This window comes from Roseovarius sp. MBR-79 (genome assembly GCF_053628555.1).
Window position 1 is genome coordinate 1 of the sequence record NZ_JBRJGP010000018.1, and the last position, 51,675, is coordinate 51,675.

Annotated in this window: 54 protein-coding genes, 2 tRNA genes and 1 riboswitch; of the genes, 32 read left to right on the plus strand and 24 right to left on the minus strand. The window is 64.6% G+C overall.

Annotated features, from left to right (window positions below):
* The 3 genes from ACSSV8_RS16060 to ACSSV8_RS16070 form a co-directional block, all read right to left on the minus strand.
* Window positions 1-818 (minus strand): phospholipase D family protein (locus tag ACSSV8_RS16060; protein WP_454283125.1); only part of this gene is annotated, 818 nt, incomplete at its 3' end.
* Window positions 819-925: 107 nt separating this feature from the next.
* Window positions 926-1,876: a hypothetical protein gene (locus tag ACSSV8_RS16065; protein ID WP_454283126.1), complete on the minus strand. Its 951-nt coding sequence runs from the start codon at window positions 1,874-1,876 to the stop codon at window positions 926-928.
* Complete coding sequence (locus ACSSV8_RS16070; RefSeq protein ID WP_454283127.1) at window positions 1,836-3,077, minus strand: hypothetical protein; 1,242 nt, start codon at window positions 3,075-3,077, stop codon at window positions 1,836-1,838. Before ACSSV8_RS16070 ends, ACSSV8_RS16065 begins: the two co-directional genes overlap by 41 nt.
* 337 nt (window positions 3,078-3,414) lie before the next feature.
* Between ACSSV8_RS16070 and ACSSV8_RS16075 the strand changes: the two genes are divergently transcribed.
* The 3 genes from ACSSV8_RS16075 (at window position 3,415) to ACSSV8_RS16085 (ending at window position 5,593) form a co-directional block, all read left to right on the plus strand.
* Window positions 3,415-3,870, plus strand: a complete 456-nt coding sequence (locus ACSSV8_RS16075) for a DUF2924 domain-containing protein (RefSeq protein WP_454283128.1) — start codon at window positions 3,415-3,417, stop codon at window positions 3,868-3,870.
* A complete protein-coding gene (locus tag ACSSV8_RS16080) occupies window positions 3,867-5,192 on the plus strand; it encodes a recombinase family protein (RefSeq protein WP_454283129.1) in 1,326 nt (441 codons plus the stop codon). Before ACSSV8_RS16075 ends, ACSSV8_RS16080 begins: the two co-directional genes overlap by 4 nt.
* Before the next feature lie 83 nt (window positions 5,193-5,275).
* On the plus strand, window positions 5,276-5,593 hold the full coding sequence (locus ACSSV8_RS16085; protein WP_454283130.1) for a hypothetical protein: 318 nt from the start codon (window positions 5,276-5,278) through the stop codon (window positions 5,591-5,593).
* A 24-nt stretch (window positions 5,594-5,617) separates the two neighbouring features.
* On the opposite strand, the gene ACSSV8_RS16090 is transcribed toward ACSSV8_RS16085, so the two are convergent.
* Window positions 5,618-6,589: a hypothetical protein gene (locus tag ACSSV8_RS16090; RefSeq protein WP_454283131.1), complete on the minus strand. Its 972-nt coding sequence runs from the start codon at window positions 6,587-6,589 to the stop codon at window positions 5,618-5,620.
* A 119-nt stretch (window positions 6,590-6,708) separates the two neighbouring features.
* Between ACSSV8_RS16090 and ACSSV8_RS16095 the strand changes: the two genes are divergently transcribed.
* Genes ACSSV8_RS16095 through ACSSV8_RS16110 form a run of 4 tightly spaced genes read left to right on the plus strand, consistent with a single transcriptional unit; the run spans window position 6,709 to window position 14,428 of the window.
* A complete protein-coding gene (locus ACSSV8_RS16095) occupies window positions 6,709-9,966 on the plus strand; it encodes a site-specific DNA-methyltransferase (RefSeq protein ID WP_454283132.1) in 3,258 nt (1,085 codons plus the stop codon).
* A 2-nt stretch (window positions 9,967-9,968) separates the two neighbouring features.
* The gene (locus tag ACSSV8_RS16100; protein ID WP_454283133.1) at window positions 9,969-11,159 is read left to right on the plus strand and encodes an AAA family ATPase; all 1,191 of its coding nucleotides are present in this window, start codon (window positions 9,969-9,971) and stop codon (window positions 11,157-11,159) included.
* Window positions 11,160-11,167: 8 nt separating this feature from the next.
* Window positions 11,168-11,629, plus strand: coding sequence for a hypothetical protein (locus ACSSV8_RS16105; protein ID WP_454283134.1), 462 nt, complete (start codon window positions 11,168-11,170; stop codon window positions 11,627-11,629).
* A 3-nt stretch (window positions 11,630-11,632) separates the two neighbouring features.
* On the plus strand, window positions 11,633-14,428 hold the full coding sequence (locus tag ACSSV8_RS16110; protein ID WP_454283135.1) for a BPTD_3080 family restriction endonuclease: 2,796 nt from the start codon (window positions 11,633-11,635) through the stop codon (window positions 14,426-14,428).
* Window positions 14,429-14,722: 294 nt separating this feature from the next.
* Here ACSSV8_RS16110 and ACSSV8_RS16115 read toward each other — a convergent pair.
* Window positions 14,723-14,812: transfer RNA gene (locus ACSSV8_RS16115), tRNA-Ser, on the minus strand.
* 114 nt (window positions 14,813-14,926) lie between these two features.
* Between ACSSV8_RS16115 and ACSSV8_RS16120 the strand changes: the two genes are divergently transcribed.
* The 8 genes from ACSSV8_RS16120 (at window position 14,927) to ACSSV8_RS16155 (ending at window position 21,349) form a co-directional block, all read left to right on the plus strand.
* Entirely contained in the window at window positions 14,927-15,760 is an 834-nt protein-coding gene (locus ACSSV8_RS16120; protein WP_454283136.1) for a DUF2059 domain-containing protein, read from the plus strand.
* A gap of 189 nt (window positions 15,761-15,949) precedes the next feature.
* A complete protein-coding gene (locus ACSSV8_RS16125; RefSeq protein WP_354538053.1) occupies window positions 15,950-16,585 on the plus strand; it encodes a 50S ribosomal protein L21 in 636 nt (211 codons plus the stop codon).
* A gap of 11 nt (window positions 16,586-16,596) precedes the next feature.
* A complete protein-coding gene (rpmA, locus tag ACSSV8_RS16130) occupies window positions 16,597-16,866 on the plus strand; it encodes a 50S ribosomal protein L27 (RefSeq protein ID WP_354538052.1) in 270 nt (89 codons plus the stop codon).
* Window positions 16,867-17,047: 181 nt separating this feature from the next.
* On the plus strand, window positions 17,048-17,587 hold the full coding sequence (locus ACSSV8_RS16135) for a GNAT family N-acetyltransferase (protein ID WP_454283137.1): 540 nt from the start codon (window positions 17,048-17,050) through the stop codon (window positions 17,585-17,587).
* A gap of 36 nt (window positions 17,588-17,623) precedes the next feature.
* Entirely contained in the window at window positions 17,624-18,658 is a 1,035-nt protein-coding gene (gene obgE / locus ACSSV8_RS16140; protein WP_354538050.1) for a GTPase ObgE, read from the plus strand.
* Complete coding sequence (gene proB / locus ACSSV8_RS16145) at window positions 18,646-19,752, plus strand: glutamate 5-kinase (protein ID WP_354538049.1); 1,107 nt, start codon at window positions 18,646-18,648, stop codon at window positions 19,750-19,752. The genes obgE and proB overlap by 13 nt, the downstream gene beginning before the upstream one ends.
* A gap of 71 nt (window positions 19,753-19,823) precedes the next feature.
* A complete protein-coding gene (locus ACSSV8_RS16150; RefSeq protein ID WP_354538048.1) occupies window positions 19,824-20,462 on the plus strand; it encodes a DUF1007 family protein in 639 nt (212 codons plus the stop codon).
* Window positions 20,444-21,349, plus strand: a complete 906-nt coding sequence (locus ACSSV8_RS16155) for a nickel/cobalt transporter (protein ID WP_354538047.1) — start codon at window positions 20,444-20,446, stop codon at window positions 21,347-21,349. Before ACSSV8_RS16150 ends, ACSSV8_RS16155 begins: the two co-directional genes overlap by 19 nt.
* Before the next feature lie 5 nt (window positions 21,350-21,354).
* Here ACSSV8_RS16155 and ACSSV8_RS16160 read toward each other — a convergent pair whose 3' ends face one another.
* Entirely contained in the window at window positions 21,355-21,750 is a 396-nt protein-coding gene (locus tag ACSSV8_RS16160; RefSeq protein WP_354538046.1) for a metallopeptidase family protein, read from the minus strand.
* Window positions 21,751-21,805: 55 nt separating this feature from the next.
* Complete coding sequence (locus tag ACSSV8_RS16165; protein WP_454283138.1) at window positions 21,806-22,732, minus strand: MBL fold metallo-hydrolase; 927 nt, start codon at window positions 22,730-22,732, stop codon at window positions 21,806-21,808.
* Window positions 22,733-22,881: 149 nt separating this feature from the next.
* Here ACSSV8_RS16165 and ACSSV8_RS16170 point away from each other — a divergent pair, with 149 nt between their 5' ends.
* Together ACSSV8_RS16170 and gltX are read left to right on the plus strand one after the other, a co-directional pair.
* The gene (locus ACSSV8_RS16170; protein WP_454283139.1) at window positions 22,882-24,201 is read left to right on the plus strand and encodes an MFS transporter; all 1,320 of its coding nucleotides are present in this window, start codon (window positions 22,882-22,884) and stop codon (window positions 24,199-24,201) included.
* A 65-nt stretch (window positions 24,202-24,266) separates the two neighbouring features.
* Window positions 24,267-25,592, plus strand: a complete 1,326-nt coding sequence (gltX, locus tag ACSSV8_RS16175) for a glutamate--tRNA ligase (RefSeq protein ID WP_454283140.1) — start codon at window positions 24,267-24,269, stop codon at window positions 25,590-25,592.
* Here gltX and ACSSV8_RS16180 read toward each other — a convergent pair.
* Both ACSSV8_RS16180 and ACSSV8_RS16185 read right to left on the minus strand, forming a co-directional pair.
* Window positions 25,576-26,844 (minus strand): DUF2254 domain-containing protein, encoded by a 1,269-nt coding sequence (locus ACSSV8_RS16180; RefSeq protein WP_454283141.1) that lies wholly within the window; start codon window positions 26,842-26,844, stop codon window positions 25,576-25,578. The two genes, gltX and ACSSV8_RS16180, sit on opposite strands and share 17 nt — an antisense overlap.
* Window positions 26,845-27,041: 197 nt before the next feature.
* Window positions 27,042-27,659 carry a gamma-glutamylcyclotransferase family protein gene (locus ACSSV8_RS16185; protein ID WP_454283156.1) on the minus strand — a complete coding sequence of 206 codons (618 nt, stop codon included), beginning with the start codon at window positions 27,657-27,659 and terminating at the stop codon, window positions 27,042-27,044.
* Between the two features lie 42 nt (window positions 27,660-27,701).
* On the opposite strand from ACSSV8_RS16185, the gene ACSSV8_RS16190 reads away from it, so the two are divergent.
* The 5 genes from ACSSV8_RS16190 to ACSSV8_RS16210 all read left to right on the plus strand — a co-directional run bounded on the left by ACSSV8_RS16190 (window position 27,702) and on the right by ACSSV8_RS16210 (window position 33,071).
* The gene (locus ACSSV8_RS16190) at window positions 27,702-28,154 is read left to right on the plus strand and encodes an RrF2 family transcriptional regulator (protein ID WP_454283142.1); all 453 of its coding nucleotides are present in this window, start codon (window positions 27,702-27,704) and stop codon (window positions 28,152-28,154) included.
* A 30-nt stretch (window positions 28,155-28,184) separates the two neighbouring features.
* Window positions 28,185-28,272: riboswitch (glycine riboswitch) on the plus strand.
* A 159-nt stretch (window positions 28,273-28,431) separates the two neighbouring features.
* Window positions 28,432-29,556 carry a glycine cleavage system aminomethyltransferase GcvT gene (gcvT, locus tag ACSSV8_RS16195; RefSeq protein WP_454283143.1) on the plus strand — a complete coding sequence of 375 codons (1,125 nt, stop codon included), beginning with the start codon at window positions 28,432-28,434 and terminating at the stop codon, window positions 29,554-29,556.
* Between the two features lie 20 nt (window positions 29,557-29,576).
* Window positions 29,577-29,936 carry a glycine cleavage system protein GcvH gene (gene gcvH, locus ACSSV8_RS16200; protein WP_454283144.1) on the plus strand — a complete coding sequence of 120 codons (360 nt, stop codon included), beginning with the start codon at window positions 29,577-29,579 and terminating at the stop codon, window positions 29,934-29,936.
* A gap of 100 nt (window positions 29,937-30,036) precedes the next feature.
* Window positions 30,037-32,886 carry an aminomethyl-transferring glycine dehydrogenase gene (gcvP, locus tag ACSSV8_RS16205; RefSeq protein ID WP_454283145.1) on the plus strand — a complete coding sequence of 950 codons (2,850 nt, stop codon included), beginning with the start codon at window positions 30,037-30,039 and terminating at the stop codon, window positions 32,884-32,886.
* Between the two features lie 111 nt (window positions 32,887-32,997).
* Window positions 32,998-33,071: transfer RNA gene (locus ACSSV8_RS16210), tRNA-Cys, on the plus strand.
* Between the two features lie 87 nt (window positions 33,072-33,158).
* Here the strand turns inward: ACSSV8_RS16210 and ACSSV8_RS16215 are convergent.
* Both ACSSV8_RS16215 and ACSSV8_RS16220 read right to left on the minus strand, forming a co-directional pair.
* Window positions 33,159-33,473: a thermonuclease family protein gene (locus ACSSV8_RS16215; protein WP_454283146.1), complete on the minus strand. Its 315-nt coding sequence runs from the start codon at window positions 33,471-33,473 to the stop codon at window positions 33,159-33,161.
* 501 nt (window positions 33,474-33,974) lie between these two features.
* Window positions 33,975-35,135: a pyridoxal phosphate-dependent aminotransferase gene (locus ACSSV8_RS16220; protein ID WP_454283147.1), complete on the minus strand. Its 1,161-nt coding sequence runs from the start codon at window positions 35,133-35,135 to the stop codon at window positions 33,975-33,977.
* A 55-nt stretch (window positions 35,136-35,190) separates the two neighbouring features.
* Here ACSSV8_RS16220 and ACSSV8_RS16225 point away from each other — a divergent pair, with 55 nt between their 5' ends.
* Together ACSSV8_RS16225 and ACSSV8_RS16230 are read left to right on the plus strand one after the other, a co-directional pair.
* Window positions 35,191-35,970, plus strand: coding sequence for a 23S rRNA (adenine(2030)-N(6))-methyltransferase RlmJ (locus ACSSV8_RS16225; protein ID WP_354538035.1), 780 nt, complete (start codon window positions 35,191-35,193; stop codon window positions 35,968-35,970).
* A gap of 97 nt (window positions 35,971-36,067) precedes the next feature.
* The gene (locus tag ACSSV8_RS16230) at window positions 36,068-36,358 is read left to right on the plus strand and encodes a hypothetical protein (protein ID WP_354537119.1); all 291 of its coding nucleotides are present in this window, start codon (window positions 36,068-36,070) and stop codon (window positions 36,356-36,358) included.
* A 16-nt stretch (window positions 36,359-36,374) separates the two neighbouring features.
* Here the strand turns inward: ACSSV8_RS16230 and ACSSV8_RS16235 are convergent, their stop codons facing one another.
* The 3 genes from ACSSV8_RS16235 to ACSSV8_RS16245 form a co-directional block, all read right to left on the minus strand.
* Complete coding sequence (locus ACSSV8_RS16235; RefSeq protein ID WP_354537118.1) at window positions 36,375-36,581, minus strand: cold-shock protein; 207 nt, start codon at window positions 36,579-36,581, stop codon at window positions 36,375-36,377.
* Between the two features lie 131 nt (window positions 36,582-36,712).
* Window positions 36,713-37,294, minus strand: coding sequence for a DUF1523 family protein (locus ACSSV8_RS16240; RefSeq protein ID WP_454283148.1), 582 nt, complete (start codon window positions 37,292-37,294; stop codon window positions 36,713-36,715).
* Window positions 37,295-37,307: 13 nt separating this feature from the next.
* Window positions 37,308-37,574 (minus strand): hypothetical protein, encoded by a 267-nt coding sequence (locus ACSSV8_RS16245; protein ID WP_354538032.1) that lies wholly within the window; start codon window positions 37,572-37,574, stop codon window positions 37,308-37,310.
* Between the two features lie 118 nt (window positions 37,575-37,692).
* Between ACSSV8_RS16245 and ACSSV8_RS16250 the strand changes: the two genes are divergently transcribed.
* Both ACSSV8_RS16250 and ACSSV8_RS16255 read left to right on the plus strand, forming a co-directional pair.
* Window positions 37,693-38,247, plus strand: a complete 555-nt coding sequence (locus ACSSV8_RS16250; RefSeq protein ID WP_354538031.1) for a hypothetical protein — start codon at window positions 37,693-37,695, stop codon at window positions 38,245-38,247.
* Between the two features lie 36 nt (window positions 38,248-38,283).
* Window positions 38,284-39,099 carry a cyclase family protein gene (locus tag ACSSV8_RS16255; RefSeq protein WP_454283149.1) on the plus strand — a complete coding sequence of 272 codons (816 nt, stop codon included), beginning with the start codon at window positions 38,284-38,286 and terminating at the stop codon, window positions 39,097-39,099.
* A gap of 22 nt (window positions 39,100-39,121) precedes the next feature.
* Here the strand turns inward: ACSSV8_RS16255 and ACSSV8_RS16260 are convergent, their stop codons facing one another.
* Both ACSSV8_RS16260 and ACSSV8_RS16265 read right to left on the minus strand, forming a co-directional pair.
* The gene (locus tag ACSSV8_RS16260) at window positions 39,122-39,349 is read right to left on the minus strand and encodes a DUF1150 domain-containing protein (protein WP_354538029.1); all 228 of its coding nucleotides are present in this window, start codon (window positions 39,347-39,349) and stop codon (window positions 39,122-39,124) included.
* A gap of 6 nt (window positions 39,350-39,355) precedes the next feature.
* A complete protein-coding gene (locus tag ACSSV8_RS16265) occupies window positions 39,356-39,769 on the minus strand; it encodes an Hsp20 family protein (RefSeq protein ID WP_354538028.1) in 414 nt (137 codons plus the stop codon).
* Between the two features lie 163 nt (window positions 39,770-39,932).
* Between ACSSV8_RS16265 and ACSSV8_RS16270 the strand changes: the two genes are divergently transcribed.
* Genes ACSSV8_RS16270 through ACSSV8_RS16285 form a run of 4 tightly spaced genes read left to right on the plus strand, consistent with a single transcriptional unit; the run spans window position 39,933 to window position 42,206 of the window.
* Window positions 39,933-40,157 (plus strand): YdcH family protein, encoded by a 225-nt coding sequence (locus ACSSV8_RS16270; protein WP_354538027.1) that lies wholly within the window; start codon window positions 39,933-39,935, stop codon window positions 40,155-40,157.
* A gap of 46 nt (window positions 40,158-40,203) precedes the next feature.
* Window positions 40,204-40,692 (plus strand): 5-(carboxyamino)imidazole ribonucleotide mutase, encoded by a 489-nt coding sequence (gene purE, locus ACSSV8_RS16275; protein WP_454283150.1) that lies wholly within the window; start codon window positions 40,204-40,206, stop codon window positions 40,690-40,692.
* Window positions 40,685-41,761 (plus strand): 5-(carboxyamino)imidazole ribonucleotide synthase, encoded by a 1,077-nt coding sequence (locus ACSSV8_RS16280; RefSeq protein ID WP_354538025.1) that lies wholly within the window; start codon window positions 40,685-40,687, stop codon window positions 41,759-41,761. Before purE ends, ACSSV8_RS16280 begins: the two co-directional genes overlap by 8 nt.
* Before the next feature lie 4 nt (window positions 41,762-41,765).
* Complete coding sequence (locus ACSSV8_RS16285) at window positions 41,766-42,206, plus strand: NUDIX domain-containing protein (RefSeq protein ID WP_354538024.1); 441 nt, start codon at window positions 41,766-41,768, stop codon at window positions 42,204-42,206.
* On the opposite strand, the gene ACSSV8_RS16290 is transcribed toward ACSSV8_RS16285, so the two are convergent.
* The 8 genes from ACSSV8_RS16290 to clpS form a co-directional block, all read right to left on the minus strand.
* A complete protein-coding gene (locus ACSSV8_RS16290) occupies window positions 42,190-43,038 on the minus strand; it encodes a DMT family transporter (RefSeq protein ID WP_354538023.1) in 849 nt (282 codons plus the stop codon). The two genes, ACSSV8_RS16285 and ACSSV8_RS16290, sit on opposite strands and share 17 nt — an antisense overlap.
* 181 nt (window positions 43,039-43,219) lie before the next feature.
* Window positions 43,220-44,023, minus strand: a complete 804-nt coding sequence (locus ACSSV8_RS16295) for an alpha/beta hydrolase family esterase (RefSeq protein ID WP_454283151.1) — start codon at window positions 44,021-44,023, stop codon at window positions 43,220-43,222.
* Between the two features lie 67 nt (window positions 44,024-44,090).
* Window positions 44,091-44,762: a hypothetical protein gene (locus ACSSV8_RS16300; protein ID WP_454283152.1), complete on the minus strand. Its 672-nt coding sequence runs from the start codon at window positions 44,760-44,762 to the stop codon at window positions 44,091-44,093.
* A gap of 124 nt (window positions 44,763-44,886) precedes the next feature.
* On the minus strand, window positions 44,887-46,593 hold the full coding sequence (locus tag ACSSV8_RS16305; protein WP_354538020.1) for a bifunctional sulfate adenylyltransferase/adenylylsulfate kinase: 1,707 nt from the start codon (window positions 46,591-46,593) through the stop codon (window positions 44,887-44,889).
* Between the two features lie 228 nt (window positions 46,594-46,821).
* Window positions 46,822-47,712 carry an oxygen-dependent coproporphyrinogen oxidase gene (gene hemF, locus ACSSV8_RS16310; protein WP_354538019.1) on the minus strand — a complete coding sequence of 297 codons (891 nt, stop codon included), beginning with the start codon at window positions 47,710-47,712 and terminating at the stop codon, window positions 46,822-46,824.
* A gap of 10 nt (window positions 47,713-47,722) precedes the next feature.
* Complete coding sequence (locus ACSSV8_RS16315; protein ID WP_354538018.1) at window positions 47,723-48,523, minus strand: SDR family NAD(P)-dependent oxidoreductase; 801 nt, start codon at window positions 48,521-48,523, stop codon at window positions 47,723-47,725.
* Between the two features lie 46 nt (window positions 48,524-48,569).
* A complete protein-coding gene (locus ACSSV8_RS16320; RefSeq protein WP_454283153.1) occupies window positions 48,570-49,562 on the minus strand; it encodes a class I SAM-dependent methyltransferase in 993 nt (330 codons plus the stop codon).
* Window position 49,563: 1 nt separating this feature from the next.
* The gene (clpS, locus tag ACSSV8_RS16325) at window positions 49,564-49,881 is read right to left on the minus strand and encodes an ATP-dependent Clp protease adapter ClpS (RefSeq protein ID WP_354538016.1); all 318 of its coding nucleotides are present in this window, start codon (window positions 49,879-49,881) and stop codon (window positions 49,564-49,566) included.
* Window positions 49,882-50,006: 125 nt separating this feature from the next.
* Here clpS and ACSSV8_RS16330 point away from each other — a divergent pair, with 125 nt between their 5' ends.
* Both ACSSV8_RS16330 and ACSSV8_RS16335 read left to right on the plus strand, forming a co-directional pair.
* Window positions 50,007-50,897, plus strand: a complete 891-nt coding sequence (locus ACSSV8_RS16330) for a hypothetical protein (RefSeq protein ID WP_454283154.1) — start codon at window positions 50,007-50,009, stop codon at window positions 50,895-50,897.
* Between the two features lie 36 nt (window positions 50,898-50,933).
* Window positions 50,934-51,675 (plus strand): IS256 family transposase (locus ACSSV8_RS16335; protein ID WP_454283155.1); only part of this gene is annotated, 742 nt, incomplete at its 3' end.

Genomic DNA, 51,675 nt, shown 5'->3' on the forward strand with positions numbered 1-51,675 from the left:
AACATGGGCATCGGCGGCATCACCCCCGCTATGAAACTGAAAATGGCCGCGTGAACTCTACGGACGAACCCCGTTAAAAAGGGGGGGATTACCCCTGCGATTGCTTTCCTTTGCGGCGTTGTTAGGTCGTGGAACGAAGGCACGGCAGATAGCCAACCCTGCGCAGTTCGGAGCAGGTCCAGACTTTCTTCAACGTCGTGGTGAGCGGACCCTCGCACGGAGCGGACATACTGATCCCAATCCATATCGACCAAGGGGGACGATAGGCTCTTCACGCTTGCAGGCGGCACACCTGCCAGCGGATCGCGAGGCGGACCTGGCCTCCTTGCGGCGAGTTTGCATCCGAGCCGGTATCTCGACGCCAATTCTTTTGTTACGCGCTCGCCGATTGAGGCACTTCGCGCGGCGAAGGAAAGGGTGTCAGCAAGCATCTTGTCACTGACGGAACCCATAACCAAGACGCAGGCCTCATGGTTCTTGCCAAGCCCGCCGCGAGTGAAGTTAGCGCTCCCGATGATAGCAGCAGCCCGTTTCCCAGAACGGAACGCGTAGACCTTTGGGTGGAACGTCCCACCAGGAAATTTCGTAACAACGTAGCATCCGTCGACCCCGATGAGAGAGTCGACAAGGTCTGGATCGGTCTGAGCGAACGCGAGACCGAATGTCACTGCTCTGATTTTTGCGGAATTGGATAGCAGTTTTCGAGCCAGGGAGGTGGATGTGCCCCAGGCGACCGCCCAATGAAGCTCGTCATATCCGGCCACGAGGCCCTCGATGGCATTCTCTACGTCGGTCCCCGTCAGAAATTCGATTTCCAATTCAATTATCCCCTCACGCGACTTGCAGGTCATCAGTTTATCGAAGCATAGCAGGCGCGGGTCAGCCCACAACTCGTGGCGAAGGGAGAGAGACCCAAGCGCCCCTATCAGCCGTCGACCACGATCTCCGTTGCCGGGACGCCGAGCCGGTAGCCCCGGTTGCGCACGGTCATGATCAGGGTCTTGCTCTCGGCATCGGTGAACCCGGCAGCCTTGAACGCGTCGCGCAGCTCGCGGATCAGATCCTTGGCCTCGCGCGCAGTCGTGCCTTCGACATGGGATCCGGAGGCAACCTGATCGCGCGACAACGCCTTCTCGAGCAGGCGCTCGAACACGGGGAAGATCTGACGCGACAGAATGACGGAGCGACCGGTCCATTGAACCTCGGCCGTCGCCCTCCGAACACGAAGCACGGGCGCCAGAGGGACCGGCGCAAGAGCCGCGATGTCGATCGTGGCCCCGAGGCCATTTGTGGCGGGCGTCAGCACCTCGAGGATTTCGATGAGATGAAAGCCCGCATCCTGGTGTCGCCGGGCAATCTCCGCTGGCAACTGCGGCGCGAGGATCGTGACGTCCGAGCCCTGCGCCGCCTGGCGCAACGATGCGATGATGCCGTCGCCGGTCATGGCTGCAGGCTCCAGCGAAAGAAACACCGCCCGACCCGATGGCGTATCGCCGAGCCGCCAGACGTTCTCGGCGGCGCGTTTCGGGGCTGAAGCGAACCCTGCCGCGGCGGCGATTACAGATGCCAGGCCCTCAGCGCCGATGCGGAACACGCGCACATCATCTTCGGTGAGTTCGATGTCCTGTCGATGATCGAACGGACACTCGGCCCGAAACGCATCGCCGGTTTTCCGGATCGGCCGACAGGGGAGCCCGCATTCGCAGGCATCGCAGACTTCCCAATCGGCCAGCGGCACTTGTTCGACGAGGACACGTTTAGCAAGCAGCCGGTCGAAGACCTGACCGAAGAACGGCGCGGCAAGGTCACCGGGCAGGATCGCGTCTTCGCCAGCCTCACTCAGCCGCGTCAACAACCTCAAAATCGTCTCGGTCATTCATCAGCCCGTTCCGTTCGATCAGCTTCATCACCCGCGCCTCATGCTGGGTGCGGCGGAACTGCACGACGCCCGGGGGCCGCAGCTTGACCGTGACCTGCGGCTGGCGCTTGCCGTCGCCTTTGAACAGGATCCGGAACACAAGCTCGCCCAGCTGCCAGGCGCCGCCGAACGACACCGGTGTGCTGGCGAAATGCTGGAGCGCGTCACCGCCGAGATCCCGCGACCGCAGCGTGCGCACCACGCGGGGATACCCCTTCTTGCCGGGCGCCATCAGGTCGGCCGCCGCCTCGATGATCAGCACCTTGTCTATCAGCGGATCGTAGGCGGCATCGAAGGTAAAGCCCGGTCCGGCCAGTTCGACCGGGCGCAGGGTATAGAGGTCCTGCGCGTCGTCACCGTCGAAGAAGCCGGGCCTGTCGAGGATGATCGAGGCGAAGAGTTCCGCGATCTCGGGCTGATGCGCCTTCCTGATGCGGGCCAGCCGCAACATCCCGGTGTTCTCGGAGTATCGCAGCACGGCGTGGGAAATCTGGCGCACGCTGATGACCCGTTCGACCTGGCCCTCGACGACCGGCATGGTCGAAACCATGGAGCCGTGGCTGACCACGAGGTTGATCTCGTCATCGTCGTCGTAGTCGCCCACCCGGCAGTAGTCCCCGAGAAACGCGTCACGGAAGAGCGCGGCAACGGCCGTCCGGAACGCCTCGATCTTCTCCGCCGTCAGATCGATCGCGACGCCACGTTCCCGCCCGGCATATTCATGCAGGCGGTCGGCGGTGAGCATCGCCATGTGATCGGCGGCCGCGTCAAACAGATCGGGATGCTCCAGAAACACCCGGACGGCGATGTGCTTGGGATCATGCGCCTTGTTCGGCGAGTCCTCGTCGCCGGTCTTCATGTCGGGGAACAGATCGACGCCCTGACGGGCAGCCTGCGCCTGGATGATCTCGAGGCCGCGGGCATCGCCCAGTTCCGCGATGCGGTGCAGATCGCCGCGCAGCCCCTCGGGGTAGCTGTCCTCGGCGCCGGTCAGCAGTTTCTCCAGCGCCTCGCGGGCGACATCCTCCTCCTGGTCCAGCAGATCGACGGAGAAGGTCTTGTACTCGCCCGCATGTCGCGCCAGCAGCGGCTTCATCAGGGCGAGATCGATGGTCTTGATGAACCGGGGGTTCACGAACTTCTTCAAATTGCCGGCCACGACGAATCCCCTTTCCTGCAAGACAAGTGTTCTTGTTACGTTCTTTTGATCGATTCTTCAACCTGTGCGGGATCGGTTGGGACGCTTTCCGACATCGACGAGTAGAGGCCAGAGGAGACGACTGCTCCGAGGCCCGCATGAAACGCCCCAATCCGCTCCCGCCCGACCAGATGACGCCCGCAGAGCGCCGTGCCGAATTATGCGGTCTGTTGGCGCTCGGGCTGGTTCGACTACGGATGCGGGATGGGGGCGAAGTATCTGAGGATATTGGAGAACGTTACCTACACTATCCGCCCGACCAATGCCGTCATGCAACTCCAACTCACCGGAGAAATGCATGAACAAGCCCGATCCCATCCCCGCGCGCCTGGCCGCGCTGAAGACTGCGACGACGCCTGAACTCAAGGCGCAGTGGCGCGACCTGTTCGACAGCGAGCCGCCACCGTTCAACCGCCGCTATCTCGAAAGCCGCATCGCCTATCGCATCCAGGAACTCGCCTATGGCGGGCTGAAGCTGGAGACCATTCGGCGTTTGGAGATGCTGGGCGAGGAACTTGACGGCGGAGACAAGAAGAAGCGCGGCATGCGCCTCGACCGCGACCGCCCCATCACTGGCACGCGCCTCCTGCGCGAATGGCAGGGTGTTGAATACATCGTCACGGTCACGGCCGATGGCTTCGAGTGGCAAGGTCGGCCGTACAAGTCGCTGTCGGCCATCGCCCGCGCCATCACCGGCACGCGCTGGAATGGCTGGGTCTTCTTCGGCCTCAAGAACCACAGGGGGCGGACATGACGAAGCCGCCCGAAAAATCGAAGATCGTCCGCAAGCTGCGCTGTGCGGTCTACACCCGGAAATCCTCCGAGGAAGGGCTGGAGCAGGAGTTCAACAGCCTCCACGCTCAACGCGAGGCCTGCGAGGCGTACATCGCCAGCCAGCGGTCCGAGGGTTGGGTGCTCGTCCGCGATCAGTATAACGACGGCGGCATCTCGGGCGGCACCCTGGAACGCCCCGGATTGAAGCGGCTGCTGGAGGATATCGAGGACGGGCTGGTCGACGTGGTGGTCGTCTACAAGATCGACCGCCTAAGCCGCTCGCTGGCCGATTTCGCCAAGCTGGTCGAGGTGTTCGACCGGAACGGCGTGACGTTCGTCTCGGTCACGCAGTCGTTCAACACCACCACGTCGATGGGGCGGCTGACGCTGAACATCCTGCTGTCCTTCGCCCAGTTCGAGCGCGAGGTGACGGCCGAGCGCATCCGCGACAAGGTCGCAGCCAGCCGCAGGAAGGGCATGTGGATGGGCGGCGTCCCGCCCTACGGCTATCGCGTCGAGAACCGGAAGCTGGTCATTGACGAAGAGGCCGCCGCGCATGTGCGTTGGATCTTCGCGCGGTTCCTCGAGATCGGGTCCTGCACTGAACTGGCGCGGGAGGTCGGCAAGCGCGGCCTCCGCACGCCGCGCGGCAACCGGATCGACAAGAAGTACCTCTACCGGATGCTCAGCAACCGCGCCTATATCGGCGAGGCGGTGCACAAGGGTGAGAGCTATCCCGGCGAGCACGAGGCCATAATCGATCGCGAGACGTGGAAGCGCGTCCATGCAATCCTTCAGGAAAGCCCCCGCAAGCGGGCGATGCGCACCCGCGCTGAGACCCCGGCGCTGCTGAAGGGCCTGTTGTACGGACCCGACGGCGCGGCGTTCTCGCCGACCCATACGCGTAAGGGCGACCGGCTGTACCGCTACTATGTCAGCCAGACGGTGCTGAAACACGGCGCCCGGTCCTGCCCAGTCGGCCGCGTACCCGCGGGCGAGATCGAGGCCGCCGTCATCGACCAGCTGCGGGCGGTGTTTCGCCAGCCCGAGATAGCGGCGGGGACGTGGAAAGCAGCACGCGTCCACGTCGACGACGTCACCGAGGCCGACGCCCGGACGGCACTGCAACAGCTTGATCCGCTATGGGACGAGCTATTCCCTGCCGAACAGGCGCGCATCGTGGCGCTGTTGGTCGAGCGCGTGGACATCGGCACGGACGGGCTCAACGTCCGGCTGCGCTTCGACGGGCTCAGCGGTCTGGCCCGCGAGATGCTGGCCGGCGACATCGGAGAAGCTGCATGACCCGCGGGGCTCCGATCCCGGAGACGGTCACGCTCCACGTCCCATTTCGCGTCGTGAAGCGTGGCGGCCGGAAGGAGATGCAGATGCCCGAGGGCGCCACGCAACCGCGGCGGACAGACAACACGCTGGTCAAGGCGTTAGCCCGCGCATTCCGCTGGAAGCGGATGCTGGACTCGGGCGAGTTCGCGTCGATTTCCGAACTGGCTGAGCGAGAGGGCATCGCCTTCACATACATGGCGCGGCTTATGCGCCTCTCTCTGCTGGCCCCGGAAATCTTGGACGCCATCATGGAGGGCCGCCAGCCTGAGAGCGTCACGCTTGCGAACATGATGGATCCTTTCCCGTTGGACTGGAAGGAACAGCGGATACGATTCCTGCAGCCCGGGACGAGTGACATCTAGCGTCTGGCTCAATCACTCCCGCGTTCACGCCCAGATATCGCCGGCTCGGGTCGTGAAGGCCTTCTTCGCGTCGACATCTGCGACAAACTCAGACCACAAATCCTTGCCTAGCTTTCGACGCGCGAAGGCGCCCGCCATTGCGAGAAACGCCTTGAGCACAGCGTGCATGTCTTCCACGTACCCGGAAAGGATCGTTTCGGTGCCGGAGCCGTATGCGAGAAAAAGCGCCTCGCGATAGTTAGCCTTGCCGCGGTAGCGGGCTGCCTGGTGAACGAACCCCATAGGCTTTCGCTCAAGCCTCTGATCCCGCAGCGTCCTTGCAGCTTTCGAGCGAAAGCTGTCGACGCCCAGTTCCTTGAACGCACGCTCGCGTTTCAGATCCTCTTCTGTCTTCCACGCGTACCACTTCGCCGATCCGGACAAATACCCGGCAGCTGCGCCCAGGGCGTCGTTTTTCGTAGAGGGGCGCGTCTGGAGCTTCCCGGCGCTGCCATTCCGCAGTGCATCGACCTCCGCCTTGTAGGTCTTCTCCACGAGACTGCTCACTCTCCAGCTGAACGGCGCCATGGCTAGGCCCCGGCTGGCGATCTGTTCGTCCCACAGCCGCGCAGTCCCAGCATGGTCCTCCTGGAAGGATCCGGATTGCGCGGCGGTCATAGCGCTCGCCGCGTTGGCGACGCCGTAGTACCAGGCCAACACTCCGACCCTCGCGTAGTCCGCAGCCGTCGTTCCGCCTCGGAACTGGTCGAGGGCTGAAAGATGATGAAGCCCCAGGAAGAGTTGCTCGAGAACGGTGTTCTCGACCAGGACACCCATCTTCCGCTTGCCTTCGTTGCCATAGAAGGAAGTCGCGGTACTGAAGTCGATCCCTTCGTCCTCAGCGAGGATCCGCAGGGCATGCATCCAGTTGACCGTCGACGGGAGCGCAAAGTCCGGCGCCGGCTTGCCCTTCGGCTCGTTGATCGTCCCCTGCTTGATGATGCGATCGTACAGCATGAATTCTCGGGCCAAAGAAGAGCGATGTCGGGCGCAAGCGGCGGAATCGGGCGTGCAAAACAAAGACTCGCGCGATAGTCTTCTGGAAAACAAGCCCTTTTCGTGAGTGCCCGTCCCGCATGTCCAACAGCCTGACCGACCTGATCCTTTCCCTTACCCCCGAAGACGGGTCTTCCATCGGCAACGGCGCGATGATGGCGCTGGTGCGTGAGCGTGTGCCGGGCCTGACCGACGATGATTACGCGGCCGCGCGCGACGCCCTGGTGGATGACGGCCTGCTTGCCAAAGGCCGTGGGCGGGGTGGGTCGATCACTCGTGTGGTCGACACCGACGAGAATGAGGATGACGGCGAGGACTCCTCGGACGAGGATGCCGACGACGACGGGTTCGAACTGACGCCGACCGATGAGCCGGCGCCGCGGCAGCGTGCCGCCGCTCGCGGCAAGAAGGCCGCGCGCAAGCCGAACGGCGCCACGCAGGTGCTGAGCTACCGCCATGGTGAGACGCGGGTGAACAACCCCGAGGTGGGCATGGTCCATGCGGGCACCGATCCGGATGGCGACAAGACGGTCTGGGCCTATGACCCGCATCTCGACCCGGTGTTGAACTTCGACAGCGCGCGGGCGGGGATCGAACGGCTGATCGACGATGCTCTGGCCTCCGACGATCCCGAGCGGATGAAGGACGCGCTGCAGGAGCTGAAGCGGCTGCAGGCGCCCTATCTCAACTGGACCGGCAAGGCGGAGCGGACGAGCGTCGAGGTCGATACCGTTTCGCTCCATGTCCACGAACGGGTGGATCCGGCGACGATCCTCGCCAACGCAGCGAAGCGGCTGAAGGGCAAGGACGGGGCGGCGCAGTGGCAGCAGCCGGACCTTTTCGCGGCGCCGTTCGAGAACCTGCCGCTGCGCCAGGCGCTGGATTTCTACCACCACGAAAAGGGCTGGTCGAACCGGCTAGTGGCGGGCGACAGCCTCCTCGTGATGAACTCGCTCCTGACCAAGGAGAGCATGGCTGGCCGCGTCCAGATGATCTACATCGACCCGCCCTACGGGATCAAATACGGGTCGAACTTCCAGCCCTTCACGAACAAGCGCGACGTTAAGGACCGCTCGGACGACGACCTCACCCAGGAACCCGAGATGATCAAGGCGTTCCGGGACACCTGGGAACTCGGCATCCACTCCTACCTCACCTATCTGCGAGACCGGCTGATGCTGGCGCGGGAGTTGCTGACCGAGAGCGGGTCGGTATTCGTGCAGATCTCGGATGAGAACATCCACCAAGTGCGAGCAGTCATAGCTGAAATCCTTGGTGAAAAAAATTTCGTGGCCGAAATACCTTTCAAGACAACGAGTGCGTTTACGAGTGCGACGCTTTCAAGGTCTGCCGATTTCCTGATTTGGTACGCAAAGGATCTTTCCAAGCTCAAATATCGCCAGCTCTACCTTGAAAAAACGATTGCAGATGACCGAGGCGGAAGATTCACGCGCTTGCTGGAGAAAGACGGGCGGCGGCGAGTTCTTACGACTAGCGAGCGAGCTGATCCGACTAGCATTCCAACAGATGCACAAATTTACCGTCACGACAATCTATACTCGCAAGGTCGCGCGTCTGATCCTCAACCCTTCGAGCATCAAGGACTTGAATTCGATCCGTGGGGCCGAAATTCCCATTGGAAATGCCATCATCCGGTGGGTGTCGACCGTCTTGCTAAGGCGGGACGATTGGCGCTGCCTTCATCCGCGTCGATCGCGTACTTGCGCTACTTGGACGATTTTCCGGTTCAGGCCATTTCGAACGTTTGGATGGACACACAGACAGGCGCGTTTACTGACGAAAAGACCTACGTCGTTCAAACGAACCTCAAGGTGATTGAACGCTGCCTCCTGATGACCACCGATCCCGGCGATCTGGTGCTAGATCCCACCTGCGGCTCCGGCACCACCGCCTTCGTGGCCGAGAAATGGGGACGGCGCTGGATCACATGCGACACCAGCCGCGTGGCGATCACGCTGGCCAAGCAGCGGCTGATGACCGCCAGTTTCGATTACTACGCCCTACGCTATCCGCATGAGGGGCTGGGTGGCGGCTTCGATTATGAAACCGTCCCGCACATCACGCTCAAATCCATTGCCAACAACCCCGACATCGACACGATCTACGACGAGGATAACCCGAAGATCGCAGCGGCGCTGGCAGACCTGAACGCCGCGCTGACCGCCAGCCCCCCGAAGCCGCTCAAGCCCGCGCAGGGAGTGCGCAAGGGCAAGCCGGTGGACTTCGCCAAGGGCGACATCCTGCATGAATGGGAGGTGCCCTTCGACTGGCCCGACGACTGGCCCGAGGCCGCCCGCACCGCTTTTGAGGCCTTCCACGCCGCCCGCCAGGCGATGCAGCGCCGTATGGACCAGTCCATCGCCGACCATGCCGAGCAGGAGACGCTCTACGACAAACCGCGCATCGACAAATCCAAGCTGCGCATCTGCGGGCCCTTCTCGGTCGAGGCGGTGCCGGCGCCCACCGTCCTGTCGCTGGACGAGAGCATGCCACCGCAGGAAGCCGACGAAACCGTCGCCCGCTCCGGCGAGACCTCCCGCCAGGCGCTCTGGCGCGACGAACTGCTCAAGACCGGCGTGCGCGGCAAGGGCGGCGCCATGCTCCGCTTCGCCGAGTTCGAGACGCTGCCGGGCCTGAAATACATCCACGCCAGCGGATCGCTGGCCGAGACGGGCGAGCGCGTCGTCGTCAGCTTCGGCCCCGAGCATGCGGCGCTGGAGCAGCGGCAGGTGGAACTGGCCCTGACCGAGGCCGAGACGCTGCGCCCGTCGCCCAAGTTCATCCTGTTCTGCGCCTTCACCTTCGATCCCGAGGCCGCGAAGGACATCGACGAGGTGAACTGGCCGGGGGTCACGCTGCTCAAGGCACAGATGAACACCGACCTGCTGACCGAGGATCTGAAGAAGAAGCGCGCCTCGAACCAGTCATTCTGGCTGATGGGCCAGCCGGACGTGGAGCTGCGCAAGCGCAAGGACGGGCTTTGGGAGGTCGAGGTCAACGGCTTTGACTATTTCGACCCGAAGGCGGGTGACCTCGTGTCCGGCGGCAAGACGCAGATCGCGATGTGGTCGCTGGACGTAGACTACGACAACCGCTCGCTGATGCCGCACCAGGTGTTCTTCCCGATGGCGGATGCGAAGGGCGGCTGGAACCGCCTTCGCAAGACGGTCCGTGCGGAGCTGGACGACGACCTGCTGGAGCAGTTCCACGGCACCGTCTCACTGCCTTTCGAAGCGGGCGAGAACCGGCGCATCGCGGTCAAGATCGTGGACGACCGCGGGATCGAGTCGCTCAAGATCATGCCCTTGGAGTGCTAGCAATGGCTATCAAGAAGAGAAAGAAACGCACAACGATTCGTCTTGAAAATGTTGGCCCGATATCCGATGCCAAATTAGATCTGGGTGACCTCACAGTTCTTGTCGGGCCGCAAGCTAGCGGCAAGAGCGTGTTCTTGCAGACACTGAAGTTAGCAGCAGATCGTAACCATGTACTCGCATTCTTTGAGCAGCAAAACGTTGTGTTCAATGGTGACCAGGCAGCAGTCATCAACGGCTTCTATGGGCGCGGTATGGCAGGGATGTTGGATAACAACCCGTCTGTTACCTGGGAAGGGCAGCGCTACGACCTCAGCGCACTCACGAAGTTTAAGAAACCCAAATCTAGCCAAACTGAAAGCCTTTTTTACATTCCCGCGCAGAGAGTAGTTAGTCTACCTTCAGGTGTTTCTCAGACCTTCGGCAGCTTCAATTTTGGAGACCCGTTTGTTCTGCGCTATTTCGCACACCGAGTACACATCCTGCTGCAAAACGAATTCGGCTCAACGGCTCAGCTATTTCCTGCAAAGGGCCGACTGAATGAAACTCTTAAAGCGCCGATCGCAGAACACTTTTTCGGCGGCGCTCAACTAAAAATTGAGCCTAAGGACTTCACAAAGACGCTCACGCTCGAGATAGAGGGTTTGTCTGAGGGACTTCCATTTTTGGCCTGGTCGGCTGGTCAGCGAGAGTTTGTACCGCTCCTGCTCGGCCTCTATTGGCTTTGCCCTGCAGGGAAGGTTTCGAGGCGCGACAGTATCAAATGGGTCGTCGTAGAAGAGCCCGAAATGGGACTTCATCCTCGAGCAGTTTCGACCTTCTTACTTATGGTTTTGGAGCTGATGAGGCGTGGATACAAAGTTCTGATATCCACTCACTCCACAGTGGTTCTTGATCTCATTTGGGCGCTTCGCCAAATACAGGAATGCGCAGGTACTGAGGCTGACGTTAGAGAGCTTTTCGAGCTTAATTCAAACCCCACAACGAAACAGATCGCCGAGAGCGCGCTGGCCAAGGATTACTCGGTTTATTTCTTTGAGCGAGGTGAACCTGCTCAAGACATTTCATCCTTGGACCCCGGGTCAGAGGACGAAGCGGTCTCGAATTGGGGTGACTTGAACGGTTTCGCAGGCCGCTCGGCAGATGTTGTCGCGAAAGTCGTTTCGAGAGCAAACGCGGCGGCCGCTGAAAAATGACTGTCTTCTTGGATTCGACGGCGGCAGCCGAACTAAATGGAAGACCGGGCAAACAAGCCATCAAAGCTGAGTACCGCGATCAGGTCTTGGTAGGAGGCAGTGCCGGCTTTACTGGAAGTGTCGATCTCGATCTTCATTTTTCAGCTGCCGAACCAAATGCTAATCGGTGGGATTATGGAGTCGGCTTCAGCCATGGGAATGAGTTTGCTTTGTGGGTTGAGCCACATCCTGCGAGCGGCTCAGGGGAGGTTGCTGTTGTTCTTAGGAAGCTAGATTGGCTGAAATCAAAACTTAGATCACCTGGATATGAAGGGTTGGCTGCACTGACAAGGGCTGCAGAAGATAAAGGCGAGATACCCTTTCGCTGGCTGTACAAAGGAAAAACCAGTTTTCGGACTGGTGGCAGAGAAGCCCGTCAGCTTGCCCAAAAGGGTATGAAATTACCCGAACGAAGCATACGGGTTGGTTGAATCATGTCCCTCATAATTAACACGCCATTCGAGTGCCCCGCACAGCATTGGGTCGAGGGCAAGGGCGGCAAGCTGGAGATCAAGCCCGAACGGCGACCGGCGAGCTACGAGGTCTTCGACGCACGCAACAACACCAAGCGCACCGAGGTGCTGGACCTGGTGAACACGATCCGGGCGCGCGTGGATCAGTGGCGCGCGGATGGCTGGCCAGGTGTCACCATCATCACTCGCAAGCTGCTGGACCACTGGCACGACCGCGATGCGCGGCAGTACCCGTTTTATTTCTGCCAGCTCGAGGCCATCGAGACACTGATCTGGTGGGTCGAGGGCGCCGAGGCCTACAAGCAGGGCATCGCGATCCCAGGCGACGGCGGGACGTGGGAGCGGCTGTGCAACAAGATGGCCACGGGCGCGGGCAAGACCACGGTGATGGCGATGATCATCACCTGGCAGGTGCTGAACGCGCTGACCTATCCGAAGCGGAACAAGAATTTCAGCCGCGCGGTGTTCATCGTGGCGCCCGGCCTGACCGTGAAGGAGCGGCTGCAGGTGCTGCTGCCCAGCGAGGGCAGCTACTATGACGAGTTCAACCTGTGCCCGTCCGAGGCCCTGCGCCAGAAGCTGAACCAAGCCGAGGTGCTGATCGAGAACTGGCACACGCTGATGCCGCTGAAGGAAGCGGACCGCTCGGTGGTGAAGAAGGGGCGCGAGTCTGACGAGGCCTTCACGCGGCGCGTGCTGGGCAAGCTGGCGGCGCACAAGGACATCATCGTCATCAACGACGAGGCGCACCACGCCTATCGCAAACCGCCCGAGGTGAAGATCAGCAAGAAGGCGGCAGCCGAACAGGGCATCGACCTCGATGAGGCGACCCGCTGGATCGAGGGGCTGGACCGCATCCACAAGACCCGGCGCATCCAGCGCTGTTTCGACCTCTCGGCCACGCCCTTCGCCCCGACAGGGAAGAAGAGCACCGACACGGCACTGTTCGACTGGATCGTCTCGGATTTCGGGCTGAACGACGCGATCGAGGCCGGGCTGGTAAAGACGCCGCGGGTCGTGGTCCGCGACGATGCCGTCCCGGACGCCAAGACGCTCCGGTCGAAGCTCTACCACATCTACCGCGATCCGTCCGTCTCCGAAGACCTGAACCGGGCGAAGGCCGAGCCGCACGAGGCGCTGCCGAAGCTGGTCCAGGACGCCTACACGCTGCTCGGCGCCGACTGGCGGGAAACCCGGGCGCGTTGGCGGGAGGCCGGGCATCACTCACCGCCCGTCATGCTCACGGTCTGCAATCGTACCGAGACTGCTGCCCGCATCGAGAACTACTTCAACAAGGGCGATGCGCACTGGCCCGAGCTGCACGCGCCAAACCGGACACTTCGCGTCGACTCGAAGGTGCTCGAGAAGGCAGAGATTGGCGAGACCGCCTCATCCGACAAAGATTACGAGGCGCGGCTGAAGGACATCATCGACGCGGCAGACCTTCCTGAAACCCGTCGCCAGCAGTTCCTTGCCCTTAAGAAGGAAGAACTGCTGCGCGAGATCGTGGACAATGTCGGGAAAAGGGGTGCCGCCGGTCAGGACCTTCAGAACGTCATATCGGTGGCGATGCTGTCGGAGGGATGGGACGCCAAGAATGTGACGCACATCATGGGGCTCCGGGCTTTCACGTCCCAGTTGCTCTGCGAACAGGTCGTCGGACGCGGACTGCGTCGGGTGTCCTACGACACTGACGAGAACGGCCTGTTCCTGCCCGAATACGTCAACGTCTTCGGCGTGCCGCTCTCTATCTCGGAGACCGGCGAAGGCGGTGAGGCGCCGCCACCGCCGAAGCCCACCACGCAGATCGAAGTAGTGCCCGACCGCGCGCATCTGGAGCTTCGCTGGCCGAACGTGCTGCGCGTGGAGACGGTCGTCAAACCGGAGCTCGCCATCGACTGGAGCAGGGTCCAGCCCCTCGTGCTCGATCCCGCCAGCACACCGATCAGCGCCGAACTCGCCCCGGCGCTCGGCGGCGCGACGGACATGGGCAAGGTCACCGCGATCGACCTCGAGAAGCTACCGGAGGGCTTCCGTCTTCAGCGCCTCGTATTCCAGGCTGCACGGAAGACATTTGCCGAGCTGAGCCATGGGTTCACCGGCACCCACGAGTATCTGGCGGCGCAGCTGGTCAGGATCGTCGAGGCGTTCCTCAACTCGGACCGTCTCGACATTCCGTCGCTGTTTCACTCCGATCCGCTTCGTCGGCGGATCCTGATCGCGCTCAACATCGATCTCGTGGTCCAGCATGTACTGAGCAACGTGACCGAGCAAAACACGGAACGCCTGACGCCAGTGTTCGACGAGGAGAACCCGATCGGTGCAACCGGGTTGATGCGCACCTGGTACACGACCAAGCCGTGCTTCCCGACGACCAAATCGCACATCAGCCATCTGGTTGGAGATTCTGCCTGGGAGGGCCACGCGGCCAATACCTTCGAGAAGCGCGAGGACGTTCTTGCCTACGCCAAGAACGATCACCTCGGTTTCCAGATTTACTACATGTGGGCGGGCTCCCGGCGGCGATACGTCCCGGATTTCCTGGTCCGTCTCGCTGGCGGCACGATCCTCGCACTCGAGATCAAGGGCACCGACAGTCCTCAGAACAAGGCCAAGAGGGACGCGCTGAACGAATGGGTGAAGGCGATCAACGCAGCAGACGGTTTCGGACGCTGGGCTTGGGATGTCGCGTTCAAGCCGGGCGAGGTGCAGGACATCATCACGAGGCACGCTGCCGTCGCCGAGCCTGCAGAATAGAGCTGGCGTTTCAGCCAAAGCGCGACAGAGTTGTTCGATCCCGGTTCCATCTCGATGGCGCCACTAGCATCGAAGTGTTCAGGTCAGCCTTCGATTTGTTCCCTTATTTTCTGAGGCTTACAGGCTCTACACCAAAATCGGGCAGTCGAGAGGTCCGGAGAATATCGGCCCTGAGAGACCGCTTCCGGGCCTCCTCGCTCAGAGGTCAGTGCTCAGCCCCACCCGCATAACCCTCGAAAACAACGGAAAAATCCGGCCGCAGCCGGATGGGGAGAACAATTTCGCGAGGGCAAGTGGCGGAGAGACAGGGATTCGAACCCTGGGTGGGGTTGCCCCCACAACGGTTTTCGAGACCGCCCCGTTCGACCACTCCGGCACCTCTCCGCGGGGGTCTGGTGAGCGCGTTTACTTGGCTTTGGAGGGCGGGGCAAGGGGGTTATGGATTGTTTGTGCCGCAAAATCGCCTAGGTTTGGGAAAACAGATCGAGAGGTCCCGCCATGGTGTTTCTGCCGTCTCTCCAGCGTCTGCCTGCCCTTGGTCTGACGCTGATGCTTGTGTTGTGGTCCTGCGTCGCAGCGGGGGCCGACCGCGACCGACTGTCGGCGTTCCTCGAGGTGACGGGATTCGACGTGGCGCTGGACAGCATCGCGCTGAGCGCGCCGGACGCGCCCGCGATGGTCGATCTCGCGCCCGAGGATTTCGGGATGGCTTGGGAGCGGATCACCGGGGAGGTCTTCGATACCGTCAAAATGCGGGCGCGAGCGCTCGATATTCTCGCCGAGACGCTCGATGACGAGATGCTGAACCATGCCGCCGAGTTCTACGCCTCCGGTCTCGGGCAGCGTCTGGTCGCCGTGGAGAACGCGGCGCATATGCGCGCGGATGACGAGGCCGCGCGGGCCGAGGGCGAGGCGCTGCTGGCGGCAATGGATGAGGGGCGCCGCGCAGCCCTGAGCGAGATGAATGACGCAATCGACGCCTCGGGTCAGTCGCTTCTGGCGATCCAGGAAATCCAGTTCCGCTTTCTCATGGCGGCGTCCGCGGCGGGGCTGACCGAGGGCGCGATTGATGCGGACATGCTGCGGCTGATGCTGGCACAGGGGGCCGAGGAGATGCGCGAACCGATGCGCGCCTCGGCGCTGGCCAATGCGGCGCAGACCTATCAAGACCTGTCGACCACGGATTTGCGCGCCTATGCCGCCGCGTTGGGGCATCCCGTGATGGCGCGGGTTTACGAATTGATGAATGCCGTGCAATACGAGATCATGGCCGACCGGTTCGAGGCGCTGGCGCTGCGGCTGGCGGATGTGCCCCGCGCGCAGGATTTGTGAGCGTCTCGGGGCGGGGAATGGCTTGACTCGGCGGCGCGCCTCGCGCATATGCCCGTGATCCGGCGGGATGGCCCGCCGGTATTGTTTTTGAATGACACCCGGGACGGGTGCGCTGTCCGAGGTGGCCCAGGGGCCGAAAACGCCCGCGAAAGCGGGGACCACAGGACGCGGAAGCGAAAGGAAATGCCCATGTTTGCGGTCCTCAAGACCGGCGGCAAGCAATACAAGGTCCAGTCCGGCGATACGCTCCGGGTGGAACGCATTGCGGCCGATGCCGGTGAGAAAGTGCAGTTCAACGAGATTCTGATGCTGGGCGGTGAGAGCCTTGTCATCGGCGCGCCGCTGGTCGCGGGCGCGGCCGTGCAGGCCGAAGTGATCGACCAGATCAAGGGCGAGAAGGTCATCAACTTCGTCAAGCGCCGCCGCAAGCACGGCTCGCAGCGCACCCGTGGCCACCGCCAGAAGCTGACGCTTGTGCGGGTGACCGACATTCTGGCGTCGGGCGCGGATGCAACCGGCGTCAAGGCCGCGATCGGCACCGGGTCCGTGAGCGCGTCGGCGCTGGCCACGACCGCGCCGAAGGCTGCGAAGGCCCCCAAGGCAGAGACGGCCAAGGCCGCTGCCGGTGGCGACGATCTCAAGCGTTTGTCGGGCGTCGGCCCCGCGCTCGAGAAAAAACTGCACGAGGCGGGCGTGACCAGCTTCGCGCAGATCGCCGCATGGACGCCCGAGGACGTGGCGGCCTTCGACGAGAAACTGAATTTCAAGGGCCGGATCGAGCGTGAGGGCTGGATCGAGCAGGCCAAAGAACTCGCGCAGGGCTAAGGAGAGACGAGATGGCACACAAGAAAGCAGGCGGCTCATCCCGCAACGGTCGCGACTCGGCTGGTCGGCGCCTTGGCGTCAAGAAATACGGCGGAGAGGCTGTCATTCCCGGCAACATCATCGTGCGTCAGCGTGGCAACAAGTTCTGGCCGGGCGATGGCGTCGGTCAGGGCAAGGATCATACGCTCTTCGCCGTGACCGAAGGTGCCGTGACGTTCCGCAAGGGCCTCAAGGGCCGCACCTTCATTTCGGTCCTGCCAGTGGCGGAGGCCGCAGAGTAAGCCGACCTCGAAGGTTTTGACAAACATGAGGGGATCGGCGCGCGCCGGTCCCCTCGTTCGTTTTGCCGCCGAACGGTCAAATCCGCGTCACTTTGCGGTGTGAGACCACAGCGCCGCGCTTGCGGTGCCCCCGACCGCCCCCATCTTGGGGGATGTTCCCCGTCATGCGAAGGAGGAGCGCATGAAGTATGAGACCATCATCGCGCAACCGGTGATCGAGACCGAGCGGTTTGACCTGCGCCCGCTGCGCGTGTCGGATGCCGGACTGATCGCGCTCAACGCGGGTGATATCCGCGTGGCGCGCGCGACCGCGACGATCCCGCATCCCTATCCGCCGGGCGCGGCCGAGGCGCTCATTGCGCGCGCGCAGTCCGAGACCCGGCTTGAGGATATCTGGGCCATCGACGCCACCAGGGTCGGCGGGCCCGAACTGATGGGCCTCATCAGCCTCACCCGCGTGGATGCGGGCCAGTCCGAGATTGCCTATTGGGTGGCCCCGGCGTTCTGGAACACGGGCGTGGCCTCGGCGGCGGTCGAGGCGCTGATCGCTGCCAACCCGCATCACGCGCGCACGATCTTCGCCAGCGTGTTTCAGGACAATCCGGCCTCGGCGCGGGTCTTGACGAATTGCGGCTTTCAGTATCTTGGAGATGCCGAAACCCACTCGGTGGCGCGCGGCGCGAACGTGCCCACCTGGACCTATACCCTCAAGATGCTCTGAGGCCCCGCGCAGGGCCTTGGGCCGGAAGGACGGACGATGAAATTCCTCGACCTCGCCAAGGTGTATATCCGCTCGGGCGCGGGCGGCGCGGGCTGCGTGGCCTTTCGCCGTGAAAAATATATCGAGTTCGGCGGCCCTGATGGCGGCGATGGCGGGAATGGCGGCTCGGTCTGGGCCGAGGCCGTGGACGGTCTCAACACGCTGATCGACTTTCGCTATCAGCAGCATTTCTTTGCCGATAACGGCCGCCCCGGCATGGGACGGCAAAAGACCGGGGCGAGCGGCTCCGATATCGTGCTGCGGGTGCCGGTCGGCACGGAGATCCTTGACGAGGACGAGGAGACGGTGATCGCCGACATGACAGAGGTGGGCCAGCGCATCGAGTTGGCGCATGGCGGGAATGGCGGCTGGGGCAATCTGCGCTTCAAGACATCGACCAACCAGGCCCCGCGCCGCGCCAATCCCGGTCAGGAGGGGGTGGAGCGCACGATCTGGTTGCGCCTCAAGCTCATCGCCGATGTGGGCCTTCTGGGCCTGCCCAATGCCGGGAAATCCACGTTCCTAGCCGCCACCTCGAACGCGCGGCCCAAGATCGCCGATTACCCCTTCACCACGCTGCATCCCAATCTGGGCGTGGTGGGTGTGGACAATGTGGAATTCGTCGTGGCCGATATTCCCGGCCTGATCGAGGGCGCGTCCGAGGGGCGCGGCCTGGGCGATCTGTTTCTGGGCCATGTGGAGCGGTGCGCGGTGCTCTTGCATCTGGTCGATGGCTCTTCGGGGGATCCGGTGGCGGATTATCACACGATCATCGAGGAAATCGGTGCCTATGGCGCGGGGCTGGCCGACAAGCCGCGCCTCACGGTGCTGAGCAAGATCGACACGCTTGACGACGAGGAACGCGCGTTTCTGCGCGACGAATTGCAGGCGGCGAGCGGCGGGCCGGTGATGCTCATGTCGGCGATTTCCGGCGAGGGCGTTACGCAAGTGCTGCGCGCCTTGCGCGCGCGCATCGACGCGAACCGCCTGCGCGAAAGGACCGCCCCGGAGGAAGCCCCGTGGCAACCCTGAGCGATGCGCGCCGCGTTGTGATCAAGATCGGCTCGGCCCTGCTGGTGGACCGCGCCACCGGGGCCTTGCGCGCCCCTTGGCTCGCCTCGCTGGCCGAGGATGTGGCTGGCTTGCGCGCGCGCGGCGCGGATGTGATCCTTGTGTCGTCGGGCTCGATCGCGCTCGGGCGCGGAGTGCTCGGCCTGCCCGCCGCCGCGCTCTCGCTCGAACAAAGTCAGGCGGCGGCGGCCGTGGGGCAGATCAAGCTTGCCGGGGCCTATGAGGCAGCACTCGCGCGTCACGGGTTGCAGGCCGCGCAGGTGCTGGTGACACTCGAGGACAGCGAGGACCGCCGCCGCTATCTCAATTCCCGCGCCACGATGGAGCAGCTTCTGCGCCTTGGGGCCGTGCCCATCGTCAACGAGAACGACACCGTGGCCACGGACGAGATCCGCTATGGCGACAATGACCGTCTGGCGGCACAGGTCGCGGTGACGGCGGGGGCGGATGTGCTCATTCTTCTGTCGGATGTGGATGGCCTTTACACCGCCAATCCGCAGATTGATCCGGGTGCGCACCACCTCGCCGAAGTTGCCGAAATCACGCCCGAGATCGAGGCGATGGCGGGCGATGCCGGCTCGGGCCTCTCCAAGGGCGGGATGAAGACCAAGGTGATGGCCGCGCGCACCGCCACGGCGGGGGGCTGTGCCATGGCGATCACGCGCGGCGACCGGCTCCACCCGGTGCGCGCGCTCATCGAGGGGGCGCGGGCGACGTGGTTCGCGGCGCAGGGCGACCCGCAGCAAAAGCGCAAGGCCTGGATCGCGGCGATGAAGCCACGCGGCCGCGTGACCGTCGATGCCGGGGCCGCGCGCGCGCTGGCCAAGGGTAGCAGCCTTCTGTCGGCCGGGGTGAGCGCGGTTTCGGGGACCTTCGGGCGGGGCGACCCGGTGGAGGTTGCCGAGGAGGGCGGGCGCGTTCTGGGCCAGGGCCTGACCCGTTACGACGCCGAGGATGCCCGGCGCATCGCGCGTCTGCGCTCGGACCAGATCGAGGCCGCGCTCGGCTATGCCTCCCGCGGCCCGCTCATCCACCGCGACGATCTCGCGCTCTGAACTGGGCCGATCCTTGCCGAGCCTGCGGGGCGCGCTTGCGGGGCGATCCGGGGTGGCCTATCTCTGGGCGCATGAAAAACATCGCCCTCGCCGCCCTCATCGCCGTGCTGCCCGTGTCTCAGGCCGGGGCGCATCCGCATGTATTCGTCGATGTCGCTCTGCGCTTTCAGGATGACGGCGCGGGCAATCTGACCGGCGTCGAGGTGACGTGGAGCTATGACGATTTCTTCTCGCTGTTGATCCTGACCGATATGGGGCTTGATCCCGATGGCGACGGGGTGCTGACCGAGGAGGAACTGGCGCGGCTCAAGGGGTTCGACCTTGTGGAATGGCCCGAGGGGTTCGAGGGCGATCTTTACCTCCATGCGGGCGAGGAGAAAATCGCGCTGGACCACCCGACACCGACCGGGGTGCGGCTTGAAGAAGGCCGGATCATTGCCACCCATGTGCGCAGCTTCGGCCCCGTCCCCGCCGAGGGCTTGCGGGTCGAGCCGTATGATCCGACCTATTACGTTGATTACACGCTTGCCGGACCGGTCACATTGCCGTCGGGCTGCGCCTATGCGATCCGCGAGCCGGACCTTGACGAAAGTCAGCGCGCGTTCCGCGACATGCTCGCGCAACTGAGCGCCGAGGAGCAATATACCGGCGTCGAGGTGGGCAATCTCTTTTCCGACACGATGGTGATCTCGTGCCGCGCGCGCTCCTGAGCATTGGGGCGCTGGCGGTTCTGGGGCTGGCGGTCTGGCTATGGGGGATGGGCGGCGCGGATGACCTTGCCGCCTGGGCGCGCGCGGGTCAGGCCGAGACGCAACAGGCCATGGCGCGCCTCCTGCGCGCCTTGCGCGCGGGCGAGCCGGGGGCGATGGTGGGGCTTCTGAGCCTCTGTTTCGCCTACGGCTTCTTTCACGCGGCAGGGCCGGGACATGGCAAGATCCTGATCGGCGGCTACGGCATGGCGGCGCGGGTGGGGGCGGCGCGGCTCTCGGCGCTGGCGCTGGCGTCAAGCCTTGCGCAGGCGGCCAGTGCCGTGGCGCTGGTTTATGCGGGGGTGTTCCTGTTCGACCTCACACGCCAGCAGATGACCGGTGTGGCGGAGGGGCTTCTGGCCCCGGTAAGCTATGGCGCTGTGGCGCTGGTGGGGCTGTGGCTGGCGTTGCGCGGGGGGCTGCGCTGGAACCGGGCGCGCGCGCTCCGTGCCCCGGGCCACGATCATGACCATGCCTGCACCGGTTGCGGCCACAGCCACGGCCCGACCCCGGAGCAGGCCGCGCGTGTGCACGGCTGGCGCGATGCGGTCATGCTCATCGGTGCGGTGGCGATACGGCCCTGCACCGGGGCGCTTTTCCTGTTGATCCTCACATGGCGCATGGGGATCGAGATGGCGGGCATCCTCGGGACCTTTGCCATGGGCCTTGGCACGGCAAGTGTGACCCTCGCCGTGGCGCTCGCCTCGGTCACGCTGCGCGAGGGCGCGCTGGCGCGGCTGACGACGACAGAGGGACGGGGTCTTGCGCGTGCCCTGACCGCGCTGGAAATCGGCGCAGGGCTCCTGATTGCGGCGCTGTCGCTGCACCTCATGCGCGCCACGCTCTGAGCGCGCTATTCCCACCACTCGTCGATGGCGGCAATATCGTCATCGGACCAGCCGAAATGGTGGGCAAACTCGTGCACCACCACATGCGCGATCAGCTCTTCGAGCGGGATGTCGCCCCGGTCGCGCCATTCATCCAGGATCGGCTCCCGGAAGAGCCACACGGTATCGGGCCCGAGCGGCTGATCGAACTGCGATTTCTCGGTGAGCGGAATGCCCTCGTAAAGCCCGGTCAGCTCAAGGGGATCGTCGATCTCCATCTCGGCCAGGATATGCGCGGGCGGCCAGTCCTCGATCAGCAGGACCACGTCGGAGGCGGGCTTGCGAAAGGCCGGCGGCAGCGCGTCGATGGCGTCGAGCGCGAGGCGCTCGAAATCGGCAAGGGAGGGCGGGCGAGTATCCATGCGCGCCATATGGGGCAGGGGGCCGGGATTGTAAATCCGGCCCCCTGCGCGGTGCTCAGAGCATGAGCTGATAGCTGGCGGGCACGTAGCGGAATCCGTCGCCCGCCGTCTCGACATAGCCCAAGCCGGGCCAGGGCATGTGATAGCCGACAAAGGGGATACGGTCGGCCGAAAGCATCCCCAGAAGGCGGCGGCGCGTGGCGGCGGCGGCTTCTTTGTCCATGTCAAAGCGCACCTCCCAGTCGGGATGGGCCAGCGACCAGACATAGTGATTGGCGAAATCCGCCGCGATCAGCAGCGATTTGCCCTCGCTTTCGAGCATGTAGGCGGTGTGGCCGGGGGTGTGGCCATGGGCCGCCATGGCGGTGATGCCGGAGGCGACGCTTGCGCCATCGGCGGTCATGGCGGTCTTCTCGGCCAGCGGGCGCATGTTGGCGTCGAACCGCTCGTTGCCCGCCCCGGCCCAATGGTCGAACTCGGTGCTGGCGGTGACATAGCGGGCATTGGCAAAGGTCGGCGCGCCGTCGCGCATCAACCCGCCGATATGGTCGCCATGCATATGGGTGATCACCACCACGTCGACCTGATCCGGGGTATATCCGGCCTCATTGAGCGCACTCACGATGCCATCGGGATTGAGGCCGGTGTCAAAGAGCACAAGCTCGGCCCCGGTATTGACCACCGTGGGGGTAAAGAAGAACTGCGCCTGATCGGTGGGCAGGTTGGCGGCGGCAGAGACGGCGTTGAATTCCTCGGCGCTGACGTTGAGGCCGAAGATCGTCTGCGGATCGGGGCGCGGGGCGGTGGCGGCCAGAAGCGTCGTCACCTCGAACGCGCCCAGCGTGACGCGGTTGAAGCGGGTGCTGGCGGGGCCCATCATCGGGGCCGCCGCGCGTGCAGAGGTGCCGGCAAGGGAGGCGGCAAACGGTAGAGCGGCGGTTGCGGCCATGAGGCTGCGGCGGGTGATCTGTCTTTTGGTCATCGAAGGCTCCCTGTCTCTGAAGCGACGCGTTGACAGTAGCGCCCACGCGGCTTTCGACAAGAGGGTAGCGCGGATCGGGCACGGCGCGGTGACGCTCACGCGAAGTTGATCGGGCTTGCGGCGGCGCGGGACAGGCGTAGTCTGCGGCCATGCTCGGCATCCTCAAACACCGCGATTTCGCCCGCCTCTTCGCCGCGCAGGTCGTGGCGCTTCTCGGCACGGGGCTGTTGACCGTCGGCCTCGGCCTGCTGGCCTATGATCTGGCGGGGGCGGCGGCGGGGATGGTGCTGGGCACGGCCTACACGGTCAAGATGGTGGCCTATGTCGGTCTGTCGCCGGTGGCGCAGGCCATGGTGCAGCGCCTGCCGCGCAAGGCGGTGCTGATCGGGGCTGACCTGATCCGCGCGGGCGTGGCGCTTTGCCTGCCCTTCGTCACCGATCTGTGGCAGGTCTATGCGCTCATCTTCGTGCTTCAGGCTGCTTCGGCCACCTTCACCCCGGCGTTTCAGGCGGTGATCCCCGATATCCTGACCGATGAGCGCGCGTATACCCGCGCGCTGTCGCTCTCAAGGCTGGCCTATGACCTCGAGAACCTGCTCAGCCCCGCGCTGGCGGGCGTGCTGCTTCTGGTGCTGGGCTATCACTGGCTGTTTCTGGGAACGGTGGCGGGGTTCGTGGCCTCGGGCTGGCTGGTCTGGCGCGCCACGGTGCCGCCGGTCGCGGGCGGCGCGGCGCGCCCCTTCCGCGAGCGGCTTACGCGCGGCGCGCGCATTTACCTCGCCACGCCGCGCCTGCGGGGGCTTCTCTCGCTTAACCTCGCGGCCTCGGCGGTGGGCGCCTTCGTGCTGGTCAACACCGTGGTGCTGGTGCGGGTGGATCATGGCGGGGACGAAAGCGCGCTGGCACTGGCGATGGCGGCCTTTGGCGCGGGTTCGATGGCGGCGGCGCTCATGCTGCCGCGCGTTCTGGAAAGGTTGAGCGACCGGCCGGTGATGCTGGCAGGGGCCGGGGCGCTGGTGGTCCTGGCGCTGGGCACCGGCGCGGCGATCTGGGCAGGGCAGGCCCCGGCATGGGCGGCGTTTCTCGCGCTCTGGGCGCTTATCGGGCTGGCCTATGCGGCGGTTCTCACGCCTTCGGGGCGCCTGCTGAGGCGTTCGGCCCACCCGCAGGACCGCCCCGCGCTTTTCGCCGCGCAATTCGCCCTCAGCCATGCCTGCTGGCTTGTGACCTATCCGCTGGCGGGCGTGGCGGGGCGCTGGCTGGGGATGGGGCCGGCGCTGGTGATGGCGGGGCTTGTGGCGGCGCTGGGCCTCATGCTGGCGCTGCGGCTCTGGCCCGGCGATCAGGCGCGTGCGCCCTTGCACGACCACCCTGAATTGCCGCGCGACCATCCGCATCTGCGCACCCATGGGCAGGGACCCCATGCACATGGCTATGTCATAGACGATCTGCACCGCCGCTGGCCCTGAGCCGGGCCATTCTGGACAATCGTCCATACCTGTGACAAAGCCCCGGCCATTGTCAGGAGACGCCCATGACCACCACCCGCTTTGCCCCGTCGCCCACCGGCTATATCCATGTCGGCAATCTGCGCACCGCGCTGATGAACTATCTCATCGCGGCCAGGGCCGGGGGAACCTTCATCCTGCGCATCGACGACACCGACCCGGAGCGCTCGAAAGAGGAATATGTCGATGCGATCAAGCAGGATCTGGAGTGGCTCGGCCTGCATTGGGACCGTGTGGAGCGGCAATCGCAGCGGCTCGACCGCTATGCCGGGGCGGCTGACCGGCTGCGCGGCATGGGGCGGCTCTACGAGGCGTTCGAGACGCCGACAGAGCTTGATCTCAAGCGCAAGAAACAGCTCAACATGGGGCGGCCCCCGGTCTATGACCGCGCTGCCCTGGCGCTAACGCCGGAAGAGGGCGCGCGCCTGCGCGCCGAGCGCGGCGCGGGCGTCTGGCGTTTTTTGCTCGATCAGCAGAGGATCAAGTGGCCCGACGGTATCCTCGGCCCGATCTCCATCGACGCGGCGAGCGTGTCGGACCCGGTGCTCATCCGCGCGGACGGGCAGGTGCTCTATACTTTCGCCTCGGTGGTGGATGATATCGAGATGGGCGTGACCGACATCGTGCGCGGCGCGGATCATGTGACCAACACCGCGACGCAGATCCAGATCATCGAGGCCCTGGGCGGCACGGCCCCGCGTTTCGCGCATCACTCGCTGCTGACGGGGCCGCAGGGAGAGGCGCTGTCCAAACGTCTCGGCACGCTTTCCTTGCGCGACCTGCGCGCGCGGGGGGTGGAGCCGATGGCGCTCCTGAGCCTGATGGCGCGGCTCGGCTCGGCCGATCCGGTGGAATTGCGGACCGACATGGCCGAGTTGATCGAGGGCTTCGACATCGAGCGGTTCGGATCCGCACCGACCAAGTTCGACGAGGCCGACCTCTTTCCGCTCACCGCGCGCGTGATTGCCGCGCGGCCCTATGAGGCGGTGGCCGGGGCCATCGCGGCCCTTGGCGTGCCCGATGATCTGGCGCGGCAATTTTGGGACGTGACGCGCGAGAACATCACCACGCTGCACGATCTCGAGGGCTGGTGGACGCTTTTCCGGGACGGAGCGGAGCCGGTGATCGACGCCGAGGATCGGGCCTTTATCGCTGAGGCGATGGCGCTCTTGCCCGAGGGGCCGCATGACAATGAGACCTGGGGCAAGTGGACCGCGGCGGTCAAGGAGGCCACGGGGCGCAAGGGCAAGGGACTGTTCATGCCGCTCCGCAAGGCGCTGACGGGGCAGGCGCACGGGCCGGACATGGCGCGGGTTCTGCCGCTCTTGCAGGTGATCAGGGCAAAAAGCTGATCCCGTCGCCGGTGGCGCGCAGGCGCGCGCGCTCGCTGTCCAGTGCCAGCGTGGCGTCAGCGTGATCGAGCGCGCGGGCGGCCATGGCGCGTGCCGCCTCGGCCAGCGCGGGGTCGGGGGCCTCCGAGAGCCGCAAGAGCGCCGCGCGCAGCCGCTCGGCCACCTCGATCTGGCCCGCCCCGTCGCGCGCGGTCTGGGCAAAGGCATTCTCGATCAAGGCCGCGCGCGAGGTGTCTGGCAGGAACAGCCCCTCGAAAAGCCGTGCGTCGGCCTCGGGGCGCGCGCGCGCCCAGTCGAGCAGCAGCTTTTCCAGCCGGCAGATCACGGCGATGGCCGTGCCGGGATCGTTGATCCCCGGCGAGAGCGCGCGCGCGGCGGTTTCCGACAGCACCATGAGACCATAGCCCGCATCCTGCTCGAAGGTGCGATGCGCGCCGATGGTGAGGTGCGTCCCGATGGCCGCAAGCGTGGCGTCGTCAAGCCCCGCCGCATGGCCGATCGCCTCGCCCTCGATCACGTAATCGCCGGGGCGGGCGTAGAGATAAAGCCGCGCCTGCGCGCCGGTGCAAAGCGTCGAAAGGCCCGGCATGTCGATGAACTGCACATGGCCCGTGGCGGGCGCGGGGATGGCGCGCGCATCGGCGGGCAGCACCATGTCACGGCTGAGTTCGTGCGCCCCGAGCGCGGGCAGTTGGCGCGTGCGCATGAGGCAGGGCCGTGTCGCCGCCTCGATGGTGGCCAGCGTCGCGTCCATGCTGCCCAGATCGCTCAGGTGATGGATCCAGCGCAGCAGCGCCAGAATGACCACCACCACCACCGCCACCGTCACGCCCAGCACGATCACGCTCGCCCCCTCGGGATAAAACCCGGCCTTGAACAGGATGATGGCGGCGAGCGCGTAGACGAAAGCGCCGATAAAGGTGGCGAGCACGGTTTGCGTGGTCGTATCGGCCAGCAGAAGGCCATGCACGCGCGGCGTCGTCTGTCCTGCGGCGGCGTTATGCGCCGTCACCATGACGTTCAGCGAGAAGGTGCTGACAGCGAGCATCCCCGAGGCGAGGATGGTCAGGATCGGAAGCACTGTGTCGGGTGAAAAGCTGCGCCGGAGCGTGGCGGGGATCATGTCTTCGGCCAGGATGGCAATCGCGGCCGTGCCCACAGACAAAAGCGCAAAAAGCGTCACCCGCAGCCACAGCTTGCGGCTGAGGCGTCGCAGGATCATCGCCGGAGAGGAGAGAAACAGGGATTTCATTGATGACCATGCCTTTGCGGTGACAATGCCAGAGTTGCGCGCGGCGTGGCCGCACGCAAGCCCGGACGATGCGGCGATGGATAATTTCAAGGGGGCTGGCGAAAGGCGTTTTTTCGCAGAAAAAACGCCGCCCCGAGAAAATTCGCGAATTTTCTCGGGATTGGCCGGGCTTGGCCGGTCCCCTTCGCGCGCGGGCCTCAGTCCTGCGCGGGACTGCCCAAGGCACCGACCCGCCAGAGGTGATCGTCGGTGATCGCGCGTTCCTTTGCCGTCACCGGCTGATGGCGTGGATAGCGCGGCGCGGCGCGGTCGTCGAGAATGGGCGCGTCCCAGCCATGGGTGGTGGTGAAAAAGCGTGTGACGCCCTCCTCGCCGAATTCACGCAGATAGCCCTGCACGACCACGTCGAGATAGCTCAGCAGGATCGGATGCGCCTTGCTTGGCGCGCCGTGATGTCCCTCGGGGATGGTGTATACCGCGATCTCGGGGTGGTGGGGCAGGGCATGGCGCACCTGATGGGCGGCGGGCGCGCGGATATAGGCCGCTTCGCGCGCATCGAGCGCGGGCCAGTGCGCCCGCGCCACCGGCGCGATCAGCCCGTCGATCTCGGCCGTCTCGTCCGGCACCACGGTGAGATAGGCCACCGCGCGCAGCGTGGTGTGCCGCCAGACCCGCCGCCAGCCGCGCAGGTGTGCGGGCACCGCCCCCGCGAAATCATGCGTGGCCCGGTTCACCAGACTGCCATAGCCGAAGAAATATGCATCCCGAACCAAGGTTTTTTTCCTCGCTTGACGTGTATCAAGGCCCGTTTGCATGGTCGGCGCATAATGGGGCAGTTTCAAGAGAGAGTGTGCCCCATGCGGATCACCAAGAGAACCAATATCGCCATCCGGCTGCTGATGTTCTGCGCGGTCAACCCCGACCGGCTGGTGACCAAGGCCGAGATCGCCGAGCGCTGCAACACGTCCGAGAGTCATCTGGCGCAGATCATCAACCGCCTCGGGCAATTGGGCTTTCTGCGCACGCAACGCGGACGCACGGGGGGCGTGACACTGGGCCGCCCCATGGCCGAGATCCGGGTTGGCGACGTGTTCCGCCAGCTTGAGGAAAACGTGCCGGTGGCCGAGTGCTTTGCCGATGCGGACAACACCTGTCCGCTCAAATCCGCCTGCCGGTTGCGCGCGGCGCTTTCCGATGCGGTCGAAGCGTTCTATCGGCGGCTCGACGGGGTCACGCTCGATGCGCTGGTCTGCGAGAACGACGCGCTCATTGACATTTTTTCCGCGCCGCCCTGCCTCAAACGGGCTTGATCGGGCGCGCGCAGTATACTAGCGTCCACAGCAATCGGACAGGGAGAACCGGCCGCGGGCCGGTGCCGAAGGAGCAACCGCCCCGGAAACTCTCAGGCGCAGGGACCTGCCCGATTTCGACACTCTGGAGAGACCCCTTTGCGGGGCGCCGACGGGATAGCGATCTCAGGCCAAAGGACAGAGGGGGCATCGTGGCGCGGGCCGTTTTGGCATTGCGTATAATCGGTGCCGGTGCGACCTTCAAAGCGGTCCGGCCCACAAGGTGAGGGAAGATCCGTTGGCCGATCTGCAAACGACGCCGCTCAATGCGCTGCACCGCGAGCTTGGGGCGAAGATGGTCCCGTTCGCGGGCTATGACATGCCGGTGCAATATCCCATGGGCGTGATGAAGGAACATCTGCATTGCCGCGCCCGCGCAGGGCTGTTCGATGTAAGCCATATGGGGCAGGTGATCCTGCGCGCGCCGGGGGGATATGCCGGGGCGGCGGAGGCGATGGAGCGCCTCGTGCCGGTCGATCTTCTGGGGCTGGCCGAGGGGCGGCAGCGCTATGGCGTTTTCACCAATGACGCGGGCGGGATCCTTGACGACCTGATGATCGCCAACCGGGGCGATCACATGTTCGTCGTGGTCAACGCCGCCTGCAAGGCCGATGACATCGCCCATATGCGGGCCGGGCTGAGCGGTGTGGAGGTCGAGGAGATCACCGACCGCGCGCTCTTGGCGCTGCAAGGCCCCGCCGCCGAGGCGGTGCTGGCGGCGCTGGTGCCCGAGGTGGCGGCGATGCGTTTCATGGATGTCGGCGTTTTCGAGTCGATGTTCGGCGAGCTATGGGTCTCGCGCTCGGGCTATACCGGCGAGGACGGCTATGAGATTTCGGTGACTGACGGGCAGGCCGAGGCGCTGGCCCGCGCCCTGCTGGCGCAGGATGATGTGGAACCCATCGGCCTTGGCGCGCGCGACAGCCTGCGGCTGGAGGCGGGATTGTGCCTTTATGGCCATGACATCGACACCACCACCACGCCGGTCGAGGCGAGCCTGAACTGGGCCATCCAGAAGGTGCGCCGCGCGGGCGGCGCGCGGGCGGGCGGTTTTCCGGGGGCGGACAGGATATTGGACGAATTGCGCAACGGCGCGTCGCGCGCCCGTGTCGGGCTGCGTCCCGAGGGCCGCGCGCCGATGCGCGAGGGCACGGCGCTTTTTGCCGCCGCTGAGGGGGGCGAGGCCGTGGGCCATGTCACCTCGGGCGGGTTCGGTCCCACCATCGAGGGGCCGATGTCGATGGGCTATGTGCCCCGCGCCCTCGCCACCCCCGGCACCACGCTATATGGGGAGGTGCGCGGCAAGCGGCTGGCCGCTACGGTCAGCGCGCTGCCCTTCACCCCCGCCCGTTTCAAACGCTGATCACAAGGGAGCCCACAGCGATGAAATTCACCGAAGAACACGAATGGCTGCGCGTCGAGGGCGATCTTGTCGTCGTCGGCATCACCGAACACGCCGCCGAGCAACTGGGCGACGTGGTCTTTGTCGACCTGCCCGAGGTGGGCAAGGCCGTCACCAAGGATGACGAGGTCGTGGTGATCGAGAGCGTCAAGGCCGCCTCGGACATCCTTGCGCCCATTGATGGCGAGATCGTCGAGGTCAACGAGATGCTGGCCGACGAGCCGGGCAAGGTCAACGACGATCCGATGGGCGATGCCTGGTTCTTCAAGATCAAGCCCGAAGACATGAGCCAGATGGACGAATATCTGGACGAGGCCGCCTACAAGGCCCTCATCGGCTAGGCGCGTTTCCCGCCGGGGGACGCCTCCGGCGGGGATATTTTCGGCAAGATGAAGCGGGGCGCGCCGCGCGTCTCGGGACCCATGCGTTATGGAGAGTGCGATGCCCTTCAAGCCCACCGATTACCTGCCCTATGATTTCGCCAACCGCCGCCATATCGGCCCCTCGCCCAAGGAAATGGCGGGGATGCTCAACGTGCTGGGTGTCGAGAGCCTCGATGCGCTGATCGACGAGACGGTGCCGAAATCCATCCGGCAGGAGGCCCCGCTCGATTTCGGCAAGGCCAAATCCGAAAGCGAGCTTTTGCACCACATGCGGATCGTGGCGTCGAAAAATCAGGTGCTGACCTCGCTCATCGGGCAGGGCTATCACGGCACGGTCACACCGCCCGCGATCCAGCGCAATATCCTGGAAAACCCCGCCTGGTATACCGCCTATACCCCCTATCAGCCGGAAATCAGCCAGGGACGCCTCGAGGCGCTGCTGAATTTCCAGACCATGGTGAGCGATCTCACGGGGCTGGAAATTGCCAATGCCTCGCTTCTGGATGAGGCGACGGCGGCGGCCGAGGCGATGACCATGGCGCAGCGCGTGGCCAAGTCCAAGGCGCGGGCGTTCTTTGTCGATGAGAACTGCCACCCGCAGAATATCGCCGTCATGCAGACCCGCGCCGCGCCGCTGGGGATAGAGGTGATCGTGGGCGCGCCCGAGACGATGGAGGCCGAGAAGGTGTTCGGCGCGATTTTCCAGTATCCCGGCACGCATGGCCATCTGCGCGATTTCTCGGGTGAGATCGCGGCGCTGCATGGCGCGGGGGCCATCGGTATCGTCATCGCCGACCCGCTGGCGCTGACGCTGCTGAAAGAGCCGGGCGCGATGGGCGCGGATATTGCCGTGGGCAGCACGCAGCGCTTTGGCGTGCCGGTGGGCTATGGCGGGCCGCACGCGGCCTATATGGCCTGCCGCGACGCCATGAAGCGCGCCATGCCGGGGCGGATCGTCGGTGTCTCCATCGACAGCCACGGCAACCGCGCCTATCGCCTCAGCTTGCAAACCCGCGAGCAGCATATCCGCCGCGAGAAGGCCACCTCGAACGTGTGCACCGCGCAGGCGCTTCTGGCGGTCATGGCCTCGATGTATGCGGTGTTTCACGGCCCCGAGGGCCTCAAGGCCATCGCGCAACGCATCCACCGCAAGACCGTGCGGCTGGCCAAGGGGCTGGAAGCGGCGGGGTTCAAGGTGGAGCCGAAGGCGTTTTTCGACACGATCACGGTGGATGTGGGCCTGTTGCAGCGCGGCGTGCTGCAATCGGCGGTGCGCGAGGGTGTGAACCTGCGCCGGGTGAGCGAGACGAAGATCGGCATCACGCTCGATGAGCGCACCCGCACCAAGACCGTCGAGGCGGTCTGGCGTGCCTTTGGCATCGTCATGGAGGACAGCGATTTCCGCGCAGACTACCGCCTGCCCGAGGCGCTTGTGCGCGAGAGCGATTACCTCACCCATCCGATCTTTCACATGAACCGCGCCGAGACCGAGATGATGCGTTATATGCGTCGTCTGGCGGATCGCGATCTGGCGTTGGATCGCGCGATGATCCCTTTGGGAAGCTGCACGATGAAGCTCAATTCCGCCGCTGAGATGATGCCGGTAAGCTGGCGCGAGTTCTCGCTCCTGCATCCCTTTGCCCCCGCCGATCAGGCCGAGGGCTACAAGGAGATGATCGACGATCTCTCGGCCAAGCTGTGCGATATCACCGGCTATGCCGCGATTTCGATGCAGCCCAATTCGGGCGCGCAGGGCGAATATGCGGGCCTTCTGACCATCGCCGCGTATCATCGCGCGCAAGGGCAGGGGCATCGCCGGGTCTGCCTCATCCCGGTGAGCGCCCATGGCACCAACCCCGCGAGCGCGCAGATGGTGGGCTGGGATGTGGTGGTGGTCAAATCCGCCGCGAATGGCGATATCGACGTGGAGGATTTCCGCGCCAAGGCCGAAAAGCATTCCGAGACGCTTGCCGCCTGCATGATCACCTACCCCTCGACCCATGGCGTGTTCGAGGAAACCGTGCGCGAGATCTGCGAGATCACCCACAGCCATGGCGGGCAGGTCTATATCGACGGGGCCAACATGAACGCGATGGTGGGTCTGTCGCGCCCCGGCGATCTGGGCGGCGATGTGAGCCACCTCAACCTGCACAAGACCTTCTGCATCCCGCATGGCGGCGGCGGTCCGGGCATGGGGCCCATCGGAGTCAAGGAACACCTCGTGCCGCATCTGCCCGGTCATCCCGAAACCGGCGGGCAGGAGGGGCCGGTCAGCGCCGCGCCCTATGGCTCGCCCTCGCTTCTGCCGATTTCCTGGGCCTATTGCCTGATGATGGGCGGCGCGGGGCTGACGCAGGCCACGAAGGTGGCGATCCTCAATGCCAATTACATCGCGAAACGGCTGGAGGGGGCTTATGACGTGCTCTACAAGGGCCGCAATGGCCGTGTGGCGCATGAATGCATCCTGGACGTGCGCCCCTTTGCCGAGAGCGCGGGCGTCACCGTCGACGATATCGCCAAGCGCCTGATCGATTGCGGCTTTCACGCGCCGACGATGAGCTGGCCGGTGGCCGGCACGCTGATGGTGGAGCCCACCGAGAGCGAGACCCGTGCCGAACTGGACCGCTTTTGCGATGCGATGCTGGCCATCCGCGAAGAGATCCGCGCCATCGAGGAGGGGCGGATCGACCCGGAGAACAACCCGCTCAAAAACGCGCCGCACACGATGGAGGATCTCGTGCGCGACTGGGATCGGCCCTATAGCCGCGAACAGGGCTGTTTCCCGCCGGGGGCGTTCCGGGTGGACAAATACTGGCCCCCCGTGAACCGCGTGGACAACGTCTATGGCGACCGCCACCTTGTCTGCACCTGCCCGCCGCTCGAGGACTACGCAGAGGCGGCGGAATAGACGAGACGCTGATATTTGCGGCGGGCCGGGACCGGCTCGCACCCGCCGCAAATGCCCGCTTGACCCGCTTGCACAGCCCTGCGCGATGCGGTATCGACACGCACCACGAAAGGCGAGTTGGCGGAGTGGTTACGCAGCGGATTGCAAATCCGTGTACAGGAGTTCGATTCTCCTACTCGCCTCCATTTAAAATCAATAGCTTAGAGAATTTTTCGGTCAGTGCGCAGACATGCGCCTGAAGTTTCCGTTTTTTTCCGTGTGCAAGCACTCAATCACTTATGAAAAACGTTCATATGTCCGCGTTGTCGGGCAGCCGCTTTCCAGTGTTTCTTACGAACGCCTTCACGTTCCAGGTGGGCATACTTCCCGCCAGAGAACTTGGGCCAGTCGAGCGCCATTCCCCTTCGAACCATCTCCGCGCTCAAATCTCTCCCATCCGGGAGAAAGCAGGTTGCAACCAGGCGATCATACGACAGCTCCGGCTCGATCTGGGCGGTGATGATTTGCCCCTTGCAGAGATTGACCAACTCCCATTTCGCCTTGTTGCCCCACGGATGCTCAAGCTCCGGCGCGTCGATGCCCGCCAAGCGGATACTCACCTCTCCAATTCGAATGGTATCTCCATCAACCACGTAGCACTTACCTGTCAGCGTGGTCTCGTGCGTGTGGCGTGGCGCTGGGGCGGCCTTGGTAGCCCGCTGAGGAGCCGCAACGGGCGATGACGGTTGCGACCGGCGACGACGTTGCGGAAGCGGAGTGACGGTGTCACTGGACCACGGGCTGTCATGACGTTTTGCCGAGCGGCTGAAAAAGAGCGCGCGGATTATCATCCTGAACAAGTTCGATACCTCTAGGCTGATCAACATAGGGTTGGTCATCTGACAACCGACCCAGTTTATGACAAGCGCCAAACGACCGTCAAACCGCTTCTGCGGTGCATACCTACTCGCCTCCATCCGGTTTCAAGGGCTTGGCAGTCATGCCGTGACAGCCTGAAAGCGCGTATCCCAACCAGCCGACCGCAGGTCTGCCCCGACCCGCTGCTCTGCATCGACGTTTGCGCGGTGCGTGTCGGGGATCTCCACCGGTCAGAGGATCGCGCGAATCCGCTCGACTGCGCGGGCGATCTTTTCGGCGGAATTGGCGTAGGAGAAGCGCAGGAACCCCTCACCGCCCGCGCCGAAGGACGTGCCTGCGATCGTCGCGACGCCGGCCTCATCCAGAAACCGGTTCTGCGCCGCCATAGCGCTCATCCCGGTGCCCTCGATATTGGGAAAGGCATAGAACGCCCCGCCCGGATCCGCGCAGCGCATCCCCGGCAGGCTGTTGAGAGCCGCCACGATCAGCCGCCGCCGCGCGTCAAAAGCCGCCATCATCTCGGCCACCGCGTCCTGTGGCCCGGTCAGTGCCGCAAGCCCGGCATATTGCGCGGCCGCATTCACGCAGGAATGATCGTTGATGCAAAGCCGCGTCGCGTGCCCCACTGCCGCCTCGGGCCAGACCGCGTAGCCAAGGCGCCAACCGGTCATGGCATAGGTCTTGGACCAGCCGTCGAGCATGATAAGACGGTCGCGGATCTCGGGATATTGCAAGAGCGAGACGTGGGACCGCCCGTCATAAAGCATGTTGGAATAAATCTCGTCCGAGAGCACCGCCACCTGCGGGTGATCCGCCAGTCCCGCCACCAGCCGGTCCACCTCGGTGCGCGGGGTGACGCCGCCGGTGGGATTGGCGGGGCTGTTGAGGATGAGGAGGCGCGTGCGCGGCGTGATCCGGGCCAGCACCGCCCCGGCGTCGAAGGCAAACCCGTTCTGCTCGCCGAGCGGGATCGGCACCGGCGTGGCCCCCGAGTAGCGGATGACCGACTCGTAGATCGGAAAGCCGGGATCGGGATACATGATCTCGGCCCCCGGTTCCCCGAACATCAGCACGGCAAAGAACATGGTGGGCTTGCCCCCCGGCACGACGACGATGTGATCGGGATTGACCTCGACCCCGTGGCGGGCGTGCAGGTCGGCGGCCACCGCCTCGCGCAGGGCGGGCAGGCCGTTGGCGGGGGTATAGCCGTGATGGCCGTCGCGCAGCGCCTTGATCCCGGCCTCGACGATATGCGGCGGGGTGGGAAAATCCGGCTGGCCGATCCCAAGATTGATGATGTCGCGCCCCTCCGCCGCCAGCGCCTGCGCCCGCGCCAGAACGGTAAAGGCGGATTCGGTGCCAAGCCGCGCCATGCCATCCGCAAAGATCATGCCTCGTCCCTCCGTGCCGTCTTTTCCATCGTCCCGGCACCTGCTACCGGGGGTCATGCTCAGCTATCAGCACCATTATCACGCGGGCAACCCCGCCGATGTCCACAAGCACGCGGTGCTGGCGTGGATGCTGGGCTATCTGACCGCCAAGGACAAGCCGCTTACCTATATCGAGACCCATGCCGGGCGCGGGCTCTATGATCTGGGAGACGCGGCCGCGCTCAAGACCGGCGAGGCGGCGGCGGGCATCGGGCGGCTTGAGCAGCGGCTGCCTGCGGATCACGCCTATCGCCGCTGCCTTGACGCGACCCGCGCCGCGCATGGTGCCACCGCCTATCCCGGCTCGCCGCTCATCGCCGCGCAGATGCTGCGCCCCTCGGACCGGCTGCACCTTGCCGAACTGCATCCGGGCGAGAATGCGCGCCTCGTGCAGACCCTGGCAGGGTATCCCGCAACCATCCGTCAGCAGGACGGGATCGCGATGGCCCTCTCGCTCTGCCCGCCCACGCCGCGCCGGGGGCTGGTTCTGGTCGACCCGAGTTACGAGGTGAAGGCCGAGTATGACACCATTCCCGGCGGTCTGGCGCGGATGGCGCGCAAGTGGAATGTGGGCATATTCGTGCTCTGGTATCCGATCCTCACATCCGACAGCCACCGCCCGATGCTGGCCCATCTGGGCGCCGCGTTTCCTGACGGATTTCGCCACGAGGTCCGCTTTGCCCCGGTGCGTGACGGGCATCGCATGACCGGCTCGGGCCTCTTCGTGGTCAACCCGCCCTTCGGCCTTGCCGACGAGGCGGCGCGGCTTGGCGACACGCTCTTTGACGGAGGGTGAGGGGGAGGCCGTGCCCCTCTGACAGGGTCATTATGAATTGACAGGGGCCGCGCATCGCTTACCATCGCGGCAGATTAACCGTATTTGAGGGGGTTTCATGCGTCCGTTTTCCGCGAAGATCATGACCGCGCTGGCGCTTGCCTGTCTGGCAGCACCCGCGCTTGCGCAGGGGCCGCGCGTCTATGCCTATGACAGCAAGGCGAATTTCTGCCCTGCCGGGCTTCAACCGGTGAGCATCAACGGCACCATCTGCTGCGGCGTGCCCAATCAGGCGCAAAGCTATCAGGAGGCCATGCGCCACCCGGTGAGCACGCGCATTCACCATGTGGCCCGCAGCGCGCGCCCGCGTTACGACGATTGCCCGCCGGGGTCGAAGGGCTGCAACTGAGCGCGCGGGGCCGCTCTCAGAGCAGCCGCAGGTCCGAGGCCATCTGCCGCCCGTCGCGGCCGTCCCGAAGCTCGAACCCGACTTTCTGATTGTCGGCAAGGCCGGTGAGCCCCGACCGCTCCACCGCCGAGATATGCACGAACACGTCCTTGCCGCCGTCATCGGGGGCGATAAATCCGTACCCTTTTGTGGTATTGAACCATTTCACGGTGCCTGTCGGCATGCCGCTCTCCTTCGTCTGCGCGTCCCCGGGAGTATGCCGGGCCATATGCGCCAGGTCGCAGGCGCACGCCCCGATGATTGCACCGCCATTGTAAAAATCAAGCGAAACCCCGTGACGGGCCGGATGGAGGCTCAGAGCTTGCCCTCGCTCCACTCGCCGCCCTCGGACGCACCCCGATTTGCCCAGAACCGGTTCCAGCGCACCCGGACGGCCCAGTAAAGTGCGGCGAGCGCCACGAGCAGCACGATAGTGAACCACGGGATGATGCGTGCCTCGGGCCCCTCGACCTCCCACAGCGCGACCGCGTTGGGATAGATCGACAGGAACTCGTTGCGCCAGCCGTAATGACGGACAGCCACCCATTGCGCGGTCTCGGCATTGCGCTTGGACATCATGTCCGACGCGCGGGCCTGAAGGTTGGCGGTATTGAACTTGAAATAGGGTGGCCAGCCCCAGCCGGTATCCTCGTTGCGATAGATCATCGGACGGTCATTGGCGCGAAACGTCTGGATGAAGAACACGTCGCGCTCGGTGGCCGAGACATTCTCGCCCGTGCTCGCATTCGACCAGAAGAGCGCGTTCTCGCCCGGATTGACGCGCTTTTCATAGGTGTCGGTGATCCGCACGATATCGTGCTGCGGCAGCGTATAGTGGAGAAAAGCCACAACCGCCGTCCAGAAAACGATGCGCCAACCCCATTTCAGATAGACCATGTCGAGGGTTCCCTCAGTTGAAATTCGTGAGCCAGATCAGCAGCGTGATCGCTGTCACCGGCAGGATATAGACCAGCCACAGGAGCTTGCGCCTGAGCGAGCGGTCATATTGCGCCATCCCCTCGGCGATATAGGCGTCGCGGTCTCCGGGGCGACCGGCCTCCTGCCAGTCCTGCGCCATCCGACCGCGCCGCTTTGCCCGAAAATACCACAAGAGGCCGAGGTAAACCCCCGTAAGCAGGATCAGTCCGAAGATCAGCAGACGCATCAGCGCGACCATTCCCGCCCCCTCATGCTGCGGTCTTGCAAACGGGCCGCAGCGCCGTAAACTCGGCCCATGGCACCGACCCATTGCCGGTGTCAGGCACCCTTTTGCATGAAACCCGGAGTATTCGCAAATGACACGTCCGCTTATTGCCGCAACCCTTGTCTTTGGTCTTGCCCTGCCTGCCGGGGCTGATGAGATTTCCGATACGCTGCAAAGCGCGCTTGATGCCTATGGTGAGGGCGACGCGGCCTATGCGCTCGAAGAGCTGGACTATGCCCGACAACTCCTGTTGCAGCTCAAGACCGAGGCGCTGGCGCAATTTCTGCCCGAGGCCCCGGAAGGCTGGACCAGAGAGATCAATACCGAGATGAACGCAGGGCTGGCCATGATGGGCGGCGGCACCGGGACCGAGGCCAGCTATCGGGGCGAGGGCAAGTCCATCACGCTGCAACTCATGGCCGACAATCCCATGGTCGGGGCGCTCGGCGGCATGATCGGGAACGCGGCCCTTTATGGCGCCAAGGTCGAGCGCGTCGGGCGCGAGAAATTCATGGTTCAGGACAGCGAGGTGACAGGGCTGGTCGATAACCGTATCCTCGTCAAGGCGAGCGGCGCAGAGCCGGAGGCGCTTTTGGCGCTGATCGGGACCATCGACATGCGCGCGCTCAAGGAGTTCGGCAAGTAGGATGCGCCTTGCGCGCCAACAGAAGAGGAGAGACCCATGTGTGACGTCTGCATCATCAACGCGGTCAAGGACAGGATGCTGTCGCGGCGCGGCTTTTTCACCGCAGCCGCCTCTGTCGGCGCGGCCACGGCGCTGGCCCCGCTTGGCGCGCCTGCCGCATTGGCCCAGGGCCATGGCAAGGTCGAGGATCTGACCCACACCTATGACGCCGATTTCCCGACCTATTTCGGTGCGCCCGGCATTTCGATGGAGCAGAATTTCAACTTTGCCGAACACAGCTTCAACCTGATGACGTTGACGGTGAACGAGCATACCGGCACCCATATCGACGCGCCCTTGCATTTCTCTGCCGACGGCGCGTCGGTCGATGAGATCGCCGTGGGTGATCTGGTGGCACCGCTCTGCGTGGTCGATATCGCGGCGCGCGCGGCGGGCGATGCCGATGCTCAGGTAACACCGGAGGACCTCAAGGCGTGGATCGCGCAGCATGGCCCGATCCCGGACGGGGCCTGTGTGGCGCTTCATTCCGGCTGGGGCGCGAAGGTGGGCAGCGATGCGTTCCGCGGTTTCGACGGCGAGAAACAGCATTATCCGGGCTTTCATGTCGAAGCCGCGCAAATGCTGATCGAGGAGACCGGCGCGCGCTCCATCGCCAGCGACACGCTGTCGCTCGATCACGGGATTTCGCCGGATTTCGCCACGCATTACGCCTGGCTGCCCACCGGGCGCTTCGGGATCGAGTGCCTTGCCAATCTCGACAAGGTGCCCGCGAGCGGCGCCACCATCGTTGTCGGCGCGCCCAAGCATCGGGGCGGCACCGGGGGTCCGGCGCGCATATTCGCGCTGATCTGACAGGGTGGCGGCAGGGGGCCGGTCAGTGGACCGTGACCGGCTCCATGTCGTTTTGCCGCGCAAGGAAAAAGGCCAGCTTGCGGTCGCGCACCAGTGCAAGACGCTCGCCCTCGGTCGAATGAACCGCGTAGAGCGTTTCCACGCCGTCCAGTTGCGCGCGCACCTCCTCGGGCAACTCGTCCACCTTTACGGGCCGCACATAGACGATGGGCCGCCCGCCCGCCTGTGCCATATCCTGTTTCACATCCATGACCGCTTACCCCTTGTTGATCCTGATCCGTTGCACCACCGGTTCCGGCTCGATCCGCCGCAGATCGACATGCAGCAGGCCGTTTTCCATCACCGCCTCGCCCACCTCGACACCGTCGGCCAGCACGAAGGAGCGCTGGAATTGCCGCGCGGCGATGCCGCGATGAAGAAACAGGCGCTCCTCGCCCGCGTCGGACTGCCGTCCGCGAATGACCAGTTGCCGGTCCTCGACGGTGATCGCCAGATCGTCCTCGGCAAAGCCCGCCACGGCGAGCGTGATGCGATAGGAATTCGCTGAAGTCTGTTCGATATTGAAGGGCGGATAGCCCTCGTTGCCGGATTTCGCGCTGCGTTCGAGCATCCGTTCCAGTTGCTCGAAGCCCAGCAGATAGGGATGCGATCCCAGAGTAAGCTTTGTCATGACACGTCCTTGAGTGTAAGCGACCGTCCTTGGCCCGGACCCCTTGAAAGGCAGCCCGGTGCAGCAAATATGGGGTTGGCAACCGGGCTCTGCAAGTGCTTTGCGGATGCGGAAAAATCCGGTATCGTCGCCTTCCGCAGTGTTTTCAGGGGAATCGCTGACCATGAATGCCTTTGGCGATCTGTCCATGAAGAACGAAGAGGTGCTGCGCGTGGAACTCGAAGAGTTCCGCCGCGAGCATCGCGATCTAGACGAGGCCATCCGCGCGTTGCAGGATCGTGGCACCGCCGATCAACTGACCTTGCAACGGCTCAAGAAAAAGAAGCTCTGGCTGCGTGACACCATCGCCCGGATCGAGGATCGGCTTTACCCGGACATCATTGCGTAAGCCCGCGCGATGGCTATAGTGCGCGCTCCAAAGAGAGGGGCGCGGCATGACAGGCGTGAAGGTGGGCATCATCATGGGCAGTCAGTCCGACTGGACGACCATGCGCGAGGCCGCAGCGGTTCTGGATGAGTTGGGCGTGGCCTACGAGGCGCGGATCGTCTCGGCGCATCGCACGCCGGACCGGCTCTGGGACTATGGGCGCACAGCGGTCGCGCGGGGCCTTCAGGTGATCATCGCGGGCGCGGGCGGGGCGGCGCATCTGCCGGGGATGATGGCGTCGAAAACCCGCGTGCCGGTGATTGGCGTGCCGGTGCAGACGCGCGCACTTGGCGGTCTCGACAGCCTTTATTCCATCGTGCAGATGCCGCGCGGCTTTCCGGTGGCCACCATGGCCATCGGGGCGGCAGGCGCGGCCAATGCGGGGCTGATGGCGGCGGCGATCCTTGCCAATTCCGATCCGGCGCTTGCACAGCGGCTTGATGATTGGCGCGCGGCGCTCTCGGCCTCGATCCCCGAGGAGCCGCGCGATGACTGAGCCGCTCAGCCCAGGGGCCACCATCGGCATTCTCGGCGGCGGTCAGCTTGGCCGGATGCTGTCTGTCGCGGCCTCCCGCCTCGGCTTCAAGACCTGCATCTTCGAGCCGGGTGGCGATTGTCCCGCCAGCCATGTCAGCAACTACCATGTCAAGGCCGGGTATGACGACGAGGCGGCGCTGCGGCGTTTTGCCGAGAGCGTCGATGTGATCACCTACGAGTTCGAGAACATCCCCACGACCGCGCTCGATGTGCTCGAGGGCCTGCGCCCCGTGCGCCCCAACCGCCGCGCGCTCAGGGCCAGCCAGGATCGGCTGGTGGAGAAGGCGTTCCTCACGGATATCGGTCTGGCCACCGCGCCCTTTGCAGCCGTGGATGACCCCGAGGACATGGCCGAGGCGCTGGCCGAGATCGGCATGCCCGGTATCCTCAAGACCCGCCGTTTCGGCTATGACGGCAAGGGGCAGGCGCGTATCCATACGCATGAGGAGGCCGAGGCCGCGCTTGCCGCCATGAACGGGCAACCGGCGATCTACGAGGGGTTCGTGACCTTCTCGCACGAGGTTTCGGTCATCGCCGCGCGCGGGGTGTCGGGCGAGGTGGCCTGTTATGATCCGGGCGAGAATGTTCATGAGGGCGGTATCCTGCGCACCACCACGGTGCCCGCGCGCCTGACCACGGCGCAGCGCACCGATGCCGTGCTGCTGGCGGGCAAGATCCTCAACGCGCTCGATTATGTCGGTGTCATGGGGGTGGAGCTGTTCGTCACCCCCGGCGGCCTCATCGTGAACGAGATCGCGCCGCGTGTGCACAATTCCGGCCACTGGACGCAGGCAGGCTGCGCCATCGACCAGTTCGAGCAGCATATCCGCGCGGTGGCGGGCTGGCCGCTTGGCGACGGGGCGCGCCACTCGGACGTGGTGATGGAAAACCTCATCGGCGACGATATGGACCGGCTGCCCGATCTCATGCGCGATCCGCGCGCGGCGCTGCATCTCTACGGCAAGGCCGAGGTCAAGCCGGGGCGCAAGATGGGCCATGTCAACCGCGTGACCGGTTCGGGCGGCTGAGGCCATGACCCCCCGTCTGGCGGTGCGCGCGGTGATCGTCGAGGAGGGACGCCTTCTGCTGGTCAACGCCTATGCTGATGCGCACAGCACGCTCTGGTGCGCACCGGGGGGCGGGGTGGTGGCGCACCGCTCTCTGCCCGAGAACCTCATCCGCGAGGTGCATGAGGAGACCGGGCTGCGCATCCGGGTGGGGCCGCCATGCCTCGTGAACGAGTTTCACGCGCCCGGTGGCGGGTTTCATCAGGTAGAGGTGTTCTTTCGCTGCCGTCTGGTCGAGGGGGTGCTCTCCGACGATTGGCGCGACCCCGAAGGCGTGGTGACGCGCCGCCGCTGGGTCACGCAGTCGGAATTGACCACGCTGCGCGTCAAACCGGCCAGCCTTGGCCATGTCGCTTTCCGGCGCGGCATGGGCTACGACCCGCTCGAGCCTATCGTCGCCCCCTGAGCGGAACGACCGAGAGCGCGACGCCGCCCAGAACCACCGCCCCGGCGATCACCAACGCCACGTCGATCCGCTCGCCCAGCAAGAGCGCGCCGCCCGCCATGGCAATGACCGGCACGGTCAGTTGCGCCACCGCCGCCACCGAGGCGGGCAGGGCGGGCAGCACGCGATACCACAGCGCATAGCCAAGCCCCGAGGTGATCGCCCCCGACAGCACCGCCAGCGCGATCCCCTCGCCCCCAAGCGTCACGGCACCCGACGGCAGGGCAATCCCGAGGAGGAGGCCCAGAGGTGCCGCCAGCAGGAAATTCGCAGCCGTCCCCTGAAGCGCATCGGTGCTTTTGCGCCCCGTGAGCGAATAAATCCCCCATCCCACGCCCGCCGCCGCCATCAAGAGCCCGTGCAGCACGCTGACCTGCGGCCCCGCGCCGGGCCAGAGCAGCCAGACAAGGCCTGCAAATGCCAGAGCGGCCCCAAGCGCGCGGCGCAGCGGTATCGCCTCGCGCGCCAGAAGGCTGCCCGCGAACATGGTGATCTGCACCACGCCAAAGAGGATGAGCGCGCCAAGGCCCGCATCGAGCACGGTATAGGCCCCGGAAAACCCGTAGATATAGAGCAAGAGCGCGGCCACCCCCGCGACCCGGCCCGGCCCGCCAAGCCGCAGGCCACCGCGCAGACCGATGCAAAGCGCCGCCAGCATCACCGCCCCCGCGATCAGCCGGATCGTGCCGAAGCTTGTCGCGTCGATGCTCCCGCCCGCGAGCGCCATCCGGTTCAGCACCGAATTGGCGGCGAATGCGATCATGGTGAGGGCGGTCAGGAGAAAGAGGCGCATGACATCGGCCTGATGCTTGGCGCGCGGCCTGTCAACCCCCGTACCGTCATGCGCGGGCCCGACCAGGTCACCTCTCCGAGTGCGAGGCCGGTCTTGCGAGATTGCCCGGTCAAGCCGGACAATGACGGGGCCGAAAAGCGCGGGTCACGCGTCAAAGACGGGTATCCTGAAAGCGTCCGGCTCATGGATAGGAGGGCGGCAGGTCAAGCAACTCATCGAGTTGCCGCGCGATCCAGCCGCGCGGGATGAAATGGCCGCGTGCATGGACATCGAGCACCACGCGCCCCTCGGCGCAGTTCCATGCGGTGCGTGTGAACGTATCATGCTCGGTGATGGACCAGTCGCCTGTCGCTTGTCCCGGCCCGTCGCAACCCATCCGGTCACGCCAGAGTTTGACGGGCCATGTCGTCTCGCCATTCGGGCCAAAGGGGAAATTCAGCACGGTGTCGCGCGTTCCGTGGACATGGCGGAACTCGGTCGGGGCCTGCGGGCAGTCCTCGAACTGATCGAGCGTGCCCGAGACCGCGAGCACGGCCGCCACTCCCGTGCCGTTCTCGCAGGCATAACGCCAGGCCATGGCCGCGCCGTAGGAATAGCCCGAGACGAAGATGCGGCTGCGGTCGACGGGATAGCGTTCTGCCGCGTCCTCGATCACGGCGGCAGCGAAATCCACGTCATCGGTCACCTGCGTCCAGAAATCCCAGGTCTTGCCCTCGCCGTTGGGGGCAAGCAGCAGCACGCCGCGCCGCCGCGTCGCGCCCGAGATGCGGCCATGATTGACGATCAGCGTGCCCTGCCGCATCCAGCCGTGGAAATGCAGCAGCACCGGCAGGGGCGTGACCCCGTCCCAATCGTCGGGTTCGCGGACGTGATAGGCGCGGTCACCCAGCGGGCAGGGGACCTCTGCATGGCATCTCTCGGCCTTGGGCGCAGCCAGCGTCAGGGAGGGCAGCATCAGCGCCACGAAAAGAACGAAAACCCGCATGAAATCCTCTGAATACGGTTTACGTCGAACCTATCCTGCGCGCCTGAAATGTCATGTCACAAGCATGTCAGGCGCGCGCCAGGTAGACCGCTTGCGTAAAGGGGCGGTCTTGCAAGGGGTTCTCGAACACCACTTCTTCGGCCCATGCCTTGGCAAAGACCCCCGCCAGACGGGCAGTGAATTCCGCATCGGGCCGCTCGTTCGACCAGAGCCCGAATATGCCCCCCGGCCTGAGATGGCGCAGCACGTCCCGCAGCCCCTCGGGCGAATGGTCGATATCGACAAGGATGGCGTCATGGCGCTGCGCCGGCATGGCCGGGTCATAGCCATGGGGCGTGCCGGTCAGGGCAAAGAAATCGCCCCGGATGAAGCGGCAGCGCGGATCGCCCGTCAACTCCGGCCCAAGCGGCACAAGGCCGCTTTCGTGCCAGTCGATCACCGGTTGGAGATATTCGACAACCGCCAGCCGCGCCACCCGGTCCGAGGCCAGCACCTCCCTTGCCGTGTAGCCAAGGCCAAGCCCGCCCACCACCACATCGAGCGCGTCCCCCTTGCAGGCCGCCAGCCCCAGCCGCGCCAGCGCCACCTCCGAGGCGGTAAAGGCGCTCGTCATAAGGAATTCCTCGCCCAGCTTGATCTCCAGAACATCCAGCCCAAGCCGCAGGTCACGGCGACGGCGCAGCGAAATCGCGCCGATATCGGTGGGCTGGTAATCGAGTTCCTCGAACATGGCGGACATGGGCACTCCTCGCGTTTTGTGGCGCAGCCTAGGGCGCGCGGGCAGGGGTGTCGATGGCCGATCCCCCGAACGCAAACGGGCCGCCCGATGGGGGCGGCCCGGTCAAAATCGGTCATGGACGTGATCAGCCCGCGATCAGCCCCATCTGTTCAAGCTTCAGGATCACCTGATGCGCGCAGTTGTCCACGTCGACATTCTCGGTCTCGACGCGCAGTTCGGGGTTTTCGGGCACATCATAGGGATCGGAAATTCCGGTGAATTCCTTGATCTTGCCCTCGCGCGCCAGCTTGTAGAGGCCCTTGCGGTCGCGCCGCTCGCATTCCTCGATGCTCGTCGCCACATGCACCTCGACGAAGGCACCGAACTGCTCGACATCCTCGCGCACGGCGCGGCGGGTGGTGGCATAGGGGGCAATCGGTGCGCAGATGGCGATGCCGCCATTCTTGGTGATCTCGGAGGCGACATAGCCGATGCGGCGAATGTTGAGGTCGCGGTGCTCCTTGGAAAACCCAAGCTCCGACGAGAGGTTCTTGCGCACCAGATCGCCGTCAAGCAGCGTCACGGGACGCCCGCCCATCTCCATCAGCTTGACCATGAGCGCGTTGGCGATGGTCGATTTGCCCGAGCCGGAAAAACCGGTGAAGAACACCGTAAAGCCCTGCTTCGAGCGCGGCGGGCGCGTGCGGCGCAGTTCCGCCACCACTTCGGGGAACGAGAACCACTCGGGGATCTCCAGCCCCTCGGCCAGACGGCGGCGCAGTTCGGTGCCGGAAATATCCAGCACGGTCGACCCTTCCGGCACTTCCGAAATCGGGTAATATTGCGCCTTTTCCTGCACATAGACCATGTGCTTGAAATCGACCATCTCTAGGCCGATTTCGTCCTGATACTCCTTGAAAAGCTCCTGCGCCTCGTAGGGTCCGTAGAAATCCTGCCCGGCGGAATTCTTGCCGGGGCCGGCATGGTCGCGCCCGACGATGAAATGGGTGCAGCCATGGTTGCGGCGAATGAGTCCATGCCACACCGCCTCGCGCGGGCCGGCCATGCGCATCGCCAGATTGAGCAGGCTCATCGTGGTGGTGGCGGAGGGGTATTTGTCCAGCACCGCCTCGTAGCAACGCACGCGTGTGAAGTGATCGACATCGCCCGGTTTGGTCATGCCGACAACCGGATGGATGAGCAGGTTGGCCTGCGCCTCGCGCGCGGCGCGGAAGGTCAGTTCCTGATGCGCGCGGTGCAGCGGGTTGCGGGTCTGGAAGGCCACGACGCGCCGCCAGCCCAGCTTGCGGAAGAGCGCGCGCAATTCGTTGGGCGTGTCGCGGCGGCCACGGAAATCGTAATGCACCGGCTGCTGAATGCCGGTGACGGGGCCACCGAGATAGACCTTGCCTGCGGTGTTGTGCAGGTAGTTCACGGCCGGATGCGCGCTGTCATCGGCCCCGAATACATGCGCCGCCTCGCGTGCCTTGTCCGGCGTCCAGCGGTCGGTGACGGTCATCGTGGCGAGGATCACGCCCTCCTGATCACGCAGCGCGATGTCCTGACCGATTTCCAACCCTTCGGCGAATTTCTCACTCACGTCGAGGGTGATCGGCATCGGCCAGAGCGTGCCATCGGCAAGGCGCATGGTCTCGACAACGCTGTCGTAATCGGCCTCGCTCAGGAACCCCTTGAGCGGGTTGAAGCCGCCGTTCATCAACAGTTCCAGATCGCAGATCTGGCGCGGGCTGAGATCCCAGCTTGTCAGGTCGGCGGCCTCGACCTTGAGTTTCTGGGCACTCTCGTAGGAAACGTAGAGTTCGGGGACGGGGGCTAAATTTGGGGACTGCATGGCAACCTTCGTCATGTTGGCAAAAAAGGGCGCGCCGGTTGGCACGTCGAATGCGCGCGGCTTAGACCCGGAAGGCCGCGCAATTCAAGCGCAAGCGGGTTGTTTCTGGAAAAAAGAGGCGGATTTGGCACGGATTGGATGGAATGGGGGACAAAACCGGGCAGCGCGATGCTGCGGTGCAGCAATAATTCGCCGAAAGGGTCACCGTGGCGAACGCGCGTTCCACGCTCACACCCATTTCGCGAGCGGCGGCAGGCTCATCAGCACCGCGTTGGCGTCATGGCCGGTGGCGAGGCCAAACTTGGTGCCCCGGTCATAGACAAGGTTGTATTCGGCATAGAGCCCGCGATGCACAAGCTGCGCCTCCTTGTCGGCCGCGTCAAAGGGCTGCACGCGGCGGCGCTCCACAAGCGGCAGATAGGCGGGCAGGAAGGCGCGGCCGATATCCTGCGTCAGGGCGAAATCCGCTTCCCAGTCGCCGGTGTTGCGATCATCCATGAAGATCCCGCCGACGCCGCGCGCCCGCCCGCGATGGGGCACAAAGAAATACTCGTCCGCCCAGTCCTTGAGGCGCGGATAAAGATCGGTCCCGTGCGGGTCGAGATGGGCCTTTTGCGTGGCGTGGAAATGGGCGGTGTCCTCGGCGTATTCGATACACGGGTTGAGGTCCGAGCCGCCGCCGAACCACCAGGCGTGGGGCGTCCAGAACATGCGGGTATTCATGTGCACGGCCGGGCAATGCGGGTTTTGCATATGTGCCACCAAGCTGATGCCGGAGGCCCAGAAGCGCGGATCGTCCGCCATGCCGGGCACGCCGCGCGCGGCCATGGCGCGCTGTGCCGCCTCGCCAAGATGACCGTAGACCTCGGAGACATTGACGCCCACCTTCTCGAAGACGCGCCCCCCCCGCATCACGCTCATCAACCCGCCGCCCGCGTCCGAGCCATCCTCGCTGGCGCGGCTTGTCTCGGTCACATCGAATCGGGCGGGGGGCATGTCGGCAAACGGGCCTGCGGCGTGGCTTTGTTCCAGCGCCTCGAAGGCGGCGACGATCTCGTCGCGCAGGTTTCGGAACCAGCCGCTTGCTCGGGCCTTGCGGTCGGTGAAATCCTCGGACATGGGCACTCCTTCAATGGGCGGGGGCGGCGCAGGCATCGATCAATGTGCGCCCGCCATCCATGGTCATGATCTGCCCGGTCATGAAGGCCGAGCCGTCGCAGGCGAGATATTGCACCGCCTCGGCAAGTTCGGTGGCCGAGGCGATCCGTCCCAGCGGCGTGTGGCACTCTATATCCTCGCGGTAATCGCTGTGCTCGCGCAGCGTGTCCTTGAGCGAGGCGCTCATCACCGAGCCGAAGGCCACCGCGTTGACGCGGATGCGGTGCGGAGCCAGCGCCACGGCAAGGCTGCGCGTCATCTGGTCGAGCGCGGCCGAGGCAATGGAATAGGCCAGGAGGTCGGGATGCGTGCGCCGCGCGGCGATCGACGACAGGTTGACGATCGTTCCTGCTGTCCCCTCGCGCTCGCCCTCCGCCTGCTTGATCATGCGGCGCGCGACAAGCTGGCTCATGCGCAACGCGGTCATGACGTTCTGTTGCCAGAGGGTCTCTACCCCGTCATCATCCGTGTTGAACGGGTCCGAAGGCAACACCTGACGGCAGGCGTTCACGAGAATGTCCACCTCGTCGAAGGCGTCGAGCGTGGCCGAGAGCAGGTTGGCCTGCGCCAGTTTCTGCCGCATGTCGCCAGCGAAATAACGGACATTGTCGCTCTCGGCCAGCTTGCCCAACTCTTCCTTGAGCCGCTTTTCGTCCTTGTCGGCGAACATCACATTTGCGCCCTTGTCGGCAAAATGCCGGCCGATGGCCAGGCCGATTCCGTTGGCGGCTCCGGTGACGATGGCGGTCTTGCCCGCGATGGAAAAGGACATGGCAAAGGGGCCTTTCTGGCTGATCCGTCGCGCAATCTAGGCCAATTCAGGGCCGCTGGCGAGAGGGATGGCTGGCATGGAGGATCTTGAAACGGCTATCGCCCGCCGCCTCGGTCACGCGCTTGAACCGCTCGGCGAGGGTGCTCTCATACGCGAGGTGCCGGTTGGCCACCAGCCAGAGCGCGCCCGCAGGCTTGAGCATGTCGGCGGCCGCCGCGATGAAGTCGCGGCCAAGGCCGGGATCGGCGGCGCGCGTGGTGTGAAAGGGCGGGTTCATGATCACCGTGTCGGCGCGCGTCTCGGGCCGCCAGCCGGTCGCGTCGGCCCAGTGCAGATGCGCGCGCGGATCGTGCAGGTTGCGGCGCGCGCATTCAAGCGCCGCGTGATCGGCCTCGACCAGGTCGAGCCGGGTGAGGCCGTCGCGCTCCAGCGCGCGGGCCGAAATATAGCCCCAGCCACCCCCCAGATCAATCACATGCGCGCCAAGCTTAGCAGGCAGTGTGTCGCCGAGCAGCCGCGAGCCGGGATCAATCCCGTCGGCGGAAAACACCCCCGGCGCGGTGACAAACCCGCCCTCGATTTCTTGCGGTCCGGGGCTTTGCCAGTCGGAGAGGTCGGCACCGGGCGCGAGCACGACTATCTTGCCATGGGCCTTGGAAAGCGGCGTCCCGGTCTCGGTGCGCGCCCGCAGCGCGCGCAGCATCGATTCGATACCGTCGGTCTTGTCCCCGTCCACGATCACCGGCCCGTCGCTGACCCCCGTTGCCTCGGCAACGAGCGCGCGGGCCAGCATCCTTGCGCGCGGCAGGCACACGAGCGCGGTGGCATAGCGGCCTTCGGGCGTGATGGCACAGTCATACCCTTGCGCGTTGAAATGCTGAAAATCCGGGGCAAATCCGGTGATTACCTGCACCCGGTCCCGTGGCAGCACCGAGATGTCCGCGCCCGCGCGCGGCGCGAATACGGCGATGCGCCCGCTCTCGGGCAGCACCACATGCCCGCTTTCAAGCGCGAGCGTCAGGCGGTCGGCAAGGGCCACGCTATTCCTTTTCCATCGTGCATTGCAGCGGATGCTGATGGCGGCGGGCGAAATCCATCACCTGACCGACCTTGGTCTCGGCGATTTCGTGACTGAACACGCCGACGACGGCCACGCCCTTCTTGTGTACCGTCAGCATGATCTCGAAGGCCTGCGCATGCGACATCCCGAAGAACCGCTCAAGCACCGCCACGACGAATTCCATCGGGGTGTAATCGTCATTGAGCAGCAGGACCTTGTAGAGCGGCGGACGCTGCGTGCGGGGCCGCGTCTTGAGCGCGATCGACGTCTCGTTGTCGCCGTCCTCGGGTCCGGTCATGATATGGCGCGGGGTTTTTGGCATGGGTGGCGGTCGGGTCCGGGTGCTGAACGTAGGTTTGCTTCGGCAACTCTATATAACTTAAGCACCGCGCGAGAAAAGGGGCGGTTTGCGGCTCTCCTGCCATGGTGGCACGGTCGGCGGATCGTGACGGCGCGCAACCATCGGCGAAGTCTGCTCACGTGATTGTGACCTCGCCGCATGAGGTTCCTTTTGACGGACGCCTTTTTGCCCGCTCATTTGCATCCAAGGCAGCATTTCATCTTGTGCGATTGGAGGGGGTTATGGTGGACAGTTTGCAAACCGGTGCAGTGACCCCCAACATCGTGGCGCTGAGAGACCAGGTCGCTTCGCTCGAGGCGAAACTGACGGCGCTGGAGAAATCCGAGAAACTGGCCCCGATGACGCCACGAACCTGGGATGTCAGGTATCTGGGGACAATCGTCACAAGCGTCTTTGTCGGTCTGCTCTATCTGCTTGTCTTTACCGGGCTTGGCGATCTCTGGGGCATTCAGGCGGGGTGGGTCGCGGCCACCGGCGAGGCCGAGGTCGGCGGGGCTGTGTCGGTCAACCGCGATGCGGTTCTCGAATCGACGCGGAACATGATCACCGTGATGGGCCCGATCTTCATCGGTCTGGCGATCTGGATGGTCACCGTCGTCGCCGAGCGGCGGCTCAAAACCTATGACGAGGCGCTGGAAAACATGCGCCAATATCTCGAGAACCGGACAGATGCGAACCGTGCCTATCTTGAACGGCAAGTGACGGCGCTGCGCACGGAAACGAACGCCACAATCGAGAACGGCCTCGCGCGTGTTCAAAAGACGGTCGAAGAGCGCATTGAGAACACCGTCAAGGACAGTATTTCCAGGGAGAAGGATGCGTTCGACAAAGGGTTGCAGGATGAGCGACAAAAGCTTCGAGAAACTGAACAACTCATCAGAGGTTTGGCGGACGGCATCGAAGGACGATTTGGCCACATCGCCGAAAGAGAGTGTCCGATCTTTTGTGTATGAGTGATCCGGTTCATGCTTCACCAAAAGGAAGCATGAATGACCATCTCGAAAGAAATCCTGGACGAACTGCTGAAGGGCGTGGATCGGCCAGAGGATCTGCTTGGCGATGCCGGGCTGATGAAAGAGCTGAAGATCAAGCTCATGGAGCGGATGCTGGGCGCAGAGCTGACCGCGCATCTTGGCTATGAAGAGGGCGAGACTGCGCCGTCGAGCCAATCCAACCGCCGCAACGGGACATCATCCAAGGTGCTGAAAGGGCAGGACGGGGAATTGCCGGTGGCGATCCCGCGGGACCGCGACAGCAGTTTCGAGCCGGAGCTGGTGAAGAAGGGCCAGACCCGGATCGACGGGATGGACGACAAGATCATCGGTCTCTATGCCGCCGGGCTGACAGTGCGGGACATCCAGGCCCACCTGCTCGACATCTACGGGCTGAAGGTCTCGCCCGACCTGATTAGCCGTGTCACCGACGCCGTCCTGGATGAGGTTCGGGAATGGCAGAGCCGCGCGCTGGACCGGATGTATCCCATCGTGATCTTTGACGCGCTACGGGTGAAGATCCGGGATGCCGACAGCCGGACGGTCAAGAACAAGGCCGTTTACGTGGCCCTGGGTGTCACCCGCGATGGCCAGCGTGAAGTCTTGGGCCTGTGGATCGCCGAGAACGAGGGTGCCAAATTCTGGCTGGCGGTGATGAACGAACTGAAAAACCGCGGCGTCCACGACATCCTGATCGCGGTCGTGGACGGGCTCAAGGGCTTCCCCGAGGCCATCACCG

Excerpts from the sequence above, each read along its gene's own strand:
- ACSSV8_RS16170 (WP_454283139.1), top strand. The coding sequence starts at position 22,882 with ATGCTCGGCATCCTCAAACACCGCGATTTCGCCCGCCTCTTCGCCGCG.
- ACSSV8_RS16280 (WP_354538025.1), top strand. The coding sequence starts at position 40,685 with ATGACTGAGCCGCTCAGCCCAGGGGCCACCATCGGCATTCTCGGCGGC.
- hemF (WP_354538019.1), bottom strand. The coding sequence starts at position 47,712 with ATGTCCGAGGATTTCACCGACCGCAAGGCCCGAGCAAGCGGCTGGTTC.
- gltX (WP_454283140.1), top strand. The coding sequence starts at position 24,267 with ATGACCACCACCCGCTTTGCCCCGTCGCCCACCGGCTATATCCATGTC.
- ACSSV8_RS16085 (WP_454283130.1), top strand. The coding sequence starts at position 5,276 with ATGCCCGAGGGCGCCACGCAACCGCGGCGGACAGACAACACGCTGGTC.
- ACSSV8_RS16150 (WP_354538048.1), top strand. The coding sequence starts at position 19,824 with ATGAAAAACATCGCCCTCGCCGCCCTCATCGCCGTGCTGCCCGTGTCT.
- ACSSV8_RS16220 (WP_454283147.1), bottom strand. The coding sequence starts at position 35,135 with ATGATCTTTGCGGATGGCATGGCGCGGCTTGGCACCGAATCCGCCTTT.
- ACSSV8_RS16165 (WP_454283138.1), bottom strand. The coding sequence starts at position 22,732 with ATGACCAAAAGACAGATCACCCGCCGCAGCCTCATGGCCGCAACCGCC.
- ACSSV8_RS16190 (WP_454283142.1), top strand. The coding sequence starts at position 27,702 with ATGCGGATCACCAAGAGAACCAATATCGCCATCCGGCTGCTGATGTTC.
- gcvP (WP_454283145.1), top strand. The coding sequence starts at position 30,037 with ATGCCCTTCAAGCCCACCGATTACCTGCCCTATGATTTCGCCAACCGC.
- ACSSV8_RS16090 (WP_454283131.1), bottom strand. The coding sequence starts at position 6,589 with ATGCTGTACGATCGCATCATCAAGCAGGGGACGATCAACGAGCCGAAG.
- ACSSV8_RS16255 (WP_454283149.1), top strand. The coding sequence starts at position 38,284 with ATGTGTGACGTCTGCATCATCAACGCGGTCAAGGACAGGATGCTGTCG.
- ACSSV8_RS16065 (WP_454283126.1), bottom strand. The coding sequence starts at position 1,876 with ATGACCGAGACGATTTTGAGGTTGTTGACGCGGCTGAGTGAGGCTGGC.
- ACSSV8_RS16120 (WP_454283136.1), top strand. The coding sequence starts at position 14,927 with ATGGTGTTTCTGCCGTCTCTCCAGCGTCTGCCTGCCCTTGGTCTGACG.
- obgE (WP_354538050.1), top strand. The coding sequence starts at position 17,624 with ATGAAATTCCTCGACCTCGCCAAGGTGTATATCCGCTCGGGCGCGGGC.
- ACSSV8_RS16315 (WP_354538018.1), bottom strand. The coding sequence starts at position 48,523 with ATGTCCTTTTCCATCGCGGGCAAGACCGCCATCGTCACCGGAGCCGCC.
- purE (WP_454283150.1), top strand. The coding sequence starts at position 40,204 with ATGACAGGCGTGAAGGTGGGCATCATCATGGGCAGTCAGTCCGACTGG.
- ACSSV8_RS16110 (WP_454283135.1), top strand. The coding sequence starts at position 11,633 with ATGTCCCTCATAATTAACACGCCATTCGAGTGCCCCGCACAGCATTGG.
- ACSSV8_RS16095 (WP_454283132.1), top strand. The coding sequence starts at position 6,709 with ATGTCCAACAGCCTGACCGACCTGATCCTTTCCCTTACCCCCGAAGAC.
- ACSSV8_RS16330 (WP_454283154.1), top strand. The coding sequence starts at position 50,007 with ATGGTGGCACGGTCGGCGGATCGTGACGGCGCGCAACCATCGGCGAAG.
- ACSSV8_RS16250 (WP_354538031.1), top strand. The coding sequence starts at position 37,693 with ATGACACGTCCGCTTATTGCCGCAACCCTTGTCTTTGGTCTTGCCCTG.
- ACSSV8_RS16160 (WP_354538046.1), bottom strand. The coding sequence starts at position 21,750 with ATGGATACTCGCCCGCCCTCCCTTGCCGATTTCGAGCGCCTCGCGCTC.
- ACSSV8_RS16100 (WP_454283133.1), top strand. The coding sequence starts at position 9,969 with ATGGCTATCAAGAAGAGAAAGAAACGCACAACGATTCGTCTTGAAAAT.
- ACSSV8_RS16270 (WP_354538027.1), top strand. The coding sequence starts at position 39,933 with ATGAATGCCTTTGGCGATCTGTCCATGAAGAACGAAGAGGTGCTGCGC.
- ACSSV8_RS16295 (WP_454283151.1), bottom strand. The coding sequence starts at position 44,023 with ATGCGGGTTTTCGTTCTTTTCGTGGCGCTGATGCTGCCCTCCCTGACG.
- ACSSV8_RS16285 (WP_354538024.1), top strand. The coding sequence starts at position 41,766 with ATGACCCCCCGTCTGGCGGTGCGCGCGGTGATCGTCGAGGAGGGACGC.
- ACSSV8_RS16245 (WP_354538032.1), bottom strand. The coding sequence starts at position 37,574 with ATGGTCGCGCTGATGCGTCTGCTGATCTTCGGACTGATCCTGCTTACG.
- ACSSV8_RS16075 (WP_454283128.1), top strand. The coding sequence starts at position 3,415 with ATGAACAAGCCCGATCCCATCCCCGCGCGCCTGGCCGCGCTGAAGACT.
- ACSSV8_RS16225 (WP_354538035.1), top strand. The coding sequence starts at position 35,191 with ATGCTCAGCTATCAGCACCATTATCACGCGGGCAACCCCGCCGATGTC.
- ACSSV8_RS16180 (WP_454283141.1), bottom strand. The coding sequence starts at position 26,844 with ATGAAATCCCTGTTTCTCTCCTCTCCGGCGATGATCCTGCGACGCCTC.
- ACSSV8_RS16185 (WP_454283156.1), bottom strand. The coding sequence starts at position 27,659 with ATGCAAACGGGCCTTGATACACGTCAAGCGAGGAAAAAAACCTTGGTT.
- ACSSV8_RS16290 (WP_354538023.1), bottom strand. The coding sequence starts at position 43,038 with ATGCGCCTCTTTCTCCTGACCGCCCTCACCATGATCGCATTCGCCGCC.
- ACSSV8_RS16240 (WP_454283148.1), bottom strand. The coding sequence starts at position 37,294 with ATGGTCTATCTGAAATGGGGTTGGCGCATCGTTTTCTGGACGGCGGTT.
- ACSSV8_RS16135 (WP_454283137.1), top strand. The coding sequence starts at position 17,048 with ATGAAGTATGAGACCATCATCGCGCAACCGGTGATCGAGACCGAGCGG.
- ACSSV8_RS16125 (WP_354538053.1), top strand. The coding sequence starts at position 15,950 with ATGTTTGCGGTCCTCAAGACCGGCGGCAAGCAATACAAGGTCCAGTCC.
- ACSSV8_RS16300 (WP_454283152.1), bottom strand. The coding sequence starts at position 44,762 with ATGTCCGCCATGTTCGAGGAACTCGATTACCAGCCCACCGATATCGGC.
- gcvH (WP_454283144.1), top strand. The coding sequence starts at position 29,577 with ATGAAATTCACCGAAGAACACGAATGGCTGCGCGTCGAGGGCGATCTT.
- ACSSV8_RS16305 (WP_354538020.1), bottom strand. The coding sequence starts at position 46,593 with ATGCAGTCCCCAAATTTAGCCCCCGTCCCCGAACTCTACGTTTCCTAC.
- ACSSV8_RS16265 (WP_354538028.1), bottom strand. The coding sequence starts at position 39,769 with ATGACAAAGCTTACTCTGGGATCGCATCCCTATCTGCTGGGCTTCGAG.
- ACSSV8_RS16260 (WP_354538029.1), bottom strand. The coding sequence starts at position 39,349 with ATGGATGTGAAACAGGATATGGCACAGGCGGGCGGGCGGCCCATCGTC.
- clpS (WP_354538016.1), bottom strand. The coding sequence starts at position 49,881 with ATGACCGGACCCGAGGACGGCGACAACGAGACGTCGATCGCGCTCAAG.
- rpmA (WP_354538052.1), top strand. The coding sequence starts at position 16,597 with ATGGCACACAAGAAAGCAGGCGGCTCATCCCGCAACGGTCGCGACTCG.
- ACSSV8_RS16230 (WP_354537119.1), top strand. The coding sequence starts at position 36,068 with ATGCGTCCGTTTTCCGCGAAGATCATGACCGCGCTGGCGCTTGCCTGT.
- ACSSV8_RS16235 (WP_354537118.1), bottom strand. The coding sequence starts at position 36,581 with ATGCCGACAGGCACCGTGAAATGGTTCAATACCACAAAAGGGTACGGA.
- ACSSV8_RS16080 (WP_454283129.1), top strand. The coding sequence starts at position 3,867 with ATGACGAAGCCGCCCGAAAAATCGAAGATCGTCCGCAAGCTGCGCTGT.